This is a genomic window from Streptomyces flavidovirens DSM 40150, assembly GCF_000429085.1.
GTDB lineage: Bacteria > Actinomycetota > Actinomycetes > Streptomycetales > Streptomycetaceae > Streptomyces > Streptomyces flavidovirens.
On record NZ_AUBE01000017.1, the window covers coordinates 115,031 to 168,087 of the forward strand.

The 53,057-nt window shown below is 70.5% G+C and carries 49 protein-coding genes and 5 tRNA genes (1 of these 54 cut by a window edge); 14 read left to right on the plus strand and 40 right to left on the minus strand.

The features are described from left to right. The 7 genes from aroC to G412_RS0122670 form a co-directional block, all read right to left on the minus strand. On the minus strand, positions 1-287 hold the start of the coding sequence (aroC, locus tag G412_RS0122640) for a chorismate synthase (protein WP_028814083.1). Its footprint begins 898 nt before the window's first position; only the first 287 of its 1,185 coding nucleotides appear in the window; it begins with the start codon at positions 285-287; the stop codon falls past the left edge of the window. A 197-nt stretch (positions 288-484) separates the two neighbouring features. Continuing rightward, positions 485-1,327 (minus strand): shikimate dehydrogenase, encoded by an 843-nt coding sequence (locus G412_RS0122645; RefSeq protein WP_028814084.1) that lies wholly within the window; start codon positions 1,325-1,327, stop codon positions 485-487. Further along, entirely contained in the window at positions 1,305-2,939 is a 1,635-nt protein-coding gene (mltG, locus tag G412_RS0122650) for an endolytic transglycosylase MltG (RefSeq protein ID WP_051338547.1), read from the minus strand. Before mltG ends, G412_RS0122645 begins: the two co-directional genes overlap by 23 nt. A gap of 128 nt (positions 2,940-3,067) precedes the next feature. Beyond that, a complete protein-coding gene (ruvX, locus tag G412_RS0122655; protein WP_028814086.1) occupies positions 3,068-3,532 on the minus strand; it encodes a Holliday junction resolvase RuvX in 465 nt (154 codons plus the stop codon). Beyond that, a complete protein-coding gene (gene alaS, locus G412_RS0122660; RefSeq protein WP_028814087.1) occupies positions 3,532-6,201 on the minus strand; it encodes an alanine--tRNA ligase in 2,670 nt (889 codons plus the stop codon). Before alaS ends, ruvX begins: the two co-directional genes overlap by 1 nt. Beyond that, positions 6,201-6,512 (minus strand): DUF6167 family protein, encoded by a 312-nt coding sequence (locus G412_RS0122665; RefSeq protein ID WP_028814088.1) that lies wholly within the window; start codon positions 6,510-6,512, stop codon positions 6,201-6,203. Before G412_RS0122665 ends, alaS begins: the two co-directional genes overlap by 1 nt. Before the next feature lie 7 nt (positions 6,513-6,519). Continuing rightward, positions 6,520-6,951 carry a DUF948 domain-containing protein gene (locus G412_RS0122670; protein ID WP_028814089.1) on the minus strand — a complete coding sequence of 144 codons (432 nt, stop codon included), beginning with the start codon at positions 6,949-6,951 and terminating at the stop codon, positions 6,520-6,522. A 148-nt stretch (positions 6,952-7,099) separates the two neighbouring features. Here G412_RS0122670 and G412_RS35595 point away from each other — a divergent pair, with 148 nt between their 5' ends. Next, positions 7,100-9,298 carry an ATP-binding protein gene (locus G412_RS35595; RefSeq protein ID WP_051338548.1) on the plus strand — a complete coding sequence of 733 codons (2,199 nt, stop codon included), beginning with the start codon at positions 7,100-7,102 and terminating at the stop codon, positions 9,296-9,298. 27 nt (positions 9,299-9,325) lie between these two features. Here G412_RS35595 and rpsD read toward each other — a convergent pair whose 3' ends face one another. Beyond that, a complete protein-coding gene (gene rpsD, locus G412_RS0122680) occupies positions 9,326-9,940 on the minus strand; it encodes a 30S ribosomal protein S4 (RefSeq protein WP_028814090.1) in 615 nt (204 codons plus the stop codon). Positions 9,941-10,125: 185 nt separating this feature from the next. Here rpsD and G412_RS0122685 point away from each other — a divergent pair, with 185 nt between their 5' ends. Continuing rightward, positions 10,126-10,815, plus strand: coding sequence for a DUF2470 domain-containing protein (locus G412_RS0122685; protein WP_028814091.1), 690 nt, complete (start codon positions 10,126-10,128; stop codon positions 10,813-10,815). A gap of 13 nt (positions 10,816-10,828) precedes the next feature. Here the strand turns inward: G412_RS0122685 and G412_RS0122690 are convergent, their stop codons facing one another. The 4 genes from G412_RS0122690 to G412_RS0122705 all read right to left on the minus strand — a co-directional run bounded on the left by G412_RS0122690 (position 10,829) and on the right by G412_RS0122705 (position 15,109). Next, positions 10,829-12,202, minus strand: coding sequence for a replication-associated recombination protein A (locus G412_RS0122690; RefSeq protein ID WP_028814092.1), 1,374 nt, complete (start codon positions 12,200-12,202; stop codon positions 10,829-10,831). A 38-nt stretch (positions 12,203-12,240) separates the two neighbouring features. Further along, on the minus strand, positions 12,241-12,876 hold the full coding sequence (locus G412_RS0122695; RefSeq protein ID WP_028814093.1) for a vitamin K epoxide reductase family protein: 636 nt from the start codon (positions 12,874-12,876) through the stop codon (positions 12,241-12,243). Between the two features lie 269 nt (positions 12,877-13,145). Next, a complete protein-coding gene (gene hisS / locus G412_RS0122700) occupies positions 13,146-14,408 on the minus strand; it encodes a histidine--tRNA ligase (protein WP_028814094.1) in 1,263 nt (420 codons plus the stop codon). Between the two features lie 11 nt (positions 14,409-14,419). Further along, positions 14,420-15,109, minus strand: coding sequence for an MBL fold metallo-hydrolase (locus G412_RS0122705; RefSeq protein WP_028814095.1), 690 nt, complete (start codon positions 15,107-15,109; stop codon positions 14,420-14,422). Positions 15,110-15,281: 172 nt separating this feature from the next. Between G412_RS0122705 and G412_RS0122710 the strand changes: the two genes are divergently transcribed. Then, positions 15,282-16,088 carry a peptidylprolyl isomerase gene (locus G412_RS0122710; RefSeq protein ID WP_028814096.1) on the plus strand — a complete coding sequence of 269 codons (807 nt, stop codon included), beginning with the start codon at positions 15,282-15,284 and terminating at the stop codon, positions 16,086-16,088. Positions 16,089-16,231: 143 nt separating this feature from the next. Then, a complete protein-coding gene (locus tag G412_RS0122715; protein WP_028814097.1) occupies positions 16,232-17,461 on the plus strand; it encodes a DUF349 domain-containing protein in 1,230 nt (409 codons plus the stop codon). A 65-nt stretch (positions 17,462-17,526) separates the two neighbouring features. Here G412_RS0122715 and G412_RS0122720 read toward each other — a convergent pair whose 3' ends face one another. From G412_RS0122720 to pgsA, 15 genes are all read right to left on the minus strand, one after another. Then, positions 17,527-20,154 carry a RelA/SpoT family protein gene (locus tag G412_RS0122720; protein WP_028814098.1) on the minus strand — a complete coding sequence of 876 codons (2,628 nt, stop codon included), beginning with the start codon at positions 20,152-20,154 and terminating at the stop codon, positions 17,527-17,529. Positions 20,155-20,315: 161 nt separating this feature from the next. Next, the gene (locus G412_RS0122725; protein WP_028814099.1) at positions 20,316-20,858 is read right to left on the minus strand and encodes an adenine phosphoribosyltransferase; all 543 of its coding nucleotides are present in this window, start codon (positions 20,856-20,858) and stop codon (positions 20,316-20,318) included. After that, complete coding sequence (secF, locus tag G412_RS0122730; protein WP_028814100.1) at positions 20,855-21,985, minus strand: protein translocase subunit SecF; 1,131 nt, start codon at positions 21,983-21,985, stop codon at positions 20,855-20,857. Before secF ends, G412_RS0122725 begins: the two co-directional genes overlap by 4 nt. 1 nt (position 21,986) lies before the next feature. Beyond that, on the minus strand, positions 21,987-23,723 hold the full coding sequence (gene secD / locus G412_RS0122735; RefSeq protein ID WP_028814101.1) for a protein translocase subunit SecD: 1,737 nt from the start codon (positions 23,721-23,723) through the stop codon (positions 21,987-21,989). A 144-nt stretch (positions 23,724-23,867) separates the two neighbouring features. Further along, on the minus strand, positions 23,868-24,368 hold the full coding sequence (yajC, locus tag G412_RS0122740; protein WP_028814102.1) for a preprotein translocase subunit YajC: 501 nt from the start codon (positions 24,366-24,368) through the stop codon (positions 23,868-23,870). A gap of 175 nt (positions 24,369-24,543) precedes the next feature. Then, entirely contained in the window at positions 24,544-25,611 is a 1,068-nt protein-coding gene (gene ruvB, locus G412_RS0122745) for a Holliday junction branch migration DNA helicase RuvB (protein ID WP_028814103.1), read from the minus strand. A 16-nt stretch (positions 25,612-25,627) separates the two neighbouring features. Beyond that, positions 25,628-26,257 (minus strand): Holliday junction branch migration protein RuvA, encoded by a 630-nt coding sequence (ruvA, locus tag G412_RS0122750; protein WP_028814104.1) that lies wholly within the window; start codon positions 26,255-26,257, stop codon positions 25,628-25,630. Beyond that, positions 26,254-26,799 carry a crossover junction endodeoxyribonuclease RuvC gene (ruvC, locus tag G412_RS0122755; protein ID WP_028814105.1) on the minus strand — a complete coding sequence of 182 codons (546 nt, stop codon included), beginning with the start codon at positions 26,797-26,799 and terminating at the stop codon, positions 26,254-26,256. Before ruvC ends, ruvA begins: the two co-directional genes overlap by 4 nt. Before the next feature lie 121 nt (positions 26,800-26,920). Beyond that, positions 26,921-27,676 carry a YebC/PmpR family DNA-binding transcriptional regulator gene (locus tag G412_RS0122760; RefSeq protein WP_028814106.1) on the minus strand — a complete coding sequence of 252 codons (756 nt, stop codon included), beginning with the start codon at positions 27,674-27,676 and terminating at the stop codon, positions 26,921-26,923. A gap of 63 nt (positions 27,677-27,739) precedes the next feature. Continuing rightward, the gene (gene pdxT / locus G412_RS0122765; protein WP_028814107.1) at positions 27,740-28,330 is read right to left on the minus strand and encodes a pyridoxal 5'-phosphate synthase glutaminase subunit PdxT; all 591 of its coding nucleotides are present in this window, start codon (positions 28,328-28,330) and stop codon (positions 27,740-27,742) included. Positions 28,331-28,338: 8 nt separating this feature from the next. Then, positions 28,339-29,247 (minus strand): pyridoxal 5'-phosphate synthase lyase subunit PdxS, encoded by a 909-nt coding sequence (gene pdxS / locus G412_RS0122770; protein ID WP_028814108.1) that lies wholly within the window; start codon positions 29,245-29,247, stop codon positions 28,339-28,341. A 102-nt stretch (positions 29,248-29,349) separates the two neighbouring features. Continuing rightward, complete coding sequence (locus G412_RS0122775; protein ID WP_028814109.1) at positions 29,350-29,895, minus strand: membrane protein; 546 nt, start codon at positions 29,893-29,895, stop codon at positions 29,350-29,352. A 522-nt stretch (positions 29,896-30,417) separates the two neighbouring features. Beyond that, positions 30,418-31,578, minus strand: coding sequence for a glycosyltransferase family 4 protein (locus tag G412_RS0122780; RefSeq protein WP_028814110.1), 1,161 nt, complete (start codon positions 31,576-31,578; stop codon positions 30,418-30,420). Next, on the minus strand, positions 31,575-32,486 hold the full coding sequence (locus G412_RS0122785; RefSeq protein ID WP_028814111.1) for a phosphatidylinositol mannoside acyltransferase: 912 nt from the start codon (positions 32,484-32,486) through the stop codon (positions 31,575-31,577). Before G412_RS0122785 ends, G412_RS0122780 begins: the two co-directional genes overlap by 4 nt. Further along, entirely contained in the window at positions 32,483-33,145 is a 663-nt protein-coding gene (pgsA, locus tag G412_RS0122790) for a phosphatidylinositol phosphate synthase (RefSeq protein ID WP_028814112.1), read from the minus strand. Before pgsA ends, G412_RS0122785 begins: the two co-directional genes overlap by 4 nt. A gap of 267 nt (positions 33,146-33,412) precedes the next feature. On the opposite strand from pgsA, the gene G412_RS0122795 reads away from it, so the two are divergent. Together G412_RS0122795 and G412_RS0122800 are read left to right on the plus strand one after the other, a co-directional pair. Beyond that, the gene (locus G412_RS0122795) at positions 33,413-35,611 is read left to right on the plus strand and encodes an elongation factor G-like protein EF-G2 (protein WP_028814113.1); all 2,199 of its coding nucleotides are present in this window, start codon (positions 33,413-33,415) and stop codon (positions 35,609-35,611) included. Between the two features lie 194 nt (positions 35,612-35,805). Next, on the plus strand, positions 35,806-37,461 hold the full coding sequence (locus G412_RS0122800; RefSeq protein ID WP_028814114.1) for a hypothetical protein: 1,656 nt from the start codon (positions 35,806-35,808) through the stop codon (positions 37,459-37,461). Positions 37,462-37,500: 39 nt separating this feature from the next. On the opposite strand, the gene G412_RS0122805 is transcribed toward G412_RS0122800, so the two are convergent. From G412_RS0122805 to G412_RS0122820, 4 genes are all read right to left on the minus strand, one after another. Further along, the gene (locus G412_RS0122805; RefSeq protein ID WP_028814115.1) at positions 37,501-38,064 is read right to left on the minus strand and encodes an HIT family protein; all 564 of its coding nucleotides are present in this window, start codon (positions 38,062-38,064) and stop codon (positions 37,501-37,503) included. Positions 38,065-38,210: 146 nt separating this feature from the next. After that, the gene (gene thrS / locus G412_RS0122810) at positions 38,211-40,187 is read right to left on the minus strand and encodes a threonine--tRNA ligase (RefSeq protein ID WP_028814116.1); all 1,977 of its coding nucleotides are present in this window, start codon (positions 40,185-40,187) and stop codon (positions 38,211-38,213) included. An 89-nt stretch (positions 40,188-40,276) separates the two neighbouring features. Beyond that, positions 40,277-41,521, minus strand: a complete 1,245-nt coding sequence (locus G412_RS0122815; RefSeq protein ID WP_028814117.1) for a hypothetical protein — start codon at positions 41,519-41,521, stop codon at positions 40,277-40,279. Beyond that, the gene (locus G412_RS0122820; protein ID WP_028814118.1) at positions 41,521-42,087 is read right to left on the minus strand and encodes a DUF4365 domain-containing protein; all 567 of its coding nucleotides are present in this window, start codon (positions 42,085-42,087) and stop codon (positions 41,521-41,523) included. The genes G412_RS0122815 and G412_RS0122820 overlap by 1 nt, the downstream gene beginning before the upstream one ends. Positions 42,088-42,273: 186 nt before the next feature. Between G412_RS0122820 and G412_RS0122825 the strand changes: the two genes are divergently transcribed. Beyond that, positions 42,274-43,002 carry a 3'-5' exonuclease gene (locus G412_RS0122825; RefSeq protein ID WP_028814119.1) on the plus strand — a complete coding sequence of 243 codons (729 nt, stop codon included), beginning with the start codon at positions 42,274-42,276 and terminating at the stop codon, positions 43,000-43,002. Between the two features lie 62 nt (positions 43,003-43,064). Here G412_RS0122825 and G412_RS0122830 read toward each other — a convergent pair. Both G412_RS0122830 and G412_RS0122835 read right to left on the minus strand, forming a co-directional pair. Then, a tRNA-Val gene (locus G412_RS0122830) sits at positions 43,065-43,136 on the minus strand. Between the two features lie 39 nt (positions 43,137-43,175). Then, positions 43,176-43,622: an SRPBCC family protein gene (locus G412_RS0122835; protein ID WP_028814120.1), complete on the minus strand. Its 447-nt coding sequence runs from the start codon at positions 43,620-43,622 to the stop codon at positions 43,176-43,178. Between the two features lie 102 nt (positions 43,623-43,724). Between G412_RS0122835 and G412_RS0122840 the strand changes: the two genes are divergently transcribed. Next, complete coding sequence (locus tag G412_RS0122840) at positions 43,725-46,301, plus strand: SCO7613 C-terminal domain-containing membrane protein (protein WP_028814121.1); 2,577 nt, start codon at positions 43,725-43,727, stop codon at positions 46,299-46,301. 72 nt (positions 46,302-46,373) lie between these two features. Here G412_RS0122840 and G412_RS0122845 read toward each other — a convergent pair. Together G412_RS0122845 and G412_RS0122850 are read right to left on the minus strand one after the other, a co-directional pair. Next, a tRNA-Val gene (locus G412_RS0122845) sits at positions 46,374-46,445 on the minus strand. Between the two features lie 54 nt (positions 46,446-46,499). Then, positions 46,500-46,955 carry a TIGR02611 family protein gene (locus tag G412_RS0122850; protein ID WP_028814122.1) on the minus strand — a complete coding sequence of 152 codons (456 nt, stop codon included), beginning with the start codon at positions 46,953-46,955 and terminating at the stop codon, positions 46,500-46,502. Between the two features lie 190 nt (positions 46,956-47,145). Between G412_RS0122850 and G412_RS0122855 the strand changes: the two genes are divergently transcribed. Both G412_RS0122855 and G412_RS0122860 read left to right on the plus strand, forming a co-directional pair. Then, the gene (locus G412_RS0122855; RefSeq protein WP_003987206.1) at positions 47,146-47,559 is read left to right on the plus strand and encodes an SsgA family sporulation/cell division regulator; all 414 of its coding nucleotides are present in this window, start codon (positions 47,146-47,148) and stop codon (positions 47,557-47,559) included. Positions 47,560-47,756: 197 nt separating this feature from the next. After that, positions 47,757-48,314, plus strand: coding sequence for a CGNR zinc finger domain-containing protein (locus tag G412_RS0122860; RefSeq protein ID WP_028814123.1), 558 nt, complete (start codon positions 47,757-47,759; stop codon positions 48,312-48,314). 31 nt (positions 48,315-48,345) lie between these two features. On the opposite strand, the gene G412_RS40275 is transcribed toward G412_RS0122860, so the two are convergent. Both G412_RS40275 and G412_RS0122870 read right to left on the minus strand, forming a co-directional pair. Next, the gene (locus G412_RS40275; protein ID WP_167368049.1) at positions 48,346-48,498 is read right to left on the minus strand and encodes a hypothetical protein; all 153 of its coding nucleotides are present in this window, start codon (positions 48,496-48,498) and stop codon (positions 48,346-48,348) included. A 151-nt stretch (positions 48,499-48,649) separates the two neighbouring features. Then, positions 48,650-49,117 carry a hypothetical protein gene (locus G412_RS0122870; protein ID WP_028814124.1) on the minus strand — a complete coding sequence of 156 codons (468 nt, stop codon included), beginning with the start codon at positions 49,115-49,117 and terminating at the stop codon, positions 48,650-48,652. Positions 49,118-49,340: 223 nt separating this feature from the next. Between G412_RS0122870 and G412_RS0122875 the strand changes: the two genes are divergently transcribed. Then, a complete protein-coding gene (locus G412_RS0122875) occupies positions 49,341-49,847 on the plus strand; it encodes a DsbA family protein (protein WP_028814125.1) in 507 nt (168 codons plus the stop codon). Positions 49,848-49,859: 12 nt separating this feature from the next. On the opposite strand, the gene G412_RS0122880 is transcribed toward G412_RS0122875, so the two are convergent. The 3 genes from G412_RS0122880 to G412_RS0122890 are packed head-to-tail and all read right to left on the minus strand — an operon-like array spanning position 49,860 to position 52,635. Continuing rightward, positions 49,860-50,699, minus strand: a complete 840-nt coding sequence (locus G412_RS0122880) for a GNAT family N-acetyltransferase (protein WP_028814126.1) — start codon at positions 50,697-50,699, stop codon at positions 49,860-49,862. Between the two features lie 53 nt (positions 50,700-50,752). Further along, positions 50,753-51,574, minus strand: a complete 822-nt coding sequence (locus G412_RS0122885) for an aminotransferase class IV (protein ID WP_028814127.1) — start codon at positions 51,572-51,574, stop codon at positions 50,753-50,755. After that, the gene (locus G412_RS0122890; RefSeq protein WP_028814128.1) at positions 51,571-52,635 is read right to left on the minus strand and encodes a chorismate-binding protein; all 1,065 of its coding nucleotides are present in this window, start codon (positions 52,633-52,635) and stop codon (positions 51,571-51,573) included. Before G412_RS0122890 ends, G412_RS0122885 begins: the two co-directional genes overlap by 4 nt. Before the next feature lie 144 nt (positions 52,636-52,779). Here G412_RS0122890 and G412_RS0122895 point away from each other — a divergent pair. From G412_RS0122895 to G412_RS0122905, 3 genes are all read left to right on the plus strand, one after another. Then, positions 52,780-52,852 (plus strand) — tRNA-Gly (locus G412_RS0122895). Between the two features lie 39 nt (positions 52,853-52,891). Further along, positions 52,892-52,965, plus strand: a tRNA-Cys gene (locus G412_RS0122900). Between the two features lies 1 nt (position 52,966). Further along, positions 52,967-53,038, plus strand: a tRNA-Val gene (locus G412_RS0122905). Positions 53,039-53,057: the final 19 nt, after the last annotated feature.

Here is a 53,057-nt window from a genome sequence, read left to right on the forward strand (position 1 = left end):
ACCGGGTCGGCCGACATGACCTGCTCCCACTTGGGCCACTCGGTGTTGCCCACCATGATCGCGACGGGGCCGCCCATGGTCAGGCCGTGCCGTACGCCGCCGAGGAAGGTCACCTCGTCCTGCTCGAACTTCATACGCGCACCGCGCCCATAGCCGAGCCGCCGCCGGGCGAGCGCGTCCGCCACCATCTCCGTGGTGACGGGGACACCGGAGGGAAGGCCCTCCAGCGTCGCGACGAGTGCGGGACCGTGGGATTCCCCCGCGGTCAGCCAGCGCAACCTGCTCAACGGTGCTCCTCATGCTCGCGCCTGGAACTGCGACGGCGCGACCGGGTGCGCGGCCCTGGCCCGCCACCCCTGATCCTCCCACGACCGGACCGTGAACCGGCCGCCGGTCCATAAGACGGACGGCATTCTCACTTCGCGGGATGCCGACGGGATCTGCCGGGGGCGCCTTGAGACGCCTTGAGACGCCTCCGCGGACCCTAGTGGGCGGCGAGCGCGTGTTCCCCGGCGGCCCGCATGACGGCGAGCGGCGCGGTGGCGCGACCCGTCATCTGCCGCACTTGGAGCACGGCCTGGTGCACGAGCAGGTCGAGGCCGCCGACGACCGCGCCGCCGCGCGCGGACCACGCGGCGGCGAGTGCGGTCGGCCACGGGTCGTACAGCACGTCGAAAAGCGTGCCGGGGCTGTCCGGCACGGCCTCGGCGAGGGCGTCGGTGGTGCCGGCCGGGGTGGTGGCGACGACGAGCGGCGCGTCGAACGCCCGGTGCGCCTGCGCCCAGTCGGCGATGCGTACGTCGACTCCGAGCCGCTCGCCCCACTGCCGCATCTCGTCGGCGCGGGCGGAACTGCGGACGTACGCGGTGACCGGGCCGGTGCACAGGCGGGAGAGCGCGGCGAGGGCGGACGAGGCGGTGGCTCCGGCGCCGAGGACCGCGGCGGAGCCGACCGTCTCGATGCCGCGCTCGCGCAGGGCGGCGATCATGCCGGGGATGTCGGTGTTGTCGCCGAGGCGCCGGCCGTCCTCGGTGAAGACGACGGTGTTGACCGCCTCGACGGAGGCCGCCGTGTCGCTGATCTCGTCGAGCAGCGGGATGACGGCCCGCTTGAGCGGCATGGTCAGGGACAGACCGGCCCACGACTCGTCGAGCTCCCCGAAGAAGCCGGGCAGACCGGCCTCGTCCACCTCGAAACGGTCGTACGACCAGTGGGCGAGGCCGAGTTCCCGGTACGCCGCGCGATGCAGCACCGGGGAGAGGGAGTGGGCGATGGGCGACCCGAGGACCGCTGCCCTGCGGGCGTCAGTCGCTGCCCTGGCTTGCATCGAACTTGTCCTTCAGCTTCAGGAACTCGGCGTGCGTCTTGGCGAATTCGGTCTTGTTCAGGCCGTCGGTCGCCACGAAGTACAGCCAGCCGTCCTTCGTCGGATTCAGTGCGGCCGCGAGAGCTTCGTTGCCGGGGTTGCTGATGGGTCCGGGGGTGAGGCCCCTCTGCGTGTACGTGTTGTACGGATCCATGTTGCTGTTGATCTCGGATTCGCTGATCTTGATTTCGCTCTGACCCTTCAGGTAATTGAAGGCCGAGTCGAACTGGAGCAGCTGATTCGTTTCCGTATTGGTGGGCTTGAGGCGGTTGTACACGACCTCGCCCATCTTGCGGAAATCGTCGTGCGTTTTGCCTTCTACCTGCACAAGGCTGGCGACCGTGACGAGATCCAGCGGAGATTCGAGACCGAGCCTCTCGGCCTCCGCTTCGACGTTCGCGGAAGCGTATTGCCCCTTGGCCCGCGCGACCATTTCCTTGAGTACGGATTTCGGCGTCGACTTTCCGCCGATGTCGTAACGCGACGGGTAAAGGAAGCCCTCCAGCGGGTCCTTGATGTCGGGGTCGTCGTTGGCCCATTCGGGGAGCCCGAGATCCTTGAACTCCTTCTTGGCCACGTCCTCAGTGGTACCGCGATCGACCTTGAGCTTCTTGTCGATCTCCTCGTAGATCACGACGTTCCGCTGGCCCTCCTTGACGATGAGGGCGTTCAGGTTCGACGGGTTGATCATGAGTTCGACGGCAGCCTTGCCGGACATCTCCTTCTTCATCGGGTAGACGCCGGGCTGAATTCCCTGACTCTTCGGGTTCGCCGTCGCCGCCGAGACGAAGGCGCCCGAGCTCTTGACCACACCCTTGCGGGCGAGAATGCTGCCGATCTGGCCAAGACCCGCGCCCTTGGGGACCTCGACCTCGACGGAACCGGTGCCGGTGCCCTCGAAGTCGGCCGGGGCTCCGAACTGGTCCTGGTAGAACTGGTATCCGAAGTAGCCGATGCCGCCCACGCCGCCCGCCAGGACCACCACGACGAAGAGGCAGGCCGTGCCGTTGCGGCTTTTCTTCTTTTTGGACTTGCCACCGCGGCGGTCACCGCCGCCCCGGCCGCGCCGGGACTCGCGTGGCTCGTCGCCGTCGTCGCGGTCGTCGCCACCGGTGAAGAACGGGTGCTCTTCGGGGGCTTCGGCCTCGGCTTCCCACTCGGGGGCCTGGTCCGGCTCGGGGGCCCGGCGCTGGTTCGGGGGCTGCGGCGGGGGGTAGGCGTCCGGCGCGGCGTAGTAGTCGCTCTCGCCGGCGCCGTAGGCGGGCTGCTGGCCGGCGTACGGGTCGGCCGCCGGATTCATGCCGTACGGCACCGGCTCCTGCTGCTGGGCCGTGTCCCAGCCGGCGCTGTGGCCGTACTGCTGCTGGTCCGGGTGGCCGGGCTGCTGCCCGTGCTGATGCGGGTGCTGGTGCTGCCGGCCGTCGTAGTACGGCTGCTGCTGTTGCGGCTCCTGCTGGTAGTGCTGTGGCTGACCACCGTACGGAGCCTGCTGCCCTGCCCATCCCTGGTCCCCGTACAACGGGTCCTCGGGATGCCACGGTTCGTGGCCTGCGCCCCGGCCATACTCAGTCATCAAACCCCATAGTGTGCCGCGAGGCGGTGGCTGCTTCGCGCGTGGGGGCACGGCATCCGTTCCGCCTCTTCTTTGTGCGGCCGCTGTTCGAACACCGCCGCATCGCGCGGAACGTTACCGTATCGCGATCAGACAACCACTTCGACGCCCTCTCCCGGGGGAAGGCCTGAGACCCGTTCGGCCTCCAGAGCGTTCTGAAGGATGACAATTGCCGCCGCCTGGTCGATGACAGATCTGCCCTTCTTGGACTTCACGCCCGAAGCGCGCAGTCCCTGACTGGCCGTCACTGTGGTCATCCTCTCGTCGACAAGTCGCACCGGAACCGGTGCGATGCCGCGAGCGAGCTCCTGGGCGAATGCCCGGACCTTGACGGCCGCCGGCCCCTCGCCCCCGCTGAGGGAGCGAGGAAGGCCGACCACGACCTCGATCGGTTCGTACTCCTCGACGAGCTGCTTCAACCGCCGGTGGGCGGCCGGGACGTCACGCCCCGGCACGGTCTCCACCGGCGTGGCGAGCACCCCGTCGGGGTCGCACGAGGCGACCCCTATCCGGGCGTCCCCGACGTCGATCGCGAGGCGACGGCCGCGTCGCATCAGGCGCTCTCGCCGACCGCGCGTTCGACGGCGGCCACGGCGTCGCCGATGGCCTCCGGGTTCTGGCCGCCGCCCTGGGCGACGTCCGGCTTGCCGCCACCGCCGCCGCCGAGGGTCTTGGCGGCCGTACGGACCAGGTCGCCGGCCTTGAGACCGCGCTCGCGGGCGGCCTCGTTGGTGGCGATGACGGTCAGTGGGCGGCCGTTGGCTGTGGTGAACAGCGCCACGACCGTCGGGCGGTCACTCGGGGTACGGCCCCGTACGTCCAGGACGAGCCGGCGCAGGTCGTCGGCCGATGTACCGTCCGGCACCTGACCGGTGACGACCGCTACGCCCCGCACGTCCTTGGCACCGGCGGCGAGACCCGCGGCGGCCTGGAGGACCTTCTCCGCGCGGAACTTCTCGATCTCCTTCTCGGCGTCCTTGAGCTTGGCGAGCATCCCGGAGATCTTCTCCGGCAGCTCCTCCGGACGGCCCTTGACCAGCTCCTGGAGCTGGGCGACGACCGTGTGCTCACGAGCCAGGAAGTTGTATGCGTCGACGCCGACCAGGGCCTCGATGCGCCGCACGCCGGAGCCGATCGACGACTCGCCGAGCAGCTTCACCAGACCGAGCTGGGCGGTGTTGTGGACATGCGTACCGCCGCACAGCTCCTTGGAGAAGTCGCCGATGGTCACGACGCGCACGCGCTCGCCGTACTTCTCTCCGAACTCCGCGATGGCGCCCTGCTTCTTGGCCTCGTCGATCGACATGACCTCGGCCTGGACGTCGAGTTCACGGGCGAGCACTTCGTTGATCTTGTGCTCGACGTCGGTGAGGACGGTGCCCGGTACGGCGTTCGGGGAGCCGAAGTCGAAGCGGAAGCGACCCGGCGCGTTCTCCGAACCGGCCTGGGCGGCGGTCGGGCCGAGCGCGTCGCGCAGCGCCTGGTGCGTGAGGTGCGTGGCGCTGTGGGCGCGGGCGATGGCGCGGCGGCGCTTGAGGTCGATGGCGGCGTAGGCGGAGGCGCCCACGGTCACCTCACCGACCTGGACGGAGCCCTTGTGGACGGAGACGCCCGGCACCGGCTGCTGTACGTCGCGCACCTGGATGATGGCGCCCGTGTCCAGCTTGATGCGGCCGGTGTCGGCCTGCTGGCCGCCGCCCTCGGCGTAGAACGGCGTGCGGTCCAGGATGACCTCGACCTCGTCGCCCTCGGTGGCGGCCGGCGAGGGCAGCCCGTCCACGAGCAGGCCGACGATGGTCGACTCGCCCTCGGTGTGGGTGTAGCCGGTGAACTCCGTGGTGCCGGAGGTGTCGGCGACCTCGCGGTAGGCGGAGACGTCGGCGTGGCCGGTCTTCTTGGCCCTGGCGTCGGCCTTGGCCCGGTCCCGCTGCTCCTTCATCAGGCGGCGGAAACCGTCCTCGTCCACGGACAGGCCCTGCTCGGCGGCCATCTCCAGGGTGAGGTCGATCGGGAAGCCCCAGGTGTCGTGGAGCAGGAACGCCTTGTCGCCGGGCAGGACCTTGCCGCCGGCGGCCTTGGTCTCGCTCACGGCCGTGTCGAGGATGTTCGTGCCGCCCTTGAGGGCCTTCGTGAACGCGGCCTCCTCGGCGAGGGCGACGGTCTCGATGCGCTTGCGCTCGGTCAGGAGCTCCGGGTACTGCTGCCCCATCGACGTGATCACGGTGTCGACGAGCTCGGCGACGACGGGACCGGTGGCGCCCAGGAGACGCATGTTGCGGATGGCGCGGCGCATGATGCGGCGCAGCACGTAGCCGCGACCCTCGTTGCCGGGGGTGACGCCGTCGCCGATGAGCATCACCGACGTACGCATGTGGTCGGTGACGACGCGCAGCGAGACGTCGGAGGCGTGGTCGGCGCCGTAGCGGACACCGGTCAGCTCGGTGGCCTTGTCGATGACCACCATCGAGGTGTCGATCTCGTAGATGTTCTGTACGTCCTGGAGGATCATCGCCAGGCGTTCGAGACCGAGGCCTGTGTCGATGTTCTTCGACGGCAGGTCACCGAGGATCGGGAAGTCTTCCTTGCCGTCGCCGGCGCCCCGCTCGTACTGCATGAAGACCAGGTTCCAGATCTCCACGTACCGCTCGTCGTTGACGGCCGGGCCGCCCTCGACGCCGAAGGCCGGGCCACGGTCGTAGTTGATCTCGGAGCACGGGCCGCACGGTCCGGGCACGCCCATGGACCAGAAGTTGTCCTTCTTGCCCAGGCGCTGGATGCGCTCGGCCGGTACGCCGATCTTGTCGCGCCAGATCTGCTCGGCCTCGTCGTCGTCGAGGTAGACCGTGATCCACAGCCGCTCGGGGTCGAGGCCGTAGCCGCCGTCCGCCACGGAGCTGGTGAGCAGCTCCCAGGCGTACTCGATGGCGCCTTCCTTGAAGTAGTCGCCGAACGAGAAGTTGCCGCACATCTGGAAGAACGTGCCGTGGCGGGTGGTCTTGCCGACCTCTTCGATGTCCGGCGTACGCACGCACTTCTGCACGCTGGTGACGCGCGGGGCGGGCGGCTTGACCTCGCCGAGGAAGTACGGCTTGAAGGGCACCATGCCCGCGGGGACCAGCAGCAGGGTCGGGTCGTCCGCGATGAGCGACGCCGAAGGCACGACGTTGTGTCCGCGCTCCTCGAAGAAGCGCAGCCAGCGGCGGCGGATTTCAGCCGACTCCATCAGTGGTCCTCATTCCGGTTGTACGAATGCTTGTTGTGGTCGAGAGCAGCGACGCGGCGGTGCTCGATGACTTTGGGGTCGTTGTGCGCTTCGAGGCCGAGGGCTTCGCCGAGTTCGGCTTCGCGCTGCGCCATTCCCGCCTTGACGTCGAGCGCGAAGTCCTTGAGCCGGTGGCCTGCTTCGATCGCCTTTTCGGCGGCCTGCGCGGCGAGGCTCTCGGGCGTCAGCTGCTTGAGCTTGCGGTTGACCTTGGTGGTGGCCCACACGCCGGCGGCGGCGCCTGCCGTGAACCAGAACGTACGGCGGAACATTGCGGCTTCAGCCCTTCCGCTTCCTGCGCCGGGCGGACGGCACGGTCCGGCCGGCGATCACAGTGCGACGCGACGGCTGCTCCGCCGGAGCGTCCTTGCCGCGGCCGATCGCCCGGCGTACGCCGTACCCGAAGGCGGCGACCTTGACGAGCGGGCCGCCGAAGGTCGATGCGACGGTCGTCGAGAGCGCGGACGCGTTGGAGGTGACTTCCTGGACGTCGGTCGCGATGGCGTCGACCCGGTCGAGCTGGGTCTGCGCCGACCGCACCGTCGCGGAGGCGTCCGCGAGCAGCGGGACGGCCTGCTCGGTCACGTCCGCGACGAGTCTGGTCGTCGCCCTGAGCGTCTGAGCCAGTCTCACCAGCACCACCGCGAGGAATGAGACCAGAATCGCCCAGAAGACGGCCACCAGGATGCCGGCCACCTCTCCACCGGACACTTTGCACCGCTCCCTGCCATCGATAAAAGTCGTCTTGCGAGCCTATCGCGCCGGGGCTCCGGGTCCGTACCGCATTACGGGCTCGGGGAGCGGGAGCTGTCCGGCGTGATTGTACGGAGTGCGTACGGATCGGTACGCTCCGTGTCCTATGCGACGCGCCTCCCCTTCCGGGTCCCACTCCCCTGTTCACGGCGACCTCCCGGCGGAGCTGAATTCCTTCGTCGGGCGCCGCGCCGAACTGGCGGAGCTGGGCCGTCTGCTGGAGGGCTCGCGGCTGGTGACCGTGACCGGTGTCGGCGGCGTCGGCAAGACCCGTTTCGCGCTGCGCACCGGGTGCGACCTGCGGGAGCGGTACCGCGACGGGGTCCGGCTCGCCGAGCTGTCCGCTCTCACGGACCCCGGCCTCATGGAGCACGCGGTCGTCGAGGCGCTGGGCCTGACGGATCACACCAACAAGCCGCCGCGCACGGTGCTGGTGGAGCATCTCGCGGGGCGCCGGCTGCTGCTCGTACTCGACGGTTTCGAGCATCTCGTCGACGCCGTCGCCGGGCTGGCCAGGGAGCTGCTGCGGCGCGCTCCCGGACTTACCGTGCTGGCCACTGGACGGCTTCCGCTGAGCGTCGACGGCGAACAGATCTACCCCCTGCCGCCGATGCCGGACCCGGACGCGGTCCAGCTCTTCGTCGACCGGGCCGCCGCCGGGCAGCCCGGCTTCCGGCTGACGAACGCCAACAGCGCCGCCGTGCACGAGCTGTGCCGTCGCCTGGACGGGATTCCGCTCGCCCTGGAGCTGGCGGCCGGGCGGCTGAGGGCCCTCTCCGTCGAGCACGTGCTCGACCGGCTCGACAACCGTTTCCGCCTGCTGACCGGCTCCACCCGCGGCGCCCTCCCCCGCCACCAGACCCTGCGTACCGCGATCGGCTGGAGCCACGAGCTGTGCACGCCTGAGCAGCGGTTGCTGTGGGCGCGGCTCTCGGTGTTCGCGGGGCCTTTCGATCTGGAAGCGGCCGAGTACGTCTGTGGTGGCCCCGAACTGCCGGACGAGGATGTGCCCGGCGTCCTGGACGTGATCACGGATCTGATCGCGCAGTCCGTCGTGGTCCGCGAGGACACCGCGGCGGGGGTCCGCTACCGGATGCTCGACACCGTCCGGGAGTACGGCGCCGAGTGGCTGGCGGCCATGGGCGACGCGGAGCGCGTGCACCGCAGGCACCGCGACTGGTACCTGGGACTCGCGACCTGGTGCGAGCTGGACTGGTTCAGTCCCCGGCAGGCGGAGGTGGCGGCGCGCGTCGACAGCGAACTGCCCAATCTGCGCCGGGCGATGGAGTACTCGCTGGAGCAACCGCAGGACGTGCATCTCGGCCAGTACCTGGCGGGCACGCTGTGGTTCTACTGGGTGGGCTGCGGTCGCCTGTCGGAGGGGCGGCACTGGCTCGACCGCGTACTGGAGCCGGAGAGCCGGCACGAGGCGCACCGGCTGAAGGCACTGTGGGTGCTCGGCTATGTGGCCGTGCTGCAGGGCGACGCCATCGGGGCGCTCGCCGCCCTCCAGGAGTGCCGCGAGGGTGCCGAGCTCAGCGCGAACGCCCTCGCGACGGCGTACGCCGTGCACCGGTCGGGCTGCCTCGCGCTGGTCTCCGACGACATGCCGCGCGCCGAGGAGCTGCTGCGTGAGGCCCTCGCCCGCTATCAGGAGATCGGGGAGCTCAACAGCAACGTGCTGATGGGGCAGATCGAGCTGGCGATGGCGGTGGCCTTCCGCGGTGATCTGGCGCAGGCCGTCGCGATCTGCGAGGAGGTCACCGAGGTCTGCGAGGACCACGGGGAGCGCTGGGCCCTCGCGTACGCGCTGTACGTCCGGGCCTATGCGGCGCATACGGACGGCCGGCTGGGCCGGGCCCGGGAACTGCTGCTGGAGTGCCTCGCGATCGACCACGCGTTCAACGATCTGCTCGGCGTGGTGCTGGCCCTGGAGCTGCTGGCGCTGGTCACCCTCGACGCCGGCGATCCGGCGGAGGCGGCCGTGCTCCAGGGCGCGGCCGGGCGGATCTGGCCGTCGGTGGGGCTGCCGCTGTTCGGGTCGGCGTACTACAACGCGCCGCACGCGCTGTGCGAGGAGCAGGCGCGCGAGCGGCTCGGCGACGGCCGGTACGAGACGTTCCGGTGCGAGGGCGCCGCGCTCGGCCTGGACGCGGCGGTGGCCAGGGCGCTCGAAGGGCCGCCCAGTCCGGCGCCTGCCCCGCCCCTGCCGCGCGCGGCCTCGGCGACGGCCAGGAGCAGCGCCCCGAACACGCGCGAGCCCGCCGCCCCCCGTTCCGTACGGAACGAGAAGACGACGGGCTGAGGCACTTGCCCGACTACGGCCGCTGGATCAGCGGGCGTAGTACTCGACGACGAGCTGCTCGTCGCAGATGACCGGGATTTCCTTGCGGTTCGGGTCGCGGTCCAGGCGGAAGGCCAGGGCCTTCAGGTTCACCTGGAGGTAGCGCGGCGTCTCACCGTCGGTGTCGTAGCCACCCTCGCGGGCAACCTGGAAGGGGTGCTTCTCGCGGCTGCGCTCGCGGACCATCACGACGTCGTCGGGACGGACACGGAACGACGGCTTGTCGACCTTGCCACCGTTGACCTCGATGTGGCCGTGGACGACCATCTGACGGGCCTGGTAGATCGTGCGGGCGATGCCCGAACGAAGAATGAGGGCGTCGAGGCGGCGCTCGAGCTCGATGACCAGGGCCTCGCCGGTCTTGCCTTCGGCCTTCTTGGCGCGGTCGTAGGCGCGGGCCATCTGCTTCTCGCTGATGTCGTACTGGGCGCGCAGACGCTGCTTCTCGAGCAGACGGACCTTGTAGTCCGAGTTCTGCTTGCGTCCACGGCCGTGCTCGCCCGGCGGGTACGGGCGGGCCTCGAAGTACTTGACAGCCTTGGGCGTCAGCGCGATGCCGAGCGCACGGGACTTCTTGACCTTGGGACGCGACTGGTTAGGCACGTTCTCCAGACCTCCGTTGTAGGTTAGGTTAGGCTCACCTTACTCAAGGAGATCGCATGTCTCGTCCGGGGAACACCAGTCACGTCACGGACAACACAAAGAAGGCCGACATCAAGAGTGTCGACGCGACGGAGGTCCGATCAGATCGTGGTCAGCCGCGTCCCAGCGGACTTGAAATCGCGCGGATGCCGTCAGCAGCCGAGCGCACACGAACTCTCGTACAGAGTACCTCCTCCGCGGTGCTGCTTCTGCCGGGCCCTTTCCCGGTCCGTCCTGAGCAGCTGATGCCCGAGGAGCGGAGCGTGGGCCCCGACGGCGAGGTGCTGCTGGTGTTCCCCGCGGATTCACCGGCCGTACGGGCCGCCACGCACGCACAGGACGACGAGCTGCCCGTGGTGCTGGAGATCACGGATGTCGCGCCGGTCTCGGTGCCCAACCGTATCCGCAGCCGTGCCTGGATCTCCGGCTGGCTCACCTGCGTACGCGGGGTGGCGGAGCCCGGGCGCATGCTGCTGCGGCTGGAGGTCGGCGAGGCGCGGGTGGACGATCTGTGGGGCACGGGAATGGTCGAGCCCGAGGCCTTCGCGTCGGCGGCGGCGGATCCGCTGGTCGAGCACGAGGCCGAGCTGCTCCAGCATCTGCACGCGGCGCACGGCGACCAGATGCGGCAGCTGTGCGCGCTGGCCGGCGACCGGGCGGCGGGAACCCGTGCGGTGCCCGTGGCACTGGACCGCTTCGGACTGCGGGTGCGCTTCAGCGGCGGCGCCGGCCGGCGGGTCTTCGACGCGCGGTTCGACTTCCGCGAACCGGTGCGCGACATCGCCGGGCTGCGCCGCGCCATGTATCAGCTGTTCGAGGCAGCCGCGTCGGGCTGAAGGAACAGACGGGTCAGGGGCGGGCATCGGTCTGACCGCCGTCGCCGCGCAGCCTGCCCCGCACCTTCTCGACGACGTCGGCGTAACGAGCTTCCGCTCCGTAGCGCGTGGGCTCGTAGTAGTGGCGGCCCTGCACGGCGTCCGGGGCGTACTGCTGGGCGGCGATCGCGCCCGGAACGTCGTGCGGATACACATAGCCCTGCGCGTGGCCGAGCTTGGCGGCGCCCTTGTAGTGGCCGTCCCGCAGGTGCGCCGGGACCGGCCCGGCCATGCCCTTGCGTACGTCGGCCTGCGCGGCGAAGATCGCGTTCGTCGCGGCGTTGGACTTGGGCGCGAGGGCCAGCGCGATCGTCGCGTGGCTGAGGGTGAGAGCGGCCTCGGGGAAGCCGATCATGGCCACGGCCTGGGCGGCGGCGACGGCCGTCGGCAGCGCGGTCGGGTCGGCGAGGCCGATGTCCTCGCTGGCCGAGATCATCAGCCGGCGGGCGATGAACCGGGGGTCCTCCCCCGCCTCGATCATGCGGGCCAGGTAGTGCAGCGCCGCGTCGACGTCCGAGCCGCGGATGGACTTGATGAGGGCGCTCGCCACGTCGTAGTGCTGGTCGCCGTCACGGTCGTACTTCACCGCCGCGCGGTCGACCGTCTCCTCGACCGTTTCGAGCGTGATCTCGTCCTCGCCCTTGGAGATGGCCGCTCCTGCGGCCGCTTCCAGCGCGGTGAGCGCGCGCCTGGCGTCGCCGCCCGCGATCCGCAGCAGATGAGCCTCGGCGTCGCCGGAGAGCGTGACCGCCCCGCCGAGACCGCGCTCCTCCGTGAGGGCCCGGTGCACCAGGGAGCGCAGATCGTCGTCGGTCAGCGATTCCAGCGTGAGCAGCAGGGAGCGAGAGAGGAGCGGGGAGATGATCGAGAAGTACGGGTTCTCGGTGGTCGCCGCGATGAGCGTGACCCAGCGGTTCTCGACGGCGGGCAGCAGCGAATCCTGCTGGGCCTTGCTGAAGCGGTGGATCTCGTCGAGGAAGAGGACGGTCTCTTTGCCGTAGCCGCCGGAGGCGCGGCGGGCGCCGTCGATGACGGCCCGCACTTCCTTCACCCCCGCGGTGATCGCGGACAGCTCGACGAACCGCTTCTGGGTGGCCAGGCTGACGACGTAGGCAAGAGTCGTCTTTCCGATGCCGGGCGGCCCCCAGAGGATCACCGATGAGGGCCCGGCGGGCCCGCCGCTGCCCTCCCCGACCAGTCGGCGCAGCGGGGCCCCCGGCTTCAGCAGATGCTGCTGGCCGACGACCTCGTCGAGGGTGCGCGGACGCATCCGTACGGCGAGGGGGCTGCTCGACGGATCCTTGAGCTGGCGGTCTTCGGCGGCTGCGGTGAACAGGTCTGGCTCCACGCAAGAAGCCTATGTCAGCCCACTGACAACGCCGGGGCTCAGCTCGTCCAGAACGTCCACCAGCGGGTCAGGATCAGCATGCCGATGATGCCGGTCCACAGGACCGGCGGCACCCAGTGGAACTCCGTCAGCGCGCTGCGCAGGCCGCTGGGGGCCGGGAGGATCCGGTGCTTGATGTTGTGGGTGGTGACGTAGCAGAACATCACGATCGTGGCGACCCAGGCCAGACAGCACCACAGGCACAGCGAGCCGATGTTGTACAGCGACTGGTACTGAAGCCAGGTGCAGAAGCCGACGCCGAAGAGAGTGCCCGCGTTCAGGCCGAGCCAGAACCAGCGGCGGTAGCGCGCGCCGGCCAGCAGGCCCACGCCGATGGCAACGACCATCGCGTAAGTGACGAGGCCCAGCATCGGGTTGGGGAAGCCGAAGGCCGAGGCCTGCTCGCTCTTCATGATGTTGCCGCACGCGACCACGGGGTTGAGGCTGCATCCCGGCTGGAAGCCCGGGTCCTCCAGGAGCTTGAACTTGTCGATCGTGATGACCCAGGAGGCCAGCAGTCCGGCCAGACCCGTGATCACCAGCAGCAGGGCGAAGGGACGGCCGCTGCCGGTCGTGCCCTGCGGGCCTTCCTGCGCACCGTTGGAGGTGCGGTGGTCTACCGCTGCAGTCGTCATATCGCCGTTCCGTCGCTGAGTGGGCTGCCGGACAGGGCCATTCTGCCGCACCGCCACCCGCGTCCACCGTTCGATGGATATAAGGAGGTGCGCACGAATGTCCCGCCGCGTGCCTTCCGGCAGGGCTGTTGACCGGCGCGAAGGGACGATTCGGGGCATCGGCCCGGCGCGGGAGGCCCCGTACCTGCCGGTCCGGAACCGACCCGGACCGGCAGGGGGAATGCGCACCCACGAAGTTGACCGTACGAGCCCGGCCCTGCGGACGGCTCTCAGGCCAGGCGGCGCCGGAGCTCCGCGGCGACCGCGTCCAGGGCGACCGGAACCTGCTCACCGGTCTCCATGTCCTTGAGCTGGACCTGGCCGTCGGCCAGATCCCGCTCGCCCGCGACGATCGTGTAGCGGGCACCCGAGCGGTTGGCGTTCTTCATGGCGCCCTTGAGGCCCTTGCCGCCGTACGCGAAGTCGGCCGCGACGCCAGCCCTGCGCAGCTCGGTGACCGTACCGAACAGGACGCGGCGCGCCTCCTCGCCGAGCGGCACCGCGTACACGCTGGTGGTGGCGGGCAGGTCGAGCTCGACGCCCTCCGCCTCCAGCGCCAGCACCGTACGGTCGACGCCGAGCGCCCAGCCGACGGACGGCAGCGCGGGGCCGCCGATCATCTCGGACAGGCCGTCGTAGCGGCCGCCGCCGCCCACCGCGGACTGCGAGCCGAGACCGTCGTGGACGAACTCGAACGTCGTGCGCGTGTAGTAGTCGAGGCCGCGCACCAGCTTCTCGTCGTCGTCGTAGGCGACGCCCGCCGCGTTCAGCAGCTCGCGCACCTGCTCGTGGTACGCCTTGCACGCGTCGCACAGGTAGTCGCGCAGCATCGGGGCGCCCACGAGCTGCTTCTGGACCTCGGCGCGCTTGTCGTCGAGCACCCGCAGCGGGTTGATCTCGATGCGGCGGCGGGTGTCCTCGTCCAGTTCGAGATCGCGCAGGAAGCCCTGGAGGGCTTCCCGGTAGACGGGCCGGCACTCCTTGTCGCCCAGCGAGTTCAGCAGGATGCGGAACTGCGACAGGCCCAGCGAGCGGTACGCCTGGTCGGCCAGGATGATCAGCTCGGCGTCGAGCGCCGGGTCCTCCGCGCCGATCGCCTCGGCGCCGACCTGCGAGAAGTGGCGGTAACGGCCCTTCTGGGGCCGCTCGTAGCGGTAGTACGAGCCGGAGTACCAGAGCTTGACCGGCAGGTTGCCGCTCTTGTGCAGGTTGGCTTCCAGGGCGGCGCGCAGTACGGAAGCGGTGCCCTCGGGACGCAGCGCCAGCTTGTCGCCGCCCTTGGTCTCGAAGGCGTACATCTCCTTGGAGACGATGTCGGTGGACTCACCGACACCGCGCGAGAAGAGCGCCACGTCTTCGAAGCCGGGCGTCTCGATGTAGCCGTAACCGGAGTTGCGCAGGGGCGCGGAGATCGCCTCGCGGACCGCCAGGAACTTCGCGGAGTCCGGCGGGATGAGGTCGTACGTGCCCTTGGGGGCCTTGAAGGTGCTCACAGGAAGTCTCGTCACATTCCTCGTCGGGGAGCGGCGGCCAGACCGGTCAGATACGGGTTGGTGGCACGCTCGCGGCCGATGGTCGTCTGGGGGCCGTGGCCGGACAGCACCACGGTCGAGTCGTCGAGCGGCAGGCACACACGGGCCAGCGACTCGAGCATCTCGGCGTGGTCGCCGCCGGGCAGGTCGGTGCGTCCGACGGAGCCGGCGAACAGCAGGTCGCCCGAGAAGAAGACCGACGGGATGTCGGCCTGCTCGGGCATCCTGAAGGTCACCGACCCCTTGGTATGGCCGGGCGCGTGCGAGACGGTGAAGCCGAGGCCCGCCAGCTTCAGCTCCGCGCCGTCGCACAGCTCCTTGACGTCGTCCGGCTCGCCGACGGTCAGCTCGCCCATCAGCGGCATGCCGATCGAGCGGCCGAGAGCCTTCTCGGGGTCGCTCATCATGTACCGGTCGGCGGGGTGGATCCACGCCGGTACGTCGTGCGCTCCGCACACCGGGACGACCGAGGCGACGTGGTCGATGTGGCCGTGGGTGAGGACAACGGCGACGGGCTTCAGCCGATGCTTGGCGAGCGCTTCCTCGACGCCCGCGGTGGCCTGGTGACCCGGGTCGATGATCACGCACTCCTCGCCCGCGGCGGGGGCGACCACGTAACAGTTGGTCCCCCAGGCCCCGGCGGGGAACCCGGCAATAAGCACGATCGTCCTCAATATGTCGTCCGGCGGGAGATGCCGCTGTCGATTGCAGCAGATCAGAGCCTACCGGCGCCGCTCATCGCACAGCGAACCCATATACGGTACGGGCAAGCTCGGCTCGGCCGGACAGCAGTGCGGACAGCAGTGACAGACGAGACGTACGAGGAGAACACCGGTGGTCAGCAGCGATCAGCGGCGGCGCCAGCTCGCCCGGGAAAAGTTCGAACGCCAGCAGCAGCGCCGCGCCGAGAACCGGCGCAAGGCGCGCCGCCGCAACGCCGTGATCGCCTCGGCGCTCGCCGTGGTGCTCGCGGCCGGGGCGGCGGCGTTCGCGACCGGCGCGCTGGGCGGCGACGACAAGGACGACACCGTCGCCGACGCGTCGGCGAGCACCACGCCGTCGAAGGCGCCCGACCCCTGCGAGAAGCCCGCTCCGGGCTCGGTCAAGAAGCTGTCGTACAAGAAGGAGCCGGCGCTCACCGTCGACAAGTCCGCGTCGTACACGATGAAGCTCGACACCACCTGTGGCGACATCACGCTCGGCCTGGACCCGGCGAAGGCCCCGCGCACGGTGAACTCCTTCAACTTCCTTGCCTCGAAGGGCTATTTCGACCACACGAAGTGCCACCGGCTGACGACGAGCGGCATTTACGTGTTGCAGTGCGGCGACCCGACGGGGCAGGGCTCGGGTACGCCCGGCTACAAGCTCCCCGACGAGAACCTGAAGGACCCGAAGCTCAAGGGCGGCGTCTACCCGGCGGGCACGGTCGCGATGGCGAACGCGGGTCCGGGGACCGGCGGCAGCCAGTTCTTCCTCGTGTACCAGGACAGCAAGTTGCCGCCCAGCTACACACCGTTCGGAACCATCAAGGGTGGTCAGGACGTGCTGAAGAAGATCGCTGACGCGGGTGAGGCGACCGGTCAGGGCGACGGGGCGCCCCATGCCACCGTCGTCATCGACAAGGCGACCGTCACCAAGTAAATCCGGAAGTGCGGGATGCGGACAGCCGCCCTGCCGTTCGCCTATGTTGGCGGTGTGCAGGGCGTCTGTGGCCCCGCGAAAGAAACTGTGGACGATGCCCGGGGGTGAACAGCCCCTCGCAGGCGTCATGTGGAGGAGGCGCTGTGAGCAGCGACCCGTGGGGCCGCGTCGATGAGACCGGCACCGTGTACGTGCGTACGGCCGACGGTGAGAAGGTCGTCGGTTCCTGGCAGGCGGGATCTCCAGAGGAGGCCCTGGCCTACTTCGAGCGCAAGTACGAGGGCCTGGTTGTCGAGATCGGCCTCCTCGAACGGCGGGTGAAGACGACCGACCTGTCGGCCAAGGACGCCCATGCCGCGATCGACCACCTGCGCCAGCAGGTCGACGAGCACCACGCCGTCGGTGACCTCGATGCGCTGAGCAAGCGCCTCGACGCGCTGGTGGCGACGGTCGAGGCGCGCCGCGAGGAGCGCAAGGCGGAGAAGGCCAAGCAGACCGACGAGGCGAAGCACGCCAAGGAGGCGCTGGTCGTCGAGGCCGAGGAGCTGGCCCAGAGCGAGCAGTGGCGGGCGGCCGGTGAGCGGCTGCGGGCGCTCGTGGACATCTGGAAGGGCCTGCCGAGGCTCGACCGGAAGTCCGACGACGAGCTGTGGCACCGCTTCTCGCACGCCCGCTCGGCGTTCTCCAAGCGGCGCAAGGCCCACTTCGCCTCGCTGGACGCGCAGCGCGAGGAGGCTCGCAAGGCGAAGGAGAAGCTGGTCGCGGAGGCGGAGAGCCTTTCGGCGTCGACCGACTGGGCCGCTACGGCCGCCCGTTACCGCGACCTGATGGCCGAGTGGAAGGCCGCGGGCCGCGCCCAGCGCGAGGCCGAGGACGGCCTGTGGAACCGCTTCCGCGGCGCCCAGGACGTCTTCTTCGCGGCGCGCAGCGCGGTGTTCGCGGAGCGGGACGCCGAGCAGGCCGAGAACCTCAAGCTCAAGGAGGAGCTCGCGGCCGAGGCCGAGAAGCTGGTGCCGGTGAAGGATCTGAAGGCGGCCAGGGCCGCGTTCCGCTCCATCAACGAGCGCTGGGAGGCCATCGGCCACGTACCGCGCGACGCCCGCCCGAAGGTCGAGGGCCGGATGCACGCGGTGGAGAAGGCGCTCCAGGAGACCGAGGAGAACGAGTGGCGTCGTACGAACCCTGAGGCGCGCGCCCGCGCCGCGGGTCTGACGGGCCAGCTCCAGGACGCCGTCGACAAGCTGCGCGGGCAGGTCGAGGCGGCCCGCGCCGCTGGCAACAACGCCAAGGCCGACAAGCTCGCCCGCGAGCTCGAAGGCCGCCAGGCGCTGCTCGACCAGGCGCTGAAGGGCCTGGAGGAGTTCGGCGGCTGACGCCCCGGCTTACGCGAAAGGGCCCCGGTGCGGATCTCCGTACCGGGGCCCTTTGCTTACGTGCCTTACGGCCGCCGCGCCGAGGTGACGCGGTAGACGTCGTACACGCCCTCCACGCCGCGCACCGCCTTCAGGACGTGCCCCAGGTGCTTGGGGTCGCCCATCTCGAAGGTGAAGCGTGAGGTGGCCACCCGGTCGCGGGACGTCTGGACCGCCGCGGACAGGATGTTGACGTGCTGGTCGGACAGGACGCGGGTGACGTCGGACAGCAGCCGGGACCGGTCCAGCGCCTCCACCTGGATGGCGACCAGGAACACCGACGACTGGGTCGGTGCCCATTCGACGTCGAGGATGCGTTCCGGCTCCTTCGACAGCGAATCGACGTTGACGCAGTCGGCGCGGTGCACCGATACGCCGCTGCCGCGCGTGACGAACCCGATGATGGGGTCGCCGGGTACGGGCGTACAGCAGCGGGCCAGCTTGACCCACACGTCGTCGACGCCCTTGACCACGACACCCGGATCGGCGTTCGAGCGGCGCTTGCCCCGGCCGCGCGACGGCGGTGCGCTCTCGGCGATGTCCTCCGTGGCGGCCTCTTCGCCGCCGAGCGCCTGAACGAGCTTCTGGACGATGCTCTGCGCGGTGACGTGTCCCTCGCCGATCGCCGCGTACAGCGAGGAGATGTCGCTGTAGCGCATCTCGTGCGCGAGCGTGACGAGCGAGTCGCCGGTGAGGATGCGCTGGATCGGCAGGTTCTGCTTGCGCATGGCCCGCGCGATGGCGTCCTTGCCCTGCTCTATGGCCTCGTCGCGGCGCTCCTTGGAGAACCAGGCGCGGATCTTGTTGCGAGCCCGCGGCGACTTGACGAAGCCGAGCCAGTCGCGGGACGGGCCCGCGCCGGCCGCCTTGGAGGTGAAGACCTCCACTAGGTCGCCGTTGTCGAGGGTCGATTCGAGCGGTACGAGCCGCCCGTTGACCCGCGCTCCTATGGTGCGGTGGCCGACCTCGGTGTGGACGGCGTACGCGAAGTCGACGGGTGTGGCGCCGGCCGGCAGCGCTATGACGTCGCCCTTGGGCGTGAAGACGAAGACCTCGTTGCGGGAGAGGTCGAAGCGCAGGGACTCCAGGAACTCGCTGGGGTCCTCGGTCTCCTTCTGCCAGTCCAGGAGCTGGCGCAGCCACGCCATGTCGTTGACGGTGTCCTGGCCGCGTCCGGTGTTCTTGGGTACGTCGGTACGCACCTTGGAGGCGCCGGCGACGGCCTCCTGCTTGTACTTCCAGTGCGCGGCGATGCCGTACTCGGCGCGGCGGTGCATGTCGAACGTGCGGATCTGGAGTTCGACGGGCTTGCCGCTGGGGCCGATGACCGTCGTGTGCAGCGACTGGTACATGTTGAACTTCGGCATCGCGATGTAGTCCTTGAACCGGCCGGGGACCGGGTTCCATCGCGCGTGGACGGTGCCGAGGGCGGCGTAACAGTCGCGGACCGTGTCGACAAGTACACGAATCCCCACCAGGTCGTAGATCTCCGCGAAGTCACGGCCGCGGACGATCATCTTCTGGTAGACGCTGTAGTAGTGCTTCGGCCGGCCGGTGACGGTGGCCTTGATGCGGGCGGCGCGCAGGTCGGACTGGACCTCGTCGGTCACTATGGCGAGGTACTCGTCGCGCTTGGGCGCGCGCTCGGCGACGAGCCGCACGATCTCGTCGTACATCTTGGGGTAGAGGATCGCGAAGGCGAGGTCCTCCAGCTCCCACTTGATGGTGTTCATGCCCAGGCGGTGAGCCAGGGGCGCGTAGATCTCCAGCGTCTCGCGGGCCTTCTTCTCCTGCTTCTCCCGCTTGAGATAGCGCATGGTGCGCATGTTGTGCAGCCGGTCGGCGAGCTTGATGACCAGGACGCGCGGGTCCTTGGCCATGGCGACGACCATCTTGCGTACGGTCTCGGCCTGCGCGGCCTCGCCGAACTTGACCTTGTCGAGCTTGGTGACGCCGTCGACGAGCAACGCGACCTGGTCACCGAAGTCGCGGCGCAGGGTGTCCAGGCCGTACTCCGTGTCCTCGACGGTGTCGTGCAGCAGGCCCGCCATCAGCGTCGCGGGGTCCATGCCGAGTTCGGCGAGGATCGTCGTCACGGCGAGCGGGTGCGTGATGTACGGGTCGCCGCTCTTGCGCTTCTGGCCGCGGTGCCAGCGCTCGGCGACCTGGTAGGCGCGCTCGATCTGGCGCAGCGTCGACGTCTCGATCTTCGGGTCGTTGCTGCGCACGGCCCGCAGGAGCGGTTCGAGGACGGGGTTGTACGGGCTGGAGCGCTGTACGCCCAGTCGGGCGAGCCTGGCCCGTACCCGGTTGGAGGAGCCGCTGCCGGTGCGCGGGGTGGAGCCCTGGACCGGCTTGGGGGCGGACACCGGCGGCGTGGCGGCGCCGGCCCGCTCGGGGGCGGCCTTGGGCTTGCCGGTGGGCTCGGGGTTCCTCGCGGGAGGGCCGCTCTTGGCGGGGGCGCCGCTGCTCGCGGGAGGGTCGCCCTTCGCGGGCGTGGCAGGGTCGCTCTTCGCGGGCGGGGCGGGCCGGCCCGACGGGGGCGTGACCGGGCGCGCCGCGGCCTTGGCGGCCCGCTGCTGCGGGTCGGGCTGCGCGGCTGCGGACTCCCCCGGACGGGAGCTGGGGGAGAGTGGCTGGGCCTCGTCTGGCAAGAGCGCTCCTCGTGCGGGTCCGGGTCCCCCGGTCAGGCCCGGAAAGCCCATGGTAACGATGCCTGGCCTCCGGTTCGCCCCAGGGCCTGATACCTGAGCCAACGCGAAAGGCGGGTCCCCGAATTCCTCGGGGACCCGCCCATCACGTACAGCCGTGCTGGTCAGACCGTGATCAAGGCCTCCAGCGGAGCCCCGTGGAGCGCCGGTTCCAGGCGGCTGCGGCCGCCGAGGAATCCGAGTTCCATGAGGACCGCGACCCCGGCGACCTGCGCGCCCGCCCGCCGGATGAGCTCCAGCGAGGCCTCGGCGGTGCCGCCGGTGGCGAGGACGTCGTCGATGACGATGACGCGGTCGCCGTCGGCCAGGTCCTCGGCGTGGATCTCGATCTCGGCGGTGCCGTACTCCAGCTCGTACGCCTGCTTCAGCGTCGCACCCGGCAGCTTCCCCGCCTTGCGTACGGGGATGAAGCCGAGGCCGGCGCGGACGGCGACCGGCGCGGCCAGGATGAAGCCGCGGGCCTCCAGACCGACGATCTTCGTGGCGCCGGAGCGTACGCACAGCTCCGCGAGGGCGTCCGTCAGCGCCGTGAACGCCACCGGGTCCGCGAGCAGCGGGGTGATGTCCTTGAACATCACGCCGGGCTTCGGATAGTCCGGTACGTCACGGATGCGGCTGATCAGCAGATCCTGCGTGGTTGTCGTCATCGCCGCTTCCCCGAGGGCTTGCCGCGGCCACCGCTGCGGCCACGGGGCTGACCGACGACCGCACCGGCCGGTGCGGCGTCGTCCACGGCCCGGTCCTGCCGCTCGCCGGAGCCGACGGAGCCGTCGGTGTCGTCGGAGTCCGGCCACTCACCCTTGGCCGCCGCGGCCGCCCGCTTCGCGAGCACGCGCTTCTTCAGGGCCTTCATCTGCGGGTCGCGTTCCTTCAGGTCGGCGACGAGCGGAGTGGCGATGAAGATCGAGGAGTACGCACCGGCGGCCAGGCCGACGAAGAGCGACAGCGAGATGTCGTTGAGCATGCCCGCGCCCAGCACACCGCCGCCGATGAACAGCAGGCCCGCCACCGGGAGCAGCGCGACGACGGTGGTGTTGATGGAGCGCACCAGGGTGCCGTTGAGGCTGCGGTTGGCGATCTCGCTGTACGTCCAGCGCGTCTGCTTCGTGATGTCCTTCGACCCCTCCTTGAGACCGTCGAAGACGACGACGGTGTCGTAGAGGGAGTAACCGAGGATCGTCAGCAGACCGATCACGGTGCCGGGTGTGACCTCGAAGCCCACCAGTGCGTACACACCGACGGTGATGGTGAGGTCGTGGACCAGGGCGATGAGGGCGGCCAGGGCCATGCGCCACTCGAAGGCGATGGCGAGGTAGATGACCACCAGCACCATGAAGATCGCGAGGCCGGTCCAGGCCTTGTTGGCGATCTGCTCGCCCCAACTGGGGCCGACCAGCTCGGAGGTGATGTCGTCCGGCGCTACGCCGAGGTCCTTCGCGAGCTCGTCCTTGACCGGGTTGGCGGTGTCGGTGTCCAGACCGCTGATCTGGATGCGCATGCCGCCGTTGCCGAGCTCCTGGACGATCGCCTCGTGCCCGGAGGCCTTTTCGGCGTCCTCCTGGACCTGGGCGACGGAGACACCCGTCTTGGCCGTCGTGAAGACGGCGCCGCCCTCGAACTCGATGCCCATGACCAGACCGCGCACCGCCAGGCCGACGATGGCCGTGATCGTGATCAGGATCGACAGGCCGTACCAGATCTTCCGCTTGCCGACGAAGTCGTAACCGACCTCACCGTTGTAGAGGCGGGCGCCGAGATTGCCGAGTCGGGACATCTCAGGCCTCCTTCGGGTCGATGGGGGCGGTGACGCGACGGGTACGGCGCAGGGGAGGCTGTACGCCGAGCCGCTTGGGGTCCAGGCCGGACCACGGGTGGCCCTGGCCGAAGAACTTCGTACGCGCCAACAGCGTCATCAGCGGCTTGGTGAAGAGGAACACCACGACCACATCGAGCAGGGTGGTCAGGCCGAGCGTGAACGCGAAGCCCTGCACCTTGCCGACGGTCACGACGAACAGCACCGCGGCGGCGAGGAACGACACGAAGTCGGAGACCAGGATGGTGCGCCGGGCACGCGGCCAGGCACGCTCCACGGCGGGCTTGAGCGTGCGGCCCTCGCGGATCTCGTCACGGATGCGTTCGAAGTACACGATGAACGAGTCCGCGGTGATGCCGATGGCAACGATCGCACCACACACCGCGGGGAGGTTCAGCGCGAAGCCGATGCCCGGTCCGAGCAACGTCATGATCGTGTAGGTCAGGATCGCGGAGACGATGAGGCTCACGATCGCGACGAACGCCAGGCCGCGGTAGTACGCCAGCAGGTAGATAACGACCAGCGCGAGACCGATCGCACCGGCGATCAGGCCGGCCTTGAGCTGCTCGCCGCCGAGCGCGGCGGTGACGGTGGTGACGGTCTCCTCGCTGAAGGAGAGCGGCAGCGCGCCGTACGACAGGATGTTGGCCAGGTCCTGGGCGGACTCCTGGGTGAAGCTGCCGGAGATCTCCGCGTTGGCGCTCAGGGTCTCGTTGACGGAGGGCGCCGAGACGACTTCGCCGTCGAGGACGATGGCGAACTGGTTCTGCGGGGGCTGCTGCTGCGAGAGCTTGGCGGTGATCTTCTGGAACTTCTTGGAGCCGCCGTCGGTGAACTCCATGTTCACCTTCCAGCCGCCACCGCGCTGGGTGTCGAGCGTGGCGCTGGCGTCGTCGACGTCCTTGCCGTTGACCTCGGCCGGGCCCAGGATGTACTTCTCCCACTCACCCGCGTTGTTCTTGCCGCAGGCGACCATCGGGTCCTCGGGCTTGACGCCCCGGTTGGCCTGGACCCGGTCGGTCTTCTTGGTGCAGTCCAGAGCCGCGAACTTCTTCTCCAGCGCCGAGATCGCGGGGTCGGGCGACGGCGTGGCCGCCGGCTTGTCGCCCTTGTCCGGGCTCTTGGAGGCACTGCCCGTGGGGGTCGGCGTCGGGTCCTTCTTGAGCCCGTCCGTCACCGCGCGGCCCTGCGTGGTGGCGGTGGCCGTCGGCGTCGCGGGAGGCGTGGACTTGCCGTCCTTGCCGCCCGCGGAGGGCTTCGGGGAGGGAGTGGCGTCGGGCGTCGGCGTACCGGCGGTGTACGTCACGACCGGCCGGAAGTAGAGCTGAGCGGTGGTGCCGACCTGCTCCCGAGCCTGCTTCTCGTTCGTCCCCTTGGGGATGTTGACGATGATGTTCTCTTCGCCCTGAGTCTGGACCTCGGCCTCAGAGACACCCAGACCATTGACACGGCGGTCGATGATGCCGACCGCCGTGTCCATGTTGGTCTTGTTGATGGCGTTCGGCTTGCCCGGCTCGGGCTTCGCCTTGAGCGTGATGCTCGTGCCGCCGGCGAGGTCGATGCCCAGACGCGGTGTGAGCTCACCGGTCGCGAACATCCCGCTGGTGAGCGCGACCATGGCGATCACGATCAGAGCCAGGGCGCGCCCTGGCCTGCCCGGAGCCCCCGCGGGCCTGCGGCCCTTCTTCGGTGCTGCCACCTTCTCGTTTCTCCCTGTCCAACCGCCCCCGCGCCGGGTGAGCGCCAAGGCGGCCACGAAGTATGTGGGGCCCAGCCCCGCGGAAGTCGACACGATCCGGGGACCGGGGTACGCCGGTGGGCGCGCCGCGGTCCCCCTACGTGACTACTTCGCGTCGCTCTCGCCGTCGGTCTTCTTGTCCTTCGGCTCGTCGCCGGCCGCGTCGGCCGCGTCGTGCGCCTTCTCCGCGTCGTCCCCGCCGGCCTTCTTGCCGAGGTCGATACGCGCGACGTCGTCCTCGTCCTTGTCCTTGTCCGCGTCCGCGGTCTCGGTCAGCGAGGAGGCGTCGTCCGGGACGACCGGAGCGTCGATCTTGAGGTCACCGTCGCCGTGGACGATGCGGTTGTACTCCTCGTCGTCGAGGACGGCGCCGATGGAGTTCTTCGCGTAGACGGCGTGCACGCCCGGCGCGACCTCGAGGAGGACCGTGTCGTCGTTGACTTCCTTGACGGTGGCGTACATGCCCCCGATCGTCCGGACGCCGGTGCCGGGCTGCATTTCGTCGCGCATCTGCGCAGCCGCCTGCTGCTTCTTCTTGGCGGACCGGGTCATCAGGAACATGGCCCCGATGAGCACGATGAAGGGGAGGAGTGTCATGAGAGTCACGGGACGGAAATTCCTTCGCACGACCGCGCCGGGGAGCGGCCTGATCTACGGGGGGTGGGCACGCCGACCTGGAAGGGCGGCATCGGCGGAGTCTAAGCGAGTCCGCATCAATGGAACAACGCCCAGCATCGCACCGTGGTTCCTGACAGGGCGACCCTCCGCGCCGTCAGGTCCATCACGTCCCAAAGAGTCCCGTTTGTCCATTTCCTCCGTTACCCTGCCGAGGCGGTACGAGCCCCAGGTGCGCCCAGGCGGCAGGCGTGGCCACCCGGCCCCTCGGCGTACGGGCCAGCAGGCCTTCCCGTACGAGGAAGGGCTCGGCCACCTCTTCGACCGTCTCCCGCTCCTCCCCCACCGCCACCGCGAGCGTGGACAGTCCCACGGGCCCGCCGCCGAACAGCTTGAGCAGCGCGCCGAGCACGGCCCGGTCGAGGCGGTCCAGGCCACGGGCGTCGACCTCGTACACCTTGAGAGCGGCGGCGGCGATGTCACGGTCGATGACGCCGTCGGCCTTGACCTGGGCGTAGTCACGGACGCGGCGCAGCAGGCGGTTGGCGATACGGGGCGTACCGCGGGAGCGTCCGGCGATCTCCGCCGCGCCGTCCACGTCGATCTCCAGGTCGAGGAGCCGGGCGGAGCGGTGGACGACCCGCTCCAGCTCGGCCGGTTCGTAGAACTCCATGTGCCCGGTGAAGCCGAAGCGGTCGCGCAGCGGCGGCGGGAGCAGTCCGGCCCTGGTGGTGGCGCCGACCAGGGTGAAGGGGGGCAGCTCCAGCGGGATGGCGGTGGCGCCGGGCCCCTTGCCGACGATCACGTCGACGCGGAAGTCCTCCATGGCCATGTAGAGCATCTCTTCGGCCGGCCGGGACATCCGGTGGATCTCGTCGAGGAAGAGCACCTCGCCCTCCTGGAGGGAGGAGAGGATCGCGGCGAGGTCTCCGGCGTGCTGGATGGCGGGGCCCGAGGTGATGCGGATGGGGGCGTTCATCTCGGCCGCGATGATCATCGAGAGGGTTGTCTTGCCCAGGCCGGGGGCGCCGGACAGCAGCACGTGGTCGGCGGTGGCGCCGCGCGCGCGGGCCGCCCGCAGGACCAGGTCGAGCTGCTCGCGGACCTTCTCCTGGCCCACGAACTCGTCGAGGTCCTTGGGGCGCAGCGCCGCCTCGACGGCCTGGTCCTCGCCGTCGGAGCCGGAGTCGACCAGCCGCTGGTCGATGTCGGGTCCGGTGTCGTCCCAGTTCATTTACGGATCTCTCGAATCAGCGGGCGCGGTTGAGGGTCTGGAGCGCGGCGCGCAGCAACTGCGGCACGGGCGGCCGGCTGCCCCCGGCGAGGGCCGCCTCGGCCTGCGGGGCCACCGCCGCGACCGCCTCCTCGGCCTCGCGGGACGCGTACCCGAGACCGATGAGCGCGGCCTGGAGCTGCTCGCCCCACGGTGCGGGCCCCGACGCGGCGCGCTGGGCGCCGACGTGGCCGCCGGTGCCGAGCGGCTCCCCCAGACGCCCCTTGAGTTCGAGGAGCAGCTTCTGGGCGCCCTTCTTCCCGATGCCCGGCACGGCGGTGAGCGCCTTCTCGTCACCTGTGGAGACGGCCAGGCGCAGCGCGTCGGGCGAGTGCACGGCGAGCATGGCCTGGGCGAGCCGGGGGCCGACGCCGCTGGCGGTCTGGAGCAGCTCGAAGACCTGCCGCTCGTCGTCGTCGGCGAAGCCGTAGAGGGTCAGCGAGTCCTCGCGTACGACCAGGGAGGTCGCGAGCTTCGCGTCCTGCCCCATGCGGAGCGTGGACAGCGTGTTCGGCGTGCACTGCACGGCCATGCCGATGCCGCCGACCTCGATGACCGCCGTGGTGGGGGCGAGTGCGGCGACCGGGCCGCTGACGAACGCGATCATCGCGTGACCTTCCGTACGGGGATGCGGGGCGCGCGGGCGGCGGCGTGCGCCTGCTGGAGGCGGTTGACCGCGGGGGCGCGCCAGATGTGACAGATGGCGAGCGCGAGGGCGTCGGCGGCGTCGGCCGGTCTGGGCGGTGCGTCCAGCCGCAGCAGCCGGGTCACCATGGCACCGACCTGGTCCTTCTCGGCCCGGCCGTTTCCGGTGACCGCCGCTTTGACCTCACTGGGCGTATGCAGGGCGACGGGCAGCCCGCGCCGCGCCGCGCAGAGCATGGCGACCGCGCTGGCCTGGGCCGTACCCATGACCGTACGGACGTTGTGCTGGCTGAACACCCGCTCCACGGCGACGAATTCGGGCCGGTGCTCGTCGAGCCACGCCTCTATGCCGCGCTCGATGGCGACCAGTCGCTCCCCCAGCTCGGCGTCCGACGGCGTACGGACGACTCCGACCCCGAGCATCCTCAGGGGGCGGCCCGCGGCGCCTTCGACCACGCCGACGCCGCACCGGGTCAGCCCCGGGTCCACGCCCAGTACGCGCATCGCGTCCCTCCCCCTCACTCTTTCGACTGATCAGCACAGTAGCGGCTGGCTCTGACAACGCACGGACGGGCCGCCGGGAGCGTGTCCCGTCGGCCCGTCCGTACGACGTGCTGATCAGCCCTCAGGCCGCGTCGACCTTCTCCATGACCTCGTCGGAGACGTCGAAGTTGGCGAAGACGTTCTGTACGTCGTCGCTGTCCTCCAGCGCGTCGATGAGCTTGAAGATCTTCCGCGCGCCCTCTTCGTCGAGCTCGACCTGCATGGTCGGGACGAAGTTGGCGTCCGCCGAGTCGTAGTCGATGCCGGCCTCCTGGAGCGCGGTGCGGACCGCGACCAGGTCGGTGGCCTCGCTCAGAACCTCGAAGGACTCACCGAGGTCGTTGACCTCCTCGGCGCCCGCGTCGAGCACCGCACCGAGGACGTCGTCCTCGGTGAGCTCGCCCTTGGGGACGACCACGACACCCTTGCGGTTGAAGAGGTACGAGACGGAGCCCGGGTCGGCCATCGAGCCGCCGTTGCGGGTCATGGCGACCCGCACGTCGGAGGCGGCACGGTTGCGGTTGTCGGTGAGGCACTCGATGAGCACCGCGACACCGTTGGGGCCGTAACCCTCGTACATGATGGTCTCGTAGTCGACGCCGCCCGCCTCGAGACCGCCGCCGCGCTTGACCGCGGAGTCGATGTTCTTGTTGGGGACGGAGCTCTTCTTCGCCTTCTGGATGGCGTCGAAGAGAGTCGGGTTGCCGTCGATGTCGGCGCCGCCGGTGCGCGCCGCGACCTCGATGTTCTTGATCAGCTTCGCGAAGAGCTTGCCGCGCTTGGCATCGATCACGGCCTTCTTGTGCTTCGTCGTAGCCCATTTAGAGTGGCCGGACATCCGCCTGTCTCCTTCGCGTCACCAAATACTGCTGCGTTCGGCAGAGATCCTACCGGGATCCCGTCAGCGTACGGCGCGCACCATCTCGGTGAAGAGCCGGTGCACCCGGTGGTCGCCCGTCAGTTCGGGGTGGAACGACGTGGCGAGGGCGTTGCCCTGGCGTACGGCGACGATGTGCCCGTCGTGCTCCGCGAGCACCTCGGCCTGCGCACCGACCGACTCCACCCACGGGGCGCGGATGAAGACGCCCTCGACGGGGCCGTCCTCGATGCCCGCGATCTCGACCTTCGCCTCGAACGACTCGTTCTGGCGCCCGAAGGCGTTGCGGCGCACGATCATGTCGATGCCGCCGAACGTCTCCTGACCCGAGCGCGGGTCCAGGATCTTGTCGGCGAGCATGATCAGGCCGGCGCACGTGCCGTAGACGGGCAGGCCGTCCTTGATGCGCTCGCGCAGCGGCTCCTGCATGCCGAAGAGCACGGCCAGCTTGGACATGGTGGTGGACTCGCCGCCGGGGATGACCAGGCCGTCGAGCTCGGCGAGCTCCTCGGGGCGCCGGACCGGCCTGGCCGTGGCGTCCGCCACGGCCAGGGCGACCAGGTGCTCCCGTACGTCGCCCTGGAGAGCCAGGACGCCGATCACAGGGTTGCTCATGTCCGGCACTACCAGCCGCGGTTGGCGTAGCGCTCGGACTCGGGGAGGGTGTCGCAGTTGATGCCGACCATGGCCTCGCCCAGGTTCCGGGACGCGTCCGCGATGATCTTCGGGTCGTCGTAGAAGGTGGTGGCCTTCACGATCGCGGCGGCGCGGGCGGCCGGGTCGCCGGACTTGAAGATGCCGGAGCCGACGAAGACGCCCTCGGCGCCGAGCTGGCGCATCAGCGCGGCGTCGGCGGGGGTGGCGACACCGCCCGCGGAGAACAGCACCACCGGAAGCTTTCCGAGCTCGGCCACCTCCTTGACGATCTCGTACGGGGCGCGGAGCTCCTTGGCGGCGGCGTACAGCTCGTTGTTGTCGAAGCCGCGCAGCTTGGCGATCTCGTTCTTGATCTGGCGCAGGTGACGCACGGCCTCGACGACGTTGCCGGTGCCGGCCTCGCCCTTCGAGCGGATCATGGCCGCGCCCTCGGCGATACGGCGCAGGGCCTCACCCAGGTTGGTGGCGCCACAGACGAAGGGGGTGGTGAACGCCCACTTGTCGGAGTGGTTGACCTCGTCGGCCGGGGTCAGGACCTCGGACTCGTCGATGTAGTCGACGCCGAGGGACTGCAGGACCTGGGCCTCGACGAAGTGGCCGATGCGGGACTTGGCCATGACCGGGATCGAGACGGCCTCGATGATCTCTTCGATCATGTTCGGGTCGGACATCCGGGCCACGCCGCCGTCCTTGCGGATGTCGGCGGGCACGCGCTCCAGCGCCATGACGGCCACGGCGCCCGCGTCCTCGGCGATCTTCGCCTGCTCGGCGTTGACGACGTCCATGATCACGCCGCCCTTGAGCTGCTCAGCCATGCCGCGCTTCACGCGTGCGGTGCCGGTCTCGGGGGCCTGGAAGTTGCTGGTGCTGGACACGGATGGACCTCACTCGGAGAAAGAAGGTTCTTGCTGCCTTAGAGAGAACATCGCCGGACCAGTCCACTGCAAGGGCCAATGTTCAGCCGGTGGATCGTTTTGCTAGCTGCCGGGGCGGTCGGCCAGTGCCACGGGGGGCTCATCGTCCATCTCGAACGCCAGCGGGAACGGGGCGTGGCCGGCCAGCCGGAACCACCGGACCTTGCGGTGGCGGCGCAGGGCGCGGGCGGCGCGTACGGAGTCGTTGTGGAAGCGCCGGGCCATGGGTACGCGCCGTACCGCCGCCGCGAGCTCCCCCGCGGCGTCCTCACCGCCGGGCGCCTCCTTGACCGCCTCGACCTGCGCCGCCTCCCCGAAAACCGCCCGCAGCGCCTGGCTGAGCTCGCTCTCGGCGACCTCGCGGTGGTCCTCCTCGGCCTGGCGGGCGGCGTGCGCGGCCTGGTACAGCAGGATCGACGCGGCGGGATCGAGCACTCCGGAGGTCGCCAGCTCCTGAGTGACCGAGGCCCGGCGCAGGAGCTGGGCGTCGAGCGCGGCTCGGGAGGCGTCGATACGGGCGTGCAGTCGGTCGAGCCGGCCGGCGGTCCAGCTGAGGTACAGCCCGATCGCGAGGAGGGCTACGACGATCCAGATGAGGGTTACGGTCACGGACGGCCACGTTACCGGGGGGTCGGTGCGGCGTTGTGGGTGCCGGGGGCGGGCCGCTCCGGGGGCGGCGTTCGGGACTGCATGATTTAGCCGCAGCCCAGCGTTCCTTGTACGACGCCCACTCCCTGCGCACAAATCACGCTTTACGTCCCGAACACCACCCCCTGCGCGCCCCGCCCCCTCCCGCCGGTGGCGAAGTGCGGGTGGTTCGCGGGTGGTTCTCGGTTCCGGGCGGAGCAAGTGCCGGGCCCGGCCCGGCCAACCGTTCAGTCTCAGGGCTCTGGGGGGCGGCAACGGCTGTGACCGCACGCCACGACGGCGGGAGGGGGTCGGGGCCGTAGGGAGCGGTGTTCGGGACGTAAAGCGTGATTTGTGGGCTGGACGCCGGGGAGGCTTTCAGGCACCCCGGCACCGCGCCTAAATCATGCAGTCCCGAATGCCGCTCCCGTAGGGCCCGGCCCCCGGCACGTCACAACAAGCCGCTCCCGGGCCCGGCCCCCCGCACGAGCAACAACCCCGGCGTCAGTCCCTCGCCAGCCCGAACCTCGCCCGCAGCCCCGTGCGTTCGTCCGTGTCCACCGACGCCGCGCCGTCCGTCACCGTCTCGTACACCGCCAGGATGTCCGCCGCCACCGTCGACCAGTCGAAGCGCCGTACGTGCGCCGAGCCCCGCAGCCGCAGCTCCACCAGCCGCTCCGGATCCCCCAGCAGCCGTACCGCCGCCGCCGCGAGCGCGTCCGCGTCCTCGTTGGCGAAGAGCTCGCCGGCCGCTCCCTGGTCCAGTACCTGCGCGAACGCGTCGAGGTCGCTCGCCAGCACCGCCGCTCCCGCCGACATCGCCTCGACCAGGATGATGCCGAAGCTCTCGCCGCCGGTGTTCGGCGCGACGTACAGGTCGACACTGCGCAGCAGCCGCGCCTTGTCCTCGTCGCTGACCATGCCGAGGAATTCGACGCGGTCCCGCATCTGCGCCGGCAGCGAGGCCACCGCCTCCTCCTCGTCGCCGCGCCCCGCCACCAGCAGCCGCGTGTCCGGGCGCTCGGCCAGGATCTTCGGGAGGGCGCGCATCAGGACGGGCAGGCCCTTGCGGGGCTCGTCGATGCGGCCGATGAAGCCGATGGTCTGCCCCTGCCACTCCGCCTTCGCGTCCGCCTTGGCGAAGAAGTCGACGTCGACGCCGTTGGGGATGACGACCGCGTCGCCGCCGAGGTGCTCGACGAGCGTGCGCCGCGCGTACTCGCTCACCGCGATACGCGCGCTGATCTTCTCCAGCGCGGGCTGCAGGATCGGGTATGCGGCGATCATCGCGCGCGACTTGGGGTTGGAGGTGTGGAAGGTGGCGACGATCGGCCCCTGCGCCACCCAGCACGCGAGCAGGCCCAGCGAGGGCGAGGTCGGCTCGTGGATGTGGATGACGTCGAACGTGCCGTCGTGCAGCCACCGCCGTACCCGTGCGGCGGAGAGGAACCCGAAGTTCAGGCGGGCGACCGAGCCGTTGTACGGCACCGGGACGGCCCGGCCCGCGGACACGACGTACGGCGGCAGCGGCGTCTCGTCGTCGGCCGGCGCCAGGACCGACACCTCGTGCCCGAGCCCGATCAGATGCTCGGCCAGGTCCCGGATGTGGAACTGGACGCCGCCCGGCACGTCCCACGAGTACGGGCAGACAATGCCGATCTTCACGAGGTCTCCTGACGCGGCTCGAGGTCGTCGAGCCACAGCCGTTGCAGCATGTGCCAGTCCTCCGGGTGCTCGGCGATACCGGTGGCGAAGGCATCCGCCAGCGCCTGCGTCATGACCGACGTCTTCTCGGCGCGCGTACCCGTCTCCGGTACGTCGACGGGCGGGTGGACCCGCCCCCGCATCACCGGCGAGTCGTCATACCAGAGCGTCACCGGCAGCAGCAGCGCCCCAGTCTGCTGCGCCAGCAGCGCGGGCCCGCTGGGCATCCGCGCCGTGTCGCCGAAGAACTTCACCTCGGTGCCCGAGGCGGACAGGTCCCGGTCGGCGACCAGGCAGACGAGGCCACCGGCCCGCAGCCGCCGCGCCAGCGTCCCGAAGGCGCTGCCGCCCTCGTGCGGCAGGACCTCCATCCCGAGGCCCTCCCGGTACGCGACGAACCGGTCGTACAGCGTCTCGGGCTTGAGCCGCTCGGCGACGGTGGTGAACGGGACTTCCAGCTTGGTGGTGACCCAGGCGCCCGCGAGATCCCAGTTGGCCAGGTGCGGCAGCGCGACGATGACGCCGCGCCCGGTGGCGAGGGTGTCGGTCAGGCGCTCTATGCCCTGGACCTCTATGCCGTTCCTGATGCGCTCCGGGCTCCACGCGGGCAGCCGGAAGGATTCCATCCAGTAGCGCATGTACGAGCGCATCCCGGCCCTGGACAGCTCGGCGAGACGCTCGGGGCCGGCGTCCGGGACGACGCGGGCGAGGTTGGACTCCAGGCGCAGCACACTCACGCCGCGCCGCTTCCAGACGGTGTCCGCGATCCTGCGCCCGAGGGCGACGGCCACCGGTTCGGGCAGCTTCTTGACGGTGGCCCAGCCGAGGCCGTACAGGCTGTCCGTCAGCCGTTCCCTGGCGCCGCTCACGACGTGGCCTCACTCCCCGGCGCGGTGGCGGCGTCCGCCTCCGCCGCTTCCCTGCGTACGGTCACGACCCGCTGCCCCAGGGTCACCAGGCTGCCGACGGCCACGGCCCACAGGGCGATGGGCAGCAGTACGCCGATGCCCGGTACCCCGAAGCCGTGCAGTCCGGCGAGACCGGCGGCGACGAGCGTGATCACGAGCCGTTCGGCGCGCTCCACCAGGCCGTTGACCGCGACGGGCAGGCCGATCGATTCGCCCCGCGCCTTCGTGTACGAGACGACCTGGCCGCTGGCGAGGCAGAAGATGGCGACGGCGCACAGCACGTTGTCGTTGCCGGTGCCCGCGTACCAGAGCGCGATCCCGCCGAAGACCGCCGAGTCGGCGACGCGGTCGAGCGTCGAGTCCAGGAAGGCGCCCCAGCGGCTGAACACCCCCGCCTGCCTCGCCATATTGCCGTCGACGAGGTCGGAGAAGACGAAGAGCGTGATGACGATCGTGCCCCAGAAGAACTCTCCACGGGGGAAGAAGACCAGCGCACCCGCCATCACTCCGGCCGTACCGATGAGCGTCACCGCGTCGGGGCTCACCCCGCGACGGAGGAGAAACGCGGCGAACGGTGTGAGGACACGCGTAAAGAATGCACGCGCGTACTTGTTCAGCATGGCCTTCCCGAGGGTCGGTGCGCCGTGCGGCCCCTATGGCTGCCGGCTGGCCCATCGTATCGACGACCGGCCTCCGGCACCGCCGGGGCATCGCCGGGCCGTGACGGGGCTCCTGCCGCCTGTCGGTGGCGACCTACGTATGGACGCGCCGTGGCTGGAGTGGAAAGCTCGAATGACCGCGGGCGTCACTGGTGTCGCCTCGTCACTGCGGCTCCCACATGTCCGCGCCCCCTCTCCTCACCGTGCTCGAACTGGGAGGCAAGGATCATGGGCGAAAAGACGCAATCACACCCCGGAGCCGCCGGCAGGGCAGCGGCGGCCGACCGGCCCTCGTCCGTACGCAACGTGGTGCTGGTCGGCCACAGCGGCTCCGGAAAGACCACCCTGGCCGAGGCCCTCGCGCTGGCGACGGGAGCGGTCAACAGGGCGGGCCGCGTCGAGGACGGCGCGACCGTCTCCGACTACGACGAGATCGAGCACCGGCAGCAACGCTCGGTGCAGCTGTCGCTGCTCCCCGTCGAATGGGGCGGCATAAAGATCAATCTGATCGACACTCCCGGATACGCCGACTTCGTCGGGGAACTGCGGGCCGGTCTGCGAGCGGCGGACGCGGCCCTTTTCGTCGTCTCGGGCTCGGACGGCGTGGACGGCGCGACCCGGATGCTGTGGGAGGAGTGCGCCGCGGTCGGCATGCCGCGGGCCATCGTCTTCACCCACCTCGAAGCGGCCAGGTCCGACTTCGACGAGATGACCCGGGTCTGCGCGCAGACCTTCGGCGGCGACGACCCCGACGCCGTACTGCCGCTGTATCTGCCGCTGTACGGACCCCGGGGACCCGACGGCCACGCCCCGGTCGAGGGGCTCGTCGGCTTGCTGTCGCAGCGGGTCTTCGACTACTCCTCCGGCGAGCGCAAGGAGACACCGCCGGACGAGGAGCAGCTGCCCCGGATCGCGGCCGCCCGCGACCGGCTGATCGAGGGGATCATCGCCGAGAGCGAGGACGAGACCCTCATGGACCGCTACCTCGCCGGCGAGGAGATCGACTACAAGACGCTCGTCGAAGACCTGGAACGGGCCGTGGCACGCGGCACCTTCCACCCGGTACTCGCCGCCGCGCCGGCGACGGAGGGCAACCGCGAGGGCATCGGCACGATCGAGCTGCTGGAGCTGATCACGGGCGGTTTCCCGACCCCCGCCGAGCGCGAGGCGCCCGCCGTCACCACACCGGACGGCCGTCCGCGCCCGCCGGTCACCTGCGACCCCGACGGGCCGCTGGTCGCCGAGGTCGTCAAGACGGCGTCCGACCCGTACGTCGGGCGGGTCAGCCTGGTGCGGGTCTTCTCCGGCACGCTGCGGCCCGACGAGACGGTGCACGTGTCGGGGCACGGCCTCACGGACCGGGGCCACGAGGACCACGACGTGGAGGAGCGGATCGGCTCCCTGTCCTCGCCCTTCGGCAAGCAGCAGCGCACCATGAACCGCTGCATCGCGGGTGACATCGCCAGCGTCGGGAAACTGATGCGGGCCGAGACCGGGGACACCCTGTCCTCGAAGGACGACCCGCTGCTGATGGAACCGTGGACCATGCCCGACCCGCTGCTGCCGCTCGCCATCCAGGCCCACAGCAAGGCCGACGAGGACAAGCTCTCCCAGGGGCTCGCGCGGCTGGTCGCCGAGGACCCGACGATGCGCCTGGAGCAGAACCAGGACACCCGTCAGCTGGTGCTGTGGTGCCTGGGCGAGGCTCACCGGGACGTGGCGCTGGAGCGGCTGCGCAGCCGGTACGGGGTGCGGGTGGACGTCGTACCGCACAAGGTGTCGCTGCGCGAGACGTTCGGGGCGCAGGCGTTCGGCCGCGGGCGGCACGTGAAGCAGTCCGGTGGCCACGGGCAGTACGCGATCTGCGAGATCGAAGTGGAGCCGTTGCCGCCGGGGAGCGGCATCGAGTTCGTCGACAAGGTCGTCGGAGGCGCGGTACCACGCCAGTTCATCCCGTCCGTCGAGAAGGGCGTACGCGCCCAGGCGGCGCGCGGGGTCGCGGCCGGCTATCCGCTCGTGGACGTACGTGTCACGCTGACCGACGGGAAGTCCCACTCGGTCGACTCCTCCGACGCGGCGTTCCAGACGGCGGGCGCGCTGGCACTGCGCGAGGCCTCGGCCGAGGCGAAGATCCACCTCCTGGAGCCGGTCGCCGAGGTGCTGGTGCTGGTGCCGGACCAGTACGTGGGGCCGGTGATGAGCGACCTGTCGGGACGGCGGGGGCGCGTGGTGGGAACCGAGCAGGCGGGGCACGGGCGCACGCTCGTACGGGCCGAGGTGCCGGAGATCGAACTCGGACGGTACGCCCTGGACCTGCGGTCGGTCTCGCACGGCACCGGACGGTTCAGCCGCTCGTACGCCCGCCACGAACCGATGCCGCCCCAGCTCGCGGGCAAGATCCGCGAACAGGCGGAAAGCGGAACATAATTGACAGACCGCCCGCCCAATTTACTTGCGGCGGGCGGCATTTCACCGCCCCACCACGGGCAGAGTCACCCTGGATCATCCCTGGACACGGCGGATACGCTGGACGCTCCGGGCGCCCCGGCTCACAAGGTGTGCGGGGCACGGCAGTTGGGCAGAGGCCGCAGGAGCGGTTGCGTGCGGCGATGGGGGCAGCAGTGGCGGATGACGGGTTCGACTTCTCACCGGGGGCGCAGGTCCCGCTCCAGGGCTCCGCGGGCCAGACGGCGGCGACGCAGGCGCTCGCCTCGGCGGCGTACCGCGACAGCCCGGTCACCGAGATCCTCAAGACCAACAGCGAATGGCACAAGTCCGAGGTGAAGAAGGGCAAGCTCTCCCTCCTCGAACCGAACCTGGGCGAGGCCTTCTCCCGCGCCGTACAGGTGCGCATGCTCGGCGGGGCCCGCAAGGCGCTCATCCAGTCCTTCGGCACCGAACCGCAGACCGTCGTCGAGCACTGCCTCGCGGCGACCCGCATCCGCAAGGAAAGGGACGCCAAGCTCACCGGCATCATGGCGCTGTTCGGCCTGCTGTTCCTGCCGGGACTGCTCGTCTGGCTGGGCGTCTTCCAGCTGCGCCGTACGATCGCGGGCTCCAAGGACAAGCGGGCCGGCGCGCTCGCCACCACCGCACTGGTCGCCCTCGGCGGTCTCCTCGTGCTCGCCCTCATCAAACTGCCCTTCGGCGGATTCTGGGCGCTCTACCTGCGGGCGATGCTCGTCGCGCCCATCATCGGCTGGCTGTGGGCCAAGCGGATCAGCGAGTCCACGGCCCAGGACATGCGGACCCGCTGGGAGAGTCTGCTGTCGGGCGGCGGCGTGGGCGCCAAGATTCCCGAAGCCGTACCACGCGACCCCAACGAGTCCGCCGCCGAGCAGCTGCGCCAGTCGCTCGCCAAGCTCACCGCCGAGCAGTACAGCAACTCGGTCTTCTACGCGGGACCCAAGGGAATACTCGGCATGGGCACCCGCTGGGGCAGCTGGCAGCTCGCCGAGGAGCTCGTACCGCGCGAAGCCGGCAAGGAGATCCACGGATTCCGCAGCTGGGACGTCGTACGCGCCATCCACGACCAGCTGCGCATGCTGGAGCGCGGCCCCCTGCACACCGGTGGCTTCCCCAAACCCTCCGTACGGCACTGGATCGTCGCCCCGATCGGTGAGAACGCGGGCGAGGTGACCAGGCCCGGCGGCCAGGACGTCGACGCGTACCAGATCAAGGGCCACGAGATACAGCGGATCTGCAACGAGCAGCAGTTCGGCGCCGGAAACCGCCACTATCTGGGCGTTCAGTTCACGCTCTGGGACGGCCAGCTGATCATCACCATGCTGATCACCGTCACCGTGCTGCACGAGACGCTGCGCATCGAGGTCACGGGCCACGCCCTGGGCCCGGTCCACTCCCTCTTCACCACAAAGCCGGCGGCCAAGACGGTGACCGTCAGCAAGCCGGTCAAGTTCTGGGAGACGGTGGACAAGAAGCTGCCGCTCGTCGACGCCAACGAAGTGGTACGCCTGGCCGTCCGCGCACCGTTCACCTGGTTCCCGCCGCTCCTCGACTACTTCGGCGGCAAGATCACGCTCCCCGAGCCCTTCGGCCTGCGGCACGCCTGGGCCGAGAAGCCCTGGCGGCACCGCTTCATGGCCGACGACGCGATGCGCGCGGCCACGCCCGTACTGCGCGTCGTCCACGCGGCGGCCATCCGCGTGCTCGACGACCACGGCGTGGACACCGACCGCTTCAGCAACCGCTCGCTGGTCCTCAGCGGCCTCATCCAGGACGCGGCACCGAGGAAGGCCGACGTGTACGACGCGTGACGCGGCCCGGGGGCCGGGAGACCGGGAGGGGCGGCCCGGTCAGTTCGCTGCGGGCCAGGCGTCGGCCAGCATCTTGCGGGTGTCCCCCAGCAGCTGCGGCAGCACCTTCGTGTGCCCCACGACCGGCATGAAATTCGTGTCCCCGCCCCAGCGCGGCACCACGTGCTGGTGCAGATGCGCCGCGATGCCCGCCCCGGCGACGGCGCCCTGGTTCATCCCGATGTTGAACCCCTGCGCCCCGGAGGCGGTACGCAGCGCCGCCACCGCGCGCTTGGTGAAGGAAGCGAGCTCGGCGGTCTCGGCGTCGTCCAGGTCCGTGTAGTCGGCGACGTGGCGGTACGGGACGACCATCAGGTGCCCGCCGGTGTACGGGTAGAGGTTCAGCACCGCGTACACCCGCTCACCGCGTGCGATGACCAGCCCGTCCTCGTCGGACTTCGCCGGAATCGAGCAGAACGGGCAGCCGTCCCCGGCCCCCGGACCGGTCGGCTTGTTCTCCCCCTGGATGTACGCCATCCGGTGGGGCGTCCACAGGCGCTGGAACGCGTCCGGCGTCCCGACTCCGATCTGCTGCTCCGGCTCAATGGTCATGCGGGCCAGCATATTCCCTGGCGTGGCAGGACAAGCGGCGAGGGGCAGCCCCGGATGGGACCGCCCCTCGAAAACCCCCGCGCGTGCGGGGAACTGGTCGGCATCTGTCATGTGCGACCGATAGCGTCCGGATCACCCCCGCTTACGCGGGGACCGCGTCACACCTGCACCCGGCGCTCCACCACGTCAACGAGCTTCGCCAGCGCCTGGTCACGCGGGATGCCATTTTCCTGGGACCCGTCGCGGTAGCGGAACGACACCGTGCCGGCGCTCATGTCCTCGTCGCCGACGATGATCATGAACGGTACCTTGTTGCGCTGCTGGTTGCGGATCTTCTTCTGCATACGGTCAGAGGAGGCGTCCACCTCGACCCGCAGCCCCTTCTTCTTCGCCTCGGCGGCGAACTCCTGAAGGTACGGAATGTGCGCGTCGCCAATCGGGATGCCGACCGCCTGCACCGGAGCCAGCCACACCGGGAACGCACCCGCGTAGTGCTCGAGCAACACCGCGAAGAACCGCTCGATGGAGCCGAACAGTGCGCGGTGGATCATCACCGGACGCTGCTTGCTGCCGTCGGGGCCGGTGTACTCCAGGTTGAAGCGCTCCGGCAGGTTGAAGTCGAGCTGGACGGTCGACATCTGCCACGTACGGCCGATGGCATCGCGGGCCTGGACCGAGATCTTCGGGCCGTAGAAGGCGGCGCCGCCCGGGTCCGGCACCAGCGGCAGCCCCTGCTTCTCGGCCACCTGCCGCAGCGTCTCGGTGGCCTCTTCCCAGATCTCGTCCGAGCCGACGAACTTCTCCGGGTCCTTGGTGGACAGCTCCAGGTAGAAGTCGGTCAGGCCGTAGTCGCGCAGCAGCCCGAGGACGAAGGTGAGCGTACGGTCGAGCTCCTCCGCCATCTGCTCCTTGGTGCAGTAGATGTGCGCGTCGTCCTGGGTGAAGCCCCGCGCGCGGGTCAGGCCGTGCACGACGCCCGACTTCTCGTACCGGTACACGGTCCCGAACTCGAAGAGGCGCAGCGGCAGTTCACGGTAGGACCGGCCCCGCGCGTCGAAGATCAGGTTGTGCATCGGGCAGTTCATGGGCTTGAGGTAGTAGTCCGTGCCCTCGTCGAGCTGCATGGGCGGGTACATGCCGTCGGCGTACCAGTCCAGGTGACCCGAGGTCTCGAAGAGCTTCCCCTTGGTCGCGTGCGGGGTGTAGACGAACTCGTACCCCTCCTCCTCGTGCCGGCGGCGCGAGTAGTCCTCCATGACCCGGCGGATGATGCCGCCCTTGGGGTGGAAGACCGCGAGGCCGGAGCCGATCTGCTCGGGGATGGAGAAGAGGTCCAGCTCACTGCCGAGCTTACGGTGGTCGCGCTTCTCGGCCTCGGCGAGGAACTCCAGGTGCGCCTTCAGCTCGTCCTTCGACGGCCACGCGGTGCCGTAGATGCGCTGGAGCATCGGGTTCTTCTCGCTGCCGCGCCAGTAGGCGGCGGCGTTGCGCATGAGCTTGAAGGCGGGAATGTTCCGGGTGGTCGGCAGGTGCGGACCCCGGCAGAGGTCCTTCCAGCACAGGTCACCGGTCTTGGCGTCGAGGTTGTCGTAGATGGTCAGCTCGCCGCCGCCCACCTCGACGTTCGCACCGTCGTCGGTCGACGCGGAGCCCTTGATGCCGATGAGCTCCAGCTTGTACGGCTCGTCCGCCAGCTCCTCGCGCGCGGCCTCGTCGGTGACGACGCGGCGCGAGAAGCGCTGTCCCCGCTTCTGGATCTCCTGCATCTTCTTCTCGATGGCCTTGAGATCCTCGGGCGTGAACGGCTTCTCGACGTCGAAGTCGTAGTAGAAGCCGTCCTTGACCGGGGGGCCGATGCCGAGCTTCGCCTCGGGGAAGAGCTCCTGCACGGCCTGTGCCATGACGTGCGCGGTCGAGTGGCGCAGGATGTTCAGGCCGTCCTCGGAGGAGATCTCGACCGGCTCGACCTCCTCGCCGTCCGCGACGACGTACGCCAGGTCCTTCAGCTCGCCGGCCACGCGCGCGGCGACGACGGTGCGCTCGCCGGGGAAGAGTTCGGCCGCCGTAGTGCCCGTCGTCACCACGCGCTCTTCCCGCTCGGAATCGCGTTGGATGAACACACGGACGTCTGACACCGGTCTCTCCTGACTGAGGGGGGTGCGCATAAAAGATTGCGCGCGTAGTGCCTTACTGTACCGAGCCCCGCGTCCCCATCGCGAAACGGTTAATCCCCGCCGCACGCCTCCTCGAAAAAGTCCAGGTTCTCCTGGAGGGACTTCATCAGCCGGTCCCGCTCGGCGTCGTCCACCTGCACGGGCACCACGCTCCGCGCACCTGTGAGCCGCCGGAAGCCGCCCCGGCTCTCCAGCTGCCCGTGGACCCGGATGGGCAGCCCGACCAGGTGGGCGTGGCCCGCTATCCGGTACGCCTCCTCGTCGAGCACCATCCGTACGTGCGGCACCTCCGCGCCCGCCAGGACCCGCAGCCGCACCGTGCCGGGTCCGCCGGGCCCCGAGCGGCGCATCCGTACGACCGTGCCCGTGATCCGTACCGCCATGGGCGGCTCGCCGAGCGTGTAGCGCGCGCCCGCCTCGCGCAGCGCCGGCAGGTCGCCGGGCGAGAACTCCACCGCCTCGGGATGCGCCGCGCACCCCTGCGGCACACCGGCGGCCGGCGACCACTCCAGGCCGATCCGCGCGCCCTCCGAGCCGTGCACCAGCGCGATGACCGCGTCCGTCAGCTCGCGGCTCACCCCGGCCTCGACCGCCGAGTCGAAGGCCTCCATGCCCCCGGTCGCCCGCTGGTAGTCGACGGCCTCGCGCGCGGCGTGCAGGGCGTGGTGCAGCCGCACGACGGCCCGGCGGCCGGCCTCCACCGGTACGAACGCCGTGAGTGCGCGCCCGCCGGGCGCCGGCCCTACCAGTACGCCCTCCAGGGACGCCTGTGCCTGCCTCCGGTGCCGCGCGCCGTAGTATCCGGCGCGCCCGCGCGCGGCGAGCGCCGCGGCGAGGAGCATCTGGCGCGCCGCCGAGCGCAGTTGCTCCTGCGCGGTCCACGAGGCGGCTCCTGAAGGGCCTTCCGGTACGTCGCGCACCCACCTGATCTCGTCGCTCGGCACGGCGAGCGAGACGAGCACCTCACGCGCCGAGGGCGCGGGGCAGCGGGCGAGCGCGGTCAGTGCCTCGCCGAGGAGATCGTCGCTGTCGGGGAACGCCCTGCTCTCCGGTACGAGCAGGCTCGTACCGCCGCCGGAAGGGCCGGGCGGTGTCCAGCGCGCGTAGCGGCCCGCCGCTCCCCCGCGCCGCCGCCAGCCGTGCCGGGCGAGCAGTACGGCGAGTACGGCGGGGTCCACGCGGGCGGGGTCGGGCCCCTCGCCGGCGTCCCAGACGCCGGGGCCCGCCGCGAAGCCGCTGTCGGGCTCCGTGCTCGGGTGTGGTCGTACGGGCTCGTCGATCGGCCGGTGCTGCATCAGGGTCTCCCTCCCACCCCGACCCGGGTCATGATCTCGCAGAGTGCTCGGTCGTCGAATATCCGCGAGGTCGGGATCCGCACAGTTGTCCTGCGCCTGCCCGTCACCGGGTGTCCGGCCAGGTTGGTCCAGTAGCAGCAGTGCCGCAGGTCGAGGCGGTCGTGGCCGGCGCGCAGCCAGTCCTCCTGGCTGCGCGGTACGAGCATCACGACCAGGATCTTGTGCACCGCCACCGGGCTGCGGGCGAGCTTCTCCAAATGCGCGTTGTCGAGCGTGAAGGAGAAGGCGCCCCCCGCTGGGTGCGGTGAGATCTGGTAGGTGCATTTGAGCTGCACCTTGATGGTGACTTCGTCATCGACGGTGTGCTCGGGAGCGTTGTGACTCACGTGCCAGTCGATGCCGTTGTCCGGAAACGGCTGTGAGAGCGAGCATCCCGCGGCCGCCGCGACCGCGTGCAGATAGCCCACCTGAAGAGTCTCCATGCAGGCGGTGGTGGCGAGTCCGCCGCGCAGCGGTGCGATCCGCTCGGGCAGCAGCCCGCCCGGTTCGGGCTGCGTGAGCGCCATGGCAGACGTGTGCCTTCCGGGCTGTGCCGATCATTTCCCGCGACGGTCCGTCAACCTCCCGTGCCGTCACCTGTGTTGTCTCCGCTCTGCCTGTCCCGCAAACGGCGTACCGCACAAACGAGCCGGGTATCACCGGTTCGGGCAGGGGACGCACGCCATCTGCCAAGGGAGCAAGAGGAGTTCGACATGACGTGCTGGTACGAAGGACCCCTGGCCGCGTTCGACACCGAGACGACGGGCGTGGATGTCGAGGAGGACCGCATCGTTTCTGCCGCGCTGGTCGTGCAGGAGGCGCCGGGCGGGCGGGTACGGGCGACACGCTGGCTGGTGAATCCGGGGATTCCGGTGCCCCCGGAGGCGACGGAGATCCACGGCCTGACGGACGATCACCTGCAGCGCAACGGCCGCTGGCCCGCGCCGGTGGTGGAGGAGATAGCCAGGGGCCTCGCCGAGCAGAGCATCGCCCGCCGGCCGCTGGTGGTGATGAACGCGCCGTTCGATCTGACGCTGCTGGACCGCGAGCTGAGGCGCCACCGGGCGTCGTCGCTGACGCGCTACCTGGACAGCCGTCCGCTGTGCGTGCTGGATCCGCGCGTACTGGACAAGCATCTGGACCGCTACCGCAAGGGACGCCGTACGCTCACCGACCTGTGCGCGCAGTACGAGGTGGAGTTGGACGGCGCGCACGACGCGGTCGCCGACGCGACGGCCTCACTGGAGGTCGTACGCGCGCTGGGCCGCCGGTTCGCCACGCGTCTGGAGCGGCTTTCGCCCGCCGAGCTGCACACCCTTCAGGCGGTGTGGCACGCGGCGCAGGCGCGCGGTCTGCAGGCGTGGTTCGCGCGCAACGGGTCGGAGGAGGCGGTGAATCCGGCGTGGCCGCTGCGTCCCGAGATTCCGGCGGCGGCCGCCTGAGCGGGCGGCGTACGGGCACGCGAAAAAGCCGGTCCGTCTGGGACGGACCGGCCTTCGCCGGGTGGGCGATACTGGTTTCGAACCAGTGACCTCTTCGGTGTGAACGAAGCGCTCTCCCACTGAGCTAATCGCCCGGGAACGGACTGAACCATACAACCCCGCACGGGGTCGGTTCAAACCGCGAGGGCGGCCGCCAGCGCGCGCCGCCCGCCCCGCATCATCAGCGCGTGATTGGCGATGAGCAACGGGCGCCCGGGTACGGCGAACCGGCGCACCAGTGTCTTGCGCATCTCCACTTCCTGCTCGTAGACGGCGCGTGTGCCGCCGCTGCCGCGCGGCCGCACGGTCCAGCGCGCCCAGCCGTCCATGTCGCCGGTCATGGCCACTTCCAGTACGCCGGTTTCCGGTGCGCGCTTCGTCGCGTGAACGGTGAATTCGAGTGCGTACGGCAGGAAGGAACGCACCCGGACGATGCCGGTGCTGTCGTCGAGGCGCGTGACCCGCCGCACCTGTGACCACCACTTGGGGTACGCGTCGACCTGTTCCAGCGCGGTGTAGACGGCGCCGGGCGGGGCGGGCAGGTCCCACACGCTGCGGAAGCGGTAATGGTTCCAGTCCATGCCCTCAAGTCTGCGCGCGATACGCGGGTCCATGCGTACTCACCGGTGATCTGAGTATCCGCGCCCATGCGGTGGTGTGTGTCGGGCGCCACACTCCTGACCATGGAGAACGCACCACCGCCCGCCGAGGAATTGGTGATCCTCGACCGCGAACTGGGACACATCGAAGCCCGTCGCGCCCAGTTGCTGGCCCGCAGGGCCTGGCTGCTGAGTGTCATGCAGCAGGCCGTCGCGCCGCAGAACCCCTTCTCGCCGCCCGCTCCGGCTTTCGGCGCCGGCCACGCGCCGCAGACCCCGCGCGCCCCACGGGACGCCTCGCCGCGCAGTGCGCAGAACGTGCTGCTGACCCTCGGCGGCATCCTGTTGACGATCGCAGCGGTCGCGTTCACGCTGGTGAGCTGGGGCCACATGGGCATCGGCGGCCGCGCGGCGGTGCTGGGCGCGGTGACGGCCCTGGCGCTGGCCGCGCCGGTCCTGCTGCTGCGCCGCGGGCTCGTCTCGACCGCGGAGTCGGTGGCCGCGCTCGGCCTCGCCCTCACGGTGCTCGACGCGTACGCCGTGCACCGCGTGGCGGCGCCGGACACGGACGGTCTCGCGTACACCGCGTACACCGCGATCAGCTCGGCGGCGCTGGCGGCCCTCTGGGCGGCGTACGGTCTGGGCTTCGGCCGGCTGCGACTGCCCCTGCCCGCCGCATTGATCGCCGCTCAACTCCCGCTGGTCCTCGGGGCGCTGGCGGCCGACGCGGGTCCGCTGACGCTCACCTGGGCTCTGCTGGCGACGGCCGCGTTCGATGTCGCCGTGGCTCTGTGGGGTACGCGGCGGGTGCGCACGCCGGCCTGCGCCGGAGCGTGGCTGACGGGTGCGGGGGCGCTGCTCAGCGCCGGCGCCATGTCGCTGGCGGCGGCCAACTTCTCCGACGCGCTGCGTCCGGGCGTACTGCTGCTGGCGATCGCAGCCCTGGCCCTGTTCGCCGCCTGGCGGACCCCGGCCCGTGCCCCACAGCCCGCCGCACCGGCAGCGGGCGGAACACCCACATCACAGACGGCGACACCGTCACCGGAGAACGGGACCCCCGCGCCGCACGCCCCCGCGCCGTCGCAGGCCGTCGGACGGTCGCCGCACGCCGTCGCGTCCTCCGCCGTGGCCGGGCTCGCTGTGCTGGCCGCCGTGGGCGGTGTGCTGCGTCCCGCCGTTCCGGGGGCGTGGGCGGTGCCCGTGTACGTGCTGTGCGCCGTGGCCCTGCTGGCCGTCGTACGGGCGGGTCTGCCGCGGGCCATGGCGCTGGGTCTGGCCGGTTCGTCCGGTGCCGTGCTGGCCGCGGGCACCCTGTGGGCGCTGCCGCCGGTCGCTGTGATCCTGCTGGGTCCCGTCGCTCAGGTGGAGCGTGCCTGGTCCGGCGCCCCGGCCGGCGTCCGTGAGGCGTTGTCCTCCGAATCCCCGTGGCCTTGGACGGCCGCCGCTCCACTGGTACTGCTGACCGTCGCCGGCGTCGCCGTCGCCGTCGCGGCGGGGCGCCGTCCGACCGCTCCCGGCTCCTGGCGGAGCCCGGCGGCCTGCGCGGCCCTGGCCCTGGCGTGGGCGGCGGCGTACGCCACCCCGGCCGCGCTCGGCTTCGGCTACCCGGCGGCCGTAACGCTGTACGTGCTGCTGACCGCCGCGCCCCTTGCCCTGGCGGTACGCCCGGCCCTCACCGGCGCCGCCACGCCGCCCGGCGCGCCGCTCGCGCTCACCGCGCTCGCCTGCGCTCTCGCGTCGGCGGTGTCCGTCTCGCTGCTGTCCCTGGCCGCGCAGGCCGCCACCCTCGCCGTGCTCGGCGTCCTGCTGCCGCTGTTCGGTGCGGCCGCCGTGCTCGCGAAGGGATCCGTCACACCACCGGTGGCCGCCGTGGCGGCCGTCGTGTACGCGACCGGGCTGACCGGCGCCGTCGCCGCCTCCTGCGAACTCGCGCCGCACCAGGCCGCCCTGGCGGTCCTCACCGTCCCCACGGCGGTCGCCGTGCTCGCCGCCCGTATCCGTGGGCACATCACCGCCCTGCCCCTGGAGATCGCGGGCGCCGGGGCCGGGCTGCTCGCGATCGGGCTCGCGGCGGGCCACGCGCCGGTCCTCGCCCTGGTCCTGGCCCTGTGCGGTGTCATCGCGGCGGGCACGGCCGTACGGGCCGACCGGCGCCCGGCCGGTTACGCGGCGGCCGTGCTCTTCGTGCTGGCCACCTGGGTCCGCCTCGGCGCCTCGGACGTGGTCACGCCCGAGGCGTACACCCTGCCGGTCACCGTCCCGGCGCTGGTGACCGGCGTACTGCGGCGGCGCCGCGACCCCGCGGCCTCGTCCTGGACGGCGTACGGTCCCGGACTCGCCGCGACCCTCCTGCCGAGCCTGATCGCCGCCTGGGGCGACCAGCACTGGCTGCGCCCGCTGCTCCTCGGGGCGGCGGCCCTGGCCGTGACCCTCACAGGCGCCAGGCACCGGCTCCAGGCCCCGCTGGTTCTGGGGTCCGCCGCACTCGCCCTGGTCACGCTGCACGAGCTCGCGCCGTACGTCGTCCAAGTGGTCGGAGCTCTCCCCCGCTGGCTGCCGCCGGCCGTCGCGGGCCTGCTGCTGCTGGCGGTCGGCGCGACGTACGAGCAGCGCCTGCGCGACGCGCGCCGGCTGCGGGAGAGTATGGGCCGGATGCGCTGAGGACCGCCGTTCCCGGCCCCCGGGAACGGCGAAGGCCCGGAAGACTTTCGTCTTCCGGGCCTTCGGTCCGGGTGGGCGATACTGGGTTCGAACCAGTGACCTCTTCGGTGTGAACGAAGCGCTCTCCCACTGAGCTAATCGCCCCGGCGCTCCGCAAACATTACCCCATGTCAGCGGGTCCCCCGAACCGTTTACCGGTCACTGCTCGATGTTCCACGGCATCGCGAGGCCGAACTTCCAGACGTAGATCCCGACCAGTACGGCGACGATCACCAGTCCGATCGTGGTGAGGATCATGTTGCGCCGGCGGACCTTGGGATCGAGCGCTTTGTGGGCCGCCTCGGTGACTTTCCGTTTCGTCCAGCGCAGCACGAGCTGCGCCCACACGAACTCCGTCGCCCAGATCGCCATGCCGCCGAAGATCACCAGCCAGCCGGGTCCCGGCAGTGGGAGCATGACGATGCCCGCCGCCACGACCGCCAGGCCGATGACGAACACGCCGACCTGCCAGCTCAGGTGGAGCGTCCGGTGGCGCTTGATGATCTGCGGCGCCCGCGAACCCAGCTCTCGCTCGTCCCCGGTGACGCCCCCCGTGGCGGGCGCTGTGGCCGCCGGATCGACGACTTCTTCCCGCTCGTTACTCTCCGCATTCATGAGGCCCAACCTACCGGACGGAATCGCATGGCCGGAATGGTCGTACCGCCTCAAGCATTACTCCGCCGTAAGGGGTACCTGAAGAGCCACAAAAAGGTCAGAGGGGTTTACAACGACACCGTAGGTGGCATGTCGATTTCGCCGACGTGCGAATCCCCGAGCGCACACTGAGCGAAAGGCCCTGGCGCTTATGAACACCACGGTCAGCTGCGAGCTGCACCTGCGCCTCGTAGTGTCGAGCGAGTCATCACTGCCTGTACCCGCGGGCCTGCGGTATGACACGGCCGATCCCTACGCCGTGCATGCCACCTTCCACACCGGAGCCGAGGAAACCGTCGAGTGGGTGTTCGCCCGCGATCTCCTCGCCGAGGGCCTTCACCGGCCCACCGGTACCGGCGACGTCAGAGTCTGGCCGTCCCGCAGTCATGGCCAGGGCGTTGTGTGCATCGCTCTGAGCTCCCCGGAAGGAGAAGCCTTGCTCGAAGCCCCGGCGCGGGCACTGGAGTCGTTCCTGAAGCGGACGGACGCCGCGGTACCACCGGGCACCGAGCATCGTCACTTCGATCTCGACACGGAACTCTCACACATCCTGGCGGAGAACTGAGCCAGGCCGAGAGCCACCCGACGCCGTCCGACTCGGGGCGACGGCGCGGGGCGGACAACTGCATACGGAACACGGTAGACACCGGCGCCGTCCCCGCGGATCCACCGCGGGGACGGCGCCGGTGCGCCGCGCGCACGAGCCGCTAAAGTCGACCGGCATCTGCGGGCGCCCGCCCGCAGCAGGCCAGGGAGCGAATCGTGCTGATCCCCCACGACACCAGGCGCGCCCTCGACGTCGTCGTCGATCTCGTGAACACGGCGCCGGAGAGTGACCAGGGCGACCGGCTCGCCGACCTCGAGGCGCTGTACGGCTTCGTGCGGCTCCATCACGTCAGCGACGTCGGAACGCTCACCGAGGCGGATCTCAGGGCCGTACGGGACGTGCGAGGGCGCTTCGCGGACGTGTTCGCGGCGCTCGACCCCCGCACCTGCGCGGAGCTGATCAACCAGCTCGTGGCGGCGGCCGGCACCACGCCGCGGCTGACCGACCACGACGGCTTCGACTGGCACGTGCACTACTTCGCGCCGGGCGCCTCGGTCGCCGACCATCTCGCGGCGGACTGCGGGATGGCGCTGGCGTTCATCGTGGTCTCCGGCGAGCAGGAACGACTGCGCCGCTGCGAGGCGCCGGACTGCCGGCGGGCCTTCGTCGACCTGTCGCGCAACCGGTCGCGCCGCTACTGCGACAGCCGCACTTGCGGGAACCGGCTGCATGTGGCGGCGTACCGGGCCCGGCGTAAGGAAGCCGCGGGCTGAGGCACGGCGGGGAACGCGGGGCACGCGGGCCTCACAGCAGGAAGAGGTCGTGCATCGCGGCCATCAGCAGCAGGAAGCCGATCACCCCGAGGAAGATCATCAGGGGTGGCTGGGAAAGCGCGAAGAGGCAGCCGCGCGGTTCTTCGGTGGGTGCGGGGGCTTCGCCCCGGGATGTGTCCAGCATCTCGGGCCGATCATGACGCAGCCCGAGCACCTCCAACGACCAACACGCCCACCTGCGGCGGGAGTTCCCCAGATCTTGGCCGTGCTTGATCTGCGAGTGATCGCTTCGGCGTGCAAGTTGCCAGGTTTCGGTTTCACATGCCGGGCCGTGTTCAGATGCCGTGCTTCTTCAGGATCGCTTCGATGTCGCTGAAGTCCTCGTCCGCCCCGGTGGCCTTCGGCTGCGGCTTGGCCCCCTCGGGCTGAGGCTGCTTCTGCCGCGCGGCCGCAGGGAGGCCCGCGCCGGGCGCCGGCGCGGACGCCCGCTGGGCGACCGCTTCGCGCTGCGCCGCCCGCGCGGCCCTGCGCTCCTTGCGGGTGCCGCCGGTGCGGCGCTCCACCATCCGGGTCGTCATGAAGAGCAGCCAGGAAAGGCCGAGCAGGCCGAAGCCCGCCCACACCTCCGGCTTGAAGGCGATGCCCGAAACCCACTCGACGATGCCGGTCATCACCAGGCCGACCGGCACCAGCGAGTAGGCGGCGATACGCGTCGCGGCCAGGAACCGCTTGCGGTAGGCGGTGATCGCGGCGATGCCCAGACCGGCCGCAGACGCCGCGGAACAGATCGTCTCTGCCAGCATCCGGTCCTCCAGCCCCAGGGGTGTACGTTCCCCTCCATCCTGCACCGGACGGGGCCGCCCAGGCCACGCCCCCGTACGACCTCGGGGACATATCGGGGGAGACCTCTTCCCCAGGTCCCAGTTTCCCGGCCTCGCGGCCTCCCGGTTTCCCGGCGCCAGGCAGTCTCCCGGTTTCCCGGTCTCCCGGTTGGGGGCCCGCCTGCCGGGCTGGGAGACTGGGCCCATGACCGACTCCTCTCCCGCCCGCCCCGTCGTCCTCGACATCTGGTGCGAGCTCCAGTGCCCCGACTGCCACGCCGCGCTGGACGACGTGCGCGCCCTGCGTGAGCGTTACGGCGACCGGCTCGACGTACGCCTGCGCCACTTCCCCCTGGAGAAGCACAAGCACGCCTACGCCGCCGCGCAGACCGCCGAAGAGGCGGTCGACCAGGGCAAGGGATGGCCGTACGTGGAAGCGGTCCTCGCCCGTACCGAGGAACTGGCGGCGAAGGGCGAGCCCCTCCTGCTGGAGGTCGCGGCCGGACTGGGTCTTGACGCCGAGGAGTTCGACACCGCCCTGATCGACGGCAGGCACCTCCTGATCGTCGACGCCGACCAGGCGGAGGGCAAGGCCATCGGCGTCACGGGCACGCCGACGTACGTCATCGACGGCGAGCGGCTGGACGGCGGCAAGAGCCAGGAAGGGCTGCGCGAGCGCATCGAGGAGATCGTCGACCGGCTGCTCGCCTGACCCGCGCAGGTCTCAGAGCAGCCGCTTGTAGAGGTGGTACGACACCGGCTCGTAGCCCAGTGATTCGTACAGCCGCAGGGCCGGGGTGTTGTCCGCGTAGACGTTGAGGCCGATGCGTTCGGTCCCGGCCGCCAGCGCCTCACGCTCGGCGAGCAGCAGCAGCGCGCGGCCCAGCCCCTGCCCCCGGTACTCCTCGGCCACCTCGACGTCGAAGACGTACGCCCCGCTCTCGCCGGGGCGGGGATGGCGCAGTGCCAGCCACAGCGTGCCCACCACCGCGCCGTCGCGGACGAGAGCGCCCAGGTAGGTGTCCGGGGTGTCGATTCCGTCGGCGAGAGCGGCCCGGTGGTCGGCTTCGGCCTTGGCGCGCGCCGCCTCCTCGGAGTAGCCGCGCGCGGTCAGGGACCGTACGAAACCCACCTTGGCGCGGTCGAGCCAGGTCTCGAATTCCGTTTCGCTCATCCGCCTGCCCACAATGCCTTCGGGCAGCGCGGGGGGCCGGGCGGGCAGCGGTTTGGTCATGTTGCGGCCGCGTTCGGTGTAGCCGAGCGCGGCGGCCATCCGCCGCGCGGCCACCGCCCCGGCCGGGACGGAGATCTCCACGCGACGGCATCCCCAGCCGCGCAGCACCTCCTCGGCCGCGAGCGCGGCGACCGTCGCCCTCCCCCGGCGCCGGTCGGCCTCGTCGATGCGCAACCCGTCGATACGACCGGCGCCGGGCCCGTGGCGAGGATCCGTGGACAACTCGACGGCGCCTACCGGGCGGCTGTTCACGCACACGTCGTACGTGCGCGACCTGGCGCCGTCGATGCCCTGCTGAAGCGGCGCTGTCGGCCGCAGAGTTGTGGTCATCAGGGGAGTTGTACCCGCCTGACGGCCACCCGTCATCAGAAATTCCCGGCGCTTTACGGATTCAGGTCCGAGGCGGCGCGTTCGTCGAAGACGCGCATGGCCTTGGCCGTCACGGGGCCCGGCGCGCCCGGCAGTTGGCGGCCGTCGATCCGGTGCACCGCCTGTACATCGCGCAGCGTGGAGGTCAGGAAGACCTCGTCGGCCCGCTCCAGTACGTCCAGCGGCAGGTCGGTCTCCTCGGCGCCCGTCCATTCGACGGCCAGGGCGCGCGTGATGCCGGCGAGGCAGCCGGAGGAGACCGGCGGGGTGAGCAGCCGGCCGTCGAGAACGACGAAGACATTCGACCCCGTGCCCTCGCAGAGCTGTCCGACGGTGTTCGCGAACAGCGCCTCAGAGGCGCCCTGTTCGCGGGCGCGGGCCAGGGCGACGACATTCTCGGCGTACGACGTCGTCTTGAGGCCGGTGAGTGCGCCGCGCTCGTTGCGGGTCCACGGGACGGTGATCACGGCGGTGCTGTCGGGGCGGCGGCTTGCCTCCCCCAGGGCGACGATCAGGGTGGGGCCGGTGTCGCCGCGCTCGGAGCCGAGCGGCGAGAGGCCGCCGGTGTAGGTGATCCGCAGCCGGCCGAGCTTCATGGGGTTGGCGTCCAGGACGGCGGCGCAGGCGCGGCGTACTTCGTCGAGATCGGGCTCGGGCAGCCCGAGACCGCGCGCCGAGCGGGCGAGCCGCTCCAGGTGCCGGGTGAGGGCGAAGGTCCGTCCCGCGGTCGCTTTCACCGTCTCGAAGATGCCGTCGCCCACGGTGAGACCGTGATCGAGTACGGACACCCTGGCGGTCGCCGCATCCTGCAGCCCGCCGTCGACCCAAAGTTTCATGACGCGGTCCTTCCCATCTCCCGGTACGTGCCCGACGCTACCGCGAGGAGCCTGGCGGCCTTCAGTTCGGTCTCCTCCCACTCGCGGTCGGGGTCGGAGCCCCAGGTGATGCCCGCGCCCGTACCGAACCTGAGGACCGGACCGCCGGGGGCCGTGCGGTCGATCCAGAAGGTACGTATGCCGACGGCCAGCTCGCCGGTGCCCCGGTCGGCGTCGACCCAGCCGATGCCTCCGCAGTACGGACCGCGCGGTGCGGTCTCCAGCGCCTCGATGATCGTGAGGGCGCTCGACTTGGGCGCCCCCGTCACCGAGCCGGGCGGGAACGTCGCCGCGAGCAGCTCGGCCCAGCCGGCGCGCGGCGCGAGCTCGGCGCGCACGGTGGAGACGAGGTGGACGAGGCCGGGGTGCGGTTCGACCACGCAGAGCTCCGGAACGGTCACGGAGCCGGGGACGGCGACCCGCCCAAGGTCGTTGCGGACCAGGTCCACGATCATGACGTTCTCGGCGTGGTCCTTCTCCAGGAGATCACCGGCCGTGCGCCCGGTGCCCTTGATCGGCCCCGACTCGACGGTCCGTCCGTCGCGTCGCAGGTAGAGCTCGGGGGACGCGGTGGCTATCTCGACGCCGTGCGCGGGCAGACGGATCGTTCCTGCGTACGGCGCCGGATTGCCCCGGGCCAGCAGGGCGGTGAGCGCGTCGACGTCGGCGCGGGCGCCGGGGCGGTCCGGCAGCGGAGCGGTCAGTACGCGGCAGAGGTTGGCCTGGTAGACCTCGCCGGCCGCGATGTGCTCACGGATGCGGCGTACACCGGCTGTGTACGCGGCGCGGTCCATCGATGACATCCAGTCACCGGCGGCGGGCCCGCGCCAGGCGCCGGGCAGGGGCGCGGGGACCGGCTCGGTGCGTACGTCGCCGAAGCGGGCGCAGACGAGCCCGCCCTCGAAGTCCGCGGTGACGGCCCAGAAGCCGGCGGAGTCGAGTGCGGCGGGATCGCTGGTCACATCGCGCAGATCGGAGGCGACAAGGCCGCCGAAGCGGGCCAAAGGGGGAAGGTCGTGCACGGCCCCGAGTCTAGAGCGGACCGCGATGACCTGCGGCGGGGCGGAGGCAGCGCAGCACGCTGCGCAAACGCGTTTTTGTACTGGCCCCGGAATCCGCTAGAGTTCAACACGTCGCCGGGACACGGAAACGCCCCGGTAAGACAAGCGGACGTGGCTCAGTTGGTAGAGCATCACCTTGCCAAGGTGAGGGTCGCGAGTTCGAATCTCGTCGTCCGCTCGGTGTGGGGGATCTTCCCGACCCCCTGTATGCACTCCTGGTGGAGTGGCCGAGAGGCGAGGCAACGGCCTGCAAAGCCGTCTACACGGGTTCAAATCCCGTCTCCACCTCCAAGGACGATTAGCTCAGCGGGAGAGCGCTTCCCTGACACGGAAGAGGTCACTGGTTCAATCCCAGTATCGTCCACTGGATCCCCGGAAACGGG

Excerpts from the sequence above, each read along its gene's own strand:
- G412_RS0122645 (WP_028814084.1), bottom strand. The coding sequence starts at position 1,327 with ATGCAAGCCAGGGCAGCGACTGACGCCCGCAGGGCAGCGGTCCTCGGG.
- mltG (WP_051338547.1), bottom strand. The coding sequence starts at position 2,939 with ATGACTGAGTATGGCCGGGGCGCAGGCCACGAACCGTGGCATCCCGAG.
- ruvX (WP_028814086.1), bottom strand. The coding sequence starts at position 3,532 with ATGCGACGCGGCCGTCGCCTCGCGATCGACGTCGGGGACGCCCGGATA.
- alaS (WP_028814087.1), bottom strand. The coding sequence starts at position 6,201 with ATGGAGTCGGCTGAAATCCGCCGCCGCTGGCTGCGCTTCTTCGAGGAG.
- G412_RS0122665 (WP_028814088.1), bottom strand. The coding sequence starts at position 6,512 with ATGTTCCGCCGTACGTTCTGGTTCACGGCAGGCGCCGCCGCCGGCGTG.
- G412_RS35595 (WP_051338548.1), top strand. The coding sequence starts at position 7,100 with ATGCGACGCGCCTCCCCTTCCGGGTCCCACTCCCCTGTTCACGGCGAC.
- G412_RS0122685 (WP_028814091.1), top strand. The coding sequence starts at position 10,126 with ATGCCGTCAGCAGCCGAGCGCACACGAACTCTCGTACAGAGTACCTCC.
- G412_RS0122695 (WP_028814093.1), bottom strand. The coding sequence starts at position 12,876 with ATGACGACTGCAGCGGTAGACCACCGCACCTCCAACGGTGCGCAGGAA.
- G412_RS0122725 (WP_028814099.1), bottom strand. The coding sequence starts at position 20,858 with ATGACGACAACCACGCAGGATCTGCTGATCAGCCGCATCCGTGACGTA.
- secF (WP_028814100.1), bottom strand. The coding sequence starts at position 21,985 with ATGTCCCGACTCGGCAATCTCGGCGCCCGCCTCTACAACGGTGAGGTC.
- ruvB (WP_028814103.1), bottom strand. The coding sequence starts at position 25,611 with ATGAACTGGGACGACACCGGACCCGACATCGACCAGCGGCTGGTCGAC.
- ruvA (WP_028814104.1), bottom strand. The coding sequence starts at position 26,257 with ATGATCGCGTTCGTCAGCGGCCCGGTCGCCGCACTCGCCCCCACCACG.
- ruvC (WP_028814105.1), bottom strand. The coding sequence starts at position 26,799 with ATGCGCGTACTGGGCGTGGACCCGGGGCTGACCCGGTGCGGCGTCGGC.
- G412_RS0122760 (WP_028814106.1), bottom strand. The coding sequence starts at position 27,676 with ATGTCCGGCCACTCTAAATGGGCTACGACGAAGCACAAGAAGGCCGTG.
- pdxT (WP_028814107.1), bottom strand. The coding sequence starts at position 28,330 with ATGAGCAACCCTGTGATCGGCGTCCTGGCTCTCCAGGGCGACGTACGG.
- pgsA (WP_028814112.1), bottom strand. The coding sequence starts at position 33,145 with ATGCTGAACAAGTACGCGCGTGCATTCTTTACGCGTGTCCTCACACCG.
- G412_RS0122795 (WP_028814113.1), top strand. The coding sequence starts at position 33,413 with ATGGGCGAAAAGACGCAATCACACCCCGGAGCCGCCGGCAGGGCAGCG.
- G412_RS0122805 (WP_028814115.1), bottom strand. The coding sequence starts at position 38,064 with ATGCTGGCCCGCATGACCATTGAGCCGGAGCAGCAGATCGGAGTCGGG.
- G412_RS0122815 (WP_028814117.1), bottom strand. The coding sequence starts at position 41,521 with ATGCAGCACCGGCCGATCGACGAGCCCGTACGACCACACCCGAGCACG.
- G412_RS0122820 (WP_028814118.1), bottom strand. The coding sequence starts at position 42,087 with ATGGCGCTCACGCAGCCCGAACCGGGCGGGCTGCTGCCCGAGCGGATC.
- G412_RS0122825 (WP_028814119.1), top strand. The coding sequence starts at position 42,274 with ATGACGTGCTGGTACGAAGGACCCCTGGCCGCGTTCGACACCGAGACG.
- G412_RS0122835 (WP_028814120.1), bottom strand. The coding sequence starts at position 43,622 with ATGGACTGGAACCATTACCGCTTCCGCAGCGTGTGGGACCTGCCCGCC.
- G412_RS0122840 (WP_028814121.1), top strand. The coding sequence starts at position 43,725 with ATGGAGAACGCACCACCGCCCGCCGAGGAATTGGTGATCCTCGACCGC.
- G412_RS0122850 (WP_028814122.1), bottom strand. The coding sequence starts at position 46,955 with ATGAATGCGGAGAGTAACGAGCGGGAAGAAGTCGTCGATCCGGCGGCC.
- G412_RS0122855 (WP_003987206.1), top strand. The coding sequence starts at position 47,146 with ATGAACACCACGGTCAGCTGCGAGCTGCACCTGCGCCTCGTAGTGTCG.
- G412_RS40275 (WP_167368049.1), bottom strand. The coding sequence starts at position 48,498 with ATGCTGGACACATCCCGGGGCGAAGCCCCCGCACCCACCGAAGAACCG.
- G412_RS0122870 (WP_028814124.1), bottom strand. The coding sequence starts at position 49,117 with ATGCTGGCAGAGACGATCTGTTCCGCGGCGTCTGCGGCCGGTCTGGGC.
- G412_RS0122875 (WP_028814125.1), top strand. The coding sequence starts at position 49,341 with ATGACCGACTCCTCTCCCGCCCGCCCCGTCGTCCTCGACATCTGGTGC.
- G412_RS0122880 (WP_028814126.1), bottom strand. The coding sequence starts at position 50,699 with ATGACCACAACTCTGCGGCCGACAGCGCCGCTTCAGCAGGGCATCGAC.
- G412_RS0122885 (WP_028814127.1), bottom strand. The coding sequence starts at position 51,574 with ATGAAACTTTGGGTCGACGGCGGGCTGCAGGATGCGGCGACCGCCAGG.